Raw genomic sequence first — 57,671 nt, forward strand, 5'->3', positions numbered from 1 at the left:
GCAAGAATAGGACTTGAAAAGTTTAAATTTGTATTTCAGTTTTTGTGTAGTAATAATATTAAATATGGTAATGAAAGACAAACCTCATTGATTTTAAGTTTGGGATTGACCTATAATTTTTATACGCAAAAAAATAGCAAAATCGATTGAGTTTTGAGAAAAACAAACTACTAAAAAAGCGCAGTAACCTGTATTCTACCAATATGAATGGCAGCATTATCTTCTGATTTTCTACCTTCATAAACGACACTTAGCTGCAAACCATTGAAAAGTTTTTGTTGTAGATTCAAATCCCAAGTTAGATTTTGCCCTGCTCGTAAGGCTTCCAAAAGTTCGTAACTGACAGGCGTGTTATTTTCTCCATTATAATCAATATTGAGCGTTCTGAGTCGGACATTAAAAACTCTATCGCCTACTTTTGAATAACGTAATTCTGTCCTAAATTCATTAATTGTCGCTTTTTCTATGCCTAACGTATTTTGTTTTTGCTCAAAACGGTAGGCTGTTGTTAGTCTGAATGCTGTTGTGGGTTGCCAAGCGAGTTCTAGTTGTGGACGTAAAAGCTCTAAATTATAGGTTCTGTTTTCCAAAAAATCGGAGGCATTACTTCGTGCTCCTATCAAAAAACTAGATTTTGAAGCAATCGTTTTTGAAAGACTTAGTCTAAAAATAGTTTCATATTCTTCTACATTTTTACTTTCAAATCCACCTGCTAAAAGGTTTTTTTGATTCGTTAGTGTATAGCGAAATTCTCCTCCCCATTTTGGATTTGTTCTATTTAAAAATAAGACATTTCGAAGCGAACTTTGCTCACTCAAAACGTTTTCTTGATTGCGCTGCACAAAAGGAAGAAAACGTTTTTCAAAATCACTTTCTGTAGTTTTGACGGAATTTTGAACCGAAAAAACCACCGAAAAGAGTTGTAAGGATTTCTTTATAAATTTTGTTTTTTTCCATTTATTAGGAGGAGTAAGTGTGATTTTATAAATAAAATCAGTAGAAAAAGCTGTTAAATACGTACTTGTAGGTGTAAAAACTTTGATATAATTTCGTTCATCTGGATTGATGGCTTCATAAAATTCTCCCAATTGCTGCACACCATCATCGTTATCATCTCGCCACGTATGCGTTCCTTGCGTTCCGTCGACACCAATAAAAGTAAATTCCCTCGCTGGTTCTCGCCCCGTTACCGTCGAATAAGTGAGTTCTTGACGAATAGCACGCTCAAAAAAATCACTTCGCCAGTCGATTCTGCCCATTAGTGTTTCGGTGTCGTCTAGTTTTAGTGTATCCAAAAATTCTTGATTGTATTCTAATTTTCGATAAGTAGAATTAAAAGTCAGTTTTTGATTTGATTTTTCTCTTTCAAAATCCAAAGACATTTCTGCTCGTGCCGTTTGCGAATTGGTATAAGATTGAATAACTCCATTTTTTGGCAAAAAATCTTCTCTCAAAGCATATTCAATTCTATAATTTGCTTTTTTGCTGCTATCTCCTTGAAAAAGATAAAATTTGTGTTGTTCATAATTCATCAACGACGAAGTAACCGAATCTTGTGTTTTAAAAGTCTGTTTATCAACCGAATATGTATAAGCAGGAATAATGTAATTATTTTGATATTGCAAATCGGCATCATAACGCAGCCAAGAAACCTTTTGAGGGGTTGATAAAATAGCAACTTGACTATTTGGAATCGATGAAATAATAGAATTTGTATTCAAATCTGAAAAAGAACTGGCATTATTATTCTGAAACTGTAATTGATTTTCTCCATTCAAATAAAAACCATTGGTAGAAAGTTGAAATTTACCTACTTTTTTATTGAAAATAATTTTGTGTTGCTGTCCTGTAATGGCATTTTCTCGGTTTCTGTACGTAAAATTATACTCAAATTTGTTGCTTACATTTTGTTCAATAATCGCAAAAGCCTGTAAAATCTGGTCTTGACCTTTTGGCAATGCACCAAAAAAAGTGGGCAGCGTCCAATCTCTATCAAATTCTATATTTCTAAAACGGTCTATCGGTTCAAAGTTTTTATTATCTAATTCATAATCTATTCCGTAACTCAACTTATAATTATTCTTGAAAATAGAATTTTGAAATTTCTTTTCTTTCGTATGAATTCCTACAAAAAAAGCATTTCCTTTGTCGTCTTGACTATCAATATCTGAAAAAATATTTCTATCTCGGTCTGAAAAAGCTGCTTCTGCAAAAATACTTGTATTACTATTTGGAGAAAAATGAACTCCTGCATTAGTAAGCCTTTTGGAATTTGGCGCAGGAAGTTGTCTAATTGGCGCAAAATTTCCTTCATTAATTCCTGCAAAAACATATTCTTTTCCATTTGCAACGGCTTCTCCCAAAATATAATCGCCCTTATTTTGTCCCACTTCTGTAAACGAAACGGTATAAAAAGTTTGATTTTCGTTGTCTTGTGTGGCTCTCTGAAAAATCTGATAAAAGAAATTATCAATCAACGTGTCTTTTTTGATATATAGAATTTGATTGACAGAAAAATTTTCTACTTCTTCAGCACTTTCTACAACGGCAAGCGACAAACTATCGCCAATATTTTCTAAAAGTGTTTGTCTTTCTTCTGAAATATCAAAATTAATGGGTTGTTTTTCATTATCGCTTTCAGAATAATTTTCTATAAAAACGTTCCAAGATGATTTTTTTAGTTTTTTCGAATTGCTACTTTTATTCTTACTTGTAAAATTCACACTCGCCCCCAAATTCGAAATCGTTCGATTATAAAACTGATTTGTATATTCAAATTCTACACGAACCCTAGAAAATTGCGTAATCACAATGTGAGGATTAAAGGTAATTTCGGCAGTATTGTAGTCGATAATGTAATCATAATTAAAACCACGCTGCAAAAGCTGTCCATCTAAAAATATTTTTTCCGAACCTGCTTGAATGATAATAAAACGTTCATTATTTGCACCTACAAGTCTGTACGCACCTTGTACGCCTTCTTGAACAGGTAATTGATAACTTTGAAATTGTCCTTTTGCAGCAGCTAAACCGATTTTTTGCTGCGTAGAAAAAGTAGAATCTCTTTGAAAATTGGTTTGTAAAACTCCACCCAAAACGTTTTTATAAAATCGCATAAAATGTGGCGTATTTTTGCCAATTCCTTGCTGTAACACTACATCGCCTGCTGTAAGCGAAGCATTTTTATGACGAAGTTGTATCTGAATCCTGTCAAATTGCTGAATTTGTTGTGTATTTCCTTCGGGCTGAAAAGGAACATTTTGGTCGGAAATAATGGCTGTCAATTCTATTTCATCAGTCAGTTTTCCTTCTAATTGCAGATTTAGATTCGAATTTACAAAAACGTCTTGTCTATTTCCCACCGAAACACCACGAGTAATACTTCCTGCTTTTTGAAGGTTTGAGCTAAAAAGTTCTTGTCTTTCTTCTGTAATAACAGTATTTTTTTCTGCTTTTCTATCAACTGTATCAATAAAGTTTTGCATTGCTGCCTGTTCGTATTCTTCTTGTGAACGCTTAAAAGTCCAGTTTTTTATCTTGAAAGGAATAGTTTGATACGAAATTTTGATAGAATCTAATTGAATATCTTTTAGATTTGAATCTAAATAAAACAAAATAATCTGTTTTTCAAAGTCATAAGTTGCTTTTATTTTATTTATCTCGTTGGTGGACACAGGGGCAACGGCTAATTTTGGTTTTGTTTCTAAAACTTGAATAGAAATAGGAGGAAGAGAATCAATTTCTTTGAGCCAAAATGCGGTGTAATAAATTTTGTCGTTGGTGGAGACACCAACAACGGCAGAGTTTTTATTTACGGCAACCCACTTTGTTTTTTGAGAAAATGAATTTAGAGAATCAGTTTTAGCATCGTTTTTTTGAGTTTGTGCAAAAACGATTTTTGTGGAAATAAACAGGAAAAAAAATGATAGGAAAAAGAGGAAACGCATTTTTCATTTTCTTGATTTGAGAGCTTTTTTACTTATTTTGTTGAGAAATGAAAGGGTGTATTTGAATAAAATTATCTTGCCTACTAAAACCTTGATGATAATATTCTACATCTTTAGGTTTTCTCTTTGTGATTGCTCTGTTTGTTATTTTTCTATCAAAAAGAATATTTATAGCTTCAAATTCCTCTTGAACATCAAAATGAATCTTTAAAATCCCATTTATTAGACCAATAAAAATTTGACTATTTTTGAATTTTTTAGATATATCAGAAGTTTCATTTGACTTTAATTCTATTGAAAAAATATAATTTTTATCTCTTATTCTACAAAAAATAATAGCATCACAAGCCTTATTCAAATCTGTTACCTCATTAAATAATCGTCCTAAAAATTTATTAGTTGGATGGTCTAACTTGAAAGCCAAAAAACATTCATCAATTCCTTTTATAGTAACCGAACGAAGTTGTTTTGAATCTGTATTTTGTTCTTCTTCAATTTTAATTGATTTTTTCTCATTATTAAAGTCAATACAAACTTCCTCACAAATCAGAGCTTGAAGAGCCTTTTTTATATCTTCCATTAGCTAGATTTTAGAGTTGTTTTTTAGATTTTCTTCTTCTTTTTCGGCTGCCTTATTTTCATCAGATTCCAAAAAAGTATAATAAATATTATCCGAACGTTCATTAAGGTCTGTTATGACTTCATTAATCGAATCTATTTCAATTCCACGTTTTAAAAGTGGAACAGAAACGGCTGTGTTTTTTCCTTTCTCAAAATAATAAACTCCTACTTGTTCGTTTTTTAAAAGTTCGTTTTCATTATATCTATATGTTTTCATTAATTCTTCTTTTTCTCCAAAAGAGTTAGAAAGCATCAATAAATTACTTAATTCTCTAATGATATAATCACTATGCGTACTCGCCACCACTTTAAAACCTTCATTAACCAAACGAGCCAAAAAACGAGCTACCAAAATCTGATTATCTGGGTGTAAATTTAGTTCGGGTTCGTCGATAATAATACAATCATTTTTCTTTGCTAAATGACGTAAATAAAAAACAAGAGAAGCAAGAGATTTTACAAGAGAAGAAGTCTGTGCAATTTCTAAAACTACATTTTCTTCATTTTCATTGTAGAAATTAGGTTGATATTGTAAACCTCCGTATTGTCCTACGATTATTTTTCCTTCTAAAATACTTTTTTCAAGTTCAATAGCTAGAAAATCGAATTCGCTTTTTTGTTTGGAAAGATTTAATAAATCTTCGGCTATTAGTAATTCGTCTGCTATTGGTTTTACATAACGATTTATATTTTCGTCTGCAAAGTTTAGTAATTTATTTCTTTCTTCTCCTTTTGTTTTTAATATTTTATCAAAAAACTGATTTTTGTTTAAGGCTAATTCTTTGCTGAAAATATTTATGGCTGCACGTTCAGAAGTGAAGATTTGACTTTTATAATTAAAACCTAAACAATTATGTAACAACGATAAATAAATACCATTTTTGATAAGGTCAAAACTTATATCCTTTGTAAGTTCAAACTCAATAATGTTACTATTTCTTTGTTTCTTTTCTTTTATTCCTTTATGATGTAAATATATTTCTCTATCTACTTCTGAATTGTAAAAACAGTTTTTAATAGTATTTTCTGTATATCCAATATTAATTTGTATTTTTTCTGACGTTTTTTTATCAAAAAATGAATTTAAATCAATCTCAGCAAAAAAAGCATTTGGAATAGGTCTGTTTATTAGTAAATCAGTTATTTCGTTAGCTATTTCATCCTTTAAACTGAATATTAAACTAGGTAGCAAATCTAAAAAATCTACCTTTACTTTACCCTTTGTATTTATTTCTTTTGCTATTTTTATGATAGCTTCATTATTTATTTCTTTATTTAAAGGTAGAGATTTTACATACCTTTCAAAAGAAATATCATATAGGGCTTCAATAGTGAAATCTAAGTGACGACTCAAGACTTGTTTTAAATAGTAAAAAAGATAAGCCACATAAGTTTTCCCAGTATTATTATGTCCACACAGTAAAATAAGGTCTTTGCTAAGGTCTATTTCTGCTTCTTTGAGTGCGCCTAGATTTTTTATGTTTAGTATCATTGCTTTTATTATTTTGCTAGTTTTTCTCACTCTAAAGAATGAGTTATATTTTTATTTTCTTGTGTAGATTTAGGTATATTTAATGCGTGGTGTTTTAGCGAAGTGACACCAACAACTAAATAATCATATTTTTTATAATTTTTCTTTGTATAGATTCTTATCTGAATGTTTTCTTCTTGATGAGTTGGTCTTAGTGTTTACAAATGTAAAGAAAAATGAGGTCTTCTGTATTATAAATTTTTCTACTTTATTTTACCTTTTTGTAAAAATTTCAAGTAGGGTATTTGTGAGTCTCGTAATGGCAAACTGACGTTAAAGATTAACAAAGGCGAGATAAAATCTATATACTTACAACGAAATAATATTGTTTATATTTGTGTTTTTAATTTTCACTAATTTGGCAAACCATCATTAGTAAACAAACATATAACTAAAGACGACACTATGAAATTGATAAAATTTACAATTATTTTTATCTTGATAACTCAGACAATTTTTGCTCAAAAACCGATAACTAATGATTTTTCAGCCATCGACAAAAAAGCATTGGAACTTCCTGACTCGTTGACAAAAAACACTGATTTTATTGCAAATTACATTACTTCCAACTTTAAAACTGACAACGACAAATCACGAGCAATATTTATTTGGGTTGCATCAAATATTCAATATGATATTGAAAATATGTTTGCAATAAATTTTTACGAAAAAAAAGAAGAAAAAATAGCAAAAGCTCTTAAAACAAGAAAAGGAATTTGTGAAAATTATGCTTTATTATTTACAGACATCTGTAATAAATCAGGTATTAAATCTTTTGTAGTTGAAGGTTATACAAAACAAAATGGTTTTACTGATTATATTCCTCATGCTTGGAGTGCAGCACTAATTGATACCTCATGGGTTCTTTTTGATCCAACTTGGGGATCTGGTTATATAGATAATGGGAAATTTTTAAAGAAAATAAACAATGAATACTATAAAGCTAGTCCAACAACACTCATTAAATCTCACATACCCTTCGATTATTTATGGCAATTTGTAAACTATCCAATAACAAACCAAGAGTTTTATGAAGGAAAGATTCAACAAAACAAAACTAAGGAATTCTTTAACTTCAAGGACACAATCCAAGTTTATGAAAAACAAAGTCATATTGACCAGTTAATTTTCACAGCATATCGTGTAGAAAAAAATGGGGTGAAAAATTCATTGATTTTTGACCGACTTCAACACTTAAAATTAGAAATAGAGAATTATCGACAAAATAAAACTGTAAATTTATACAATTCAGCAATTGTTGAATATAATGATGCAATTAATGCGTTAAATGAGTTTATAAATTACAGAAACCAAAAATTCACACCAAAGAAAACTGACCCTGAAATACAGAGCATGATTGATGTAGTAGTCGATAAAATAAAAGAGGCTGAAAATAAGTTAAGTCAAATTTCGACTACTGATGTAAATACAGTCAATATGATTAAACAATTAACTAAATCAATAGACGAGGTTTCAAAGCAATTAAATGAACAACAAGATTGGTTAACTTTATATTTTAGTAAAAGTAAATTAGGACGAAAATCCATGTTTTACAAAGTAAGTTGGTTTGGCATTCCTTTAAATTAAGATTTATTTACCCACTTGAGCAAGCTGTAAAAATATTACTAAAAAAATGGTTTTCAGAGAAAACACCAACCAAAGAAGTTGGTGTTTTTTTACACCAAAAATAATTTGTATCACCCCCTTAACTTTGTTATTTATACACCTTTACATCGGCTCAAGTTGAGTGAGGAGCTATTATTCGGTATCCTGCCGTGGTTTTTGTAGTTGGTATTATCTAATTGCAAACCAAAAAAATAGAGTTTCAAAAAATGAAACTCTATTTTTTTATCTCTATGTTTATTGTTGTTCATCGTAACGGCAAGTCGAAACTAAAGACCAACAACAGCACAGGTATTAAACTAATAATTAGGAGCTGTTTTTTTATTTTCCTCTTCCTTTTCCTCCAAATTTGGGGTTATTTGTTTTACGTCCTTTTGTTTTTGACTTTAGTTTTCCCAAATTTACAGAATTAGATTTTCCTCTAGAGTCTGAAGTACGGTTTCTTTCTCTATTTCTAGCAAAACCACCTCTTCCACTTCGTTGACGTGCTGCCAATTCTGCTTCTTCGATGTCTTCTTTTGAAGGGGCAGTAGGTTCAAAACCTTCTACTACTTTTTTCTCAATTTTTTCGTTAAGAAGTTTTTCAATATTCTCTACAAATTCAACTTCATCATGAGAAACCAATGAAATAGCATCTCCACCTGCACCTGCACGACCTGTACGACCAATGCGATGTACGTAATCCTCAGCAACGTTAGGTAATTCATAATTAATTACATACGGTAAGAGTGGAATATCTAATCCCCTAGCTGCAATATCTGTAGCTACCAAAACACGAATAGAACCATCTTTAAAGCCTTGTAGAGCTTTTGTACGTGCATTTTGAGTTTTATTTCCATGGATAGCTGCTGCCTGAATCCCTTTTTTTGTCATTTTTTCACTCAAACGGTTTGCACCATGTTTTGTGCGAGTAAAGACTAAAACCTGCTCCCATTCTCCTTCATCAATCAATTTTATAATCAAATCTGATTTTCGTGTTTTATTGACACTATAAACAGTCTGATTGATTTTTTCTACTGTTGTGTTTTCTGGAGTTGCTTCTACAGTAACATGATTATTTAATATTTTTCCTGCTAGAGCTTTTATTTCTTTAGAGAAAGTAGCCGAAAAAAGAAGATTTTGCCTTTTGGTAGGAACAAGTTTGATAACTCGTTTTATGTCATGCAAAAATCCCATGTCTAACATTCTATCAGCCTCATCTAAGACTAAAATCTCTACATCAGCAAGTGAAAGAGCTTTTTGTCCTTCCAAATCTAACAAACGACCAGGAGTAGCTACCAAAACATCAACACCATTCTTTAGCGTTCTGATTTGTGGATTTTGATTTACACCACCAAAAATAACAGCACTTCGAATATCTAAAAATTCACTATATTCTTTTACATTTTCAAAAACCTGTGCTGCTAATTCACGAGTAGGAGTGAGAATAAGACAACGCAAAGTACGTTTTCTAATCTTGGAACGTTGTTTTACATCTTGGGTAAGCAGTTGAAGCATAGGAAGAGTAAAGCCTGCTGTTTTTCCTGTTCCTGTTTGTGCTGAAGCCAAAACATCTTTTCTATCTAAAACAAAAGGAATTACTTTTTCTTGAATAGGCGAAGGCGAACTATAACCTACTTTTTTTACAGCTTGAAGAAGCTCATCTGAAAGACCTAAATCGACAAATGATTTGGTCGTAGTATCTGGCGTATTTTTTTTACTAATTTCTGACATATAAATGGATTGTGAAATGAGCATTTATAAATCACAAACAGAAAGTTTTAAAATAAAAGCAGTATGTTTGTTAAATCTCATTTCGGAATGTAACTACAAAGATACTACTTATTTTTGATTGTTATTAAACATTATACAGCTTTGGAGTAAAATGGTTTGCCTTTTCCATCTATTTCAAAACAATGAAAATATTTTTTGATAAAATGAAATTAAGACAAGAATTTGAACCTAAAATAGAAATGGCGAGAAGAAAATAGTAGAATATATAGGTTATTGTGATGAAAATGGAAATTTATTGAAATATAGAGAATTAGAAGATGAGCTACATAGACTAACAGATGAAAATAGGTCAAAATTTGACTTGTATGAATGGTGGGAAGCTGATGGAGTTGAAAATTTGTTTGTTAGTGTCTTTTCAATACTACAAAAAAAAAGTTTAAATCTAATTAAAAATAAATAAATTTGAGCTAAAGCTAAAATAACTCGTTTTTTATACACTTTATGAAACAATGTCTGGATTTGTAGTATAAAAAAATGTGTTTTATAATTTATTTTATAAATTTAGCTTTTAGTACACTGTTTCAAAAGTTTTATTGCATTTTGTTGTGCATTCAGTTCCTCAGAACTGAATGTTTCGCTTCCTCAGAAGCATGATTTATTTGCTTGAATCACGCTTCTGAGGAAGCGTTTCGTTCAACTCTGAGGAGTTGAACACACAAAAAACATTGTAAAATTTTTGAAACAGTGTATTTAGATATTTTTATAAATTGTTTTCATTATAAAATATTCGTAAATTAGAAAATTAATTTAGCCAACTTATAGGTAAATCTATAAAACTATTTTTTGGTAAAAAACTTATTATAAGTAATTCAAGAAACTGATACATTCAATATTTTACAGAAAAATGTATCATTTTATTATTTATTAAAAATTAAATCAGTAATTATCAGTATGGATTTTAATGCCCTTAACAAAGACCTAGAAACTATCATTCAGCAGAAAAGCATGCTCGCCGATATGGATTATAACGACGAAACGTATGACGATGCAGAAGAAAAATTACACGAGTTTGAAGATAATTTCTTAGAAAACTATGGTGAGTATTTAGAAGATATTTTGGAAGATTTGTATGAACAACATAGCCCAAGTTTAGATGTCCTTTCTCCTATTGCTTATATTGCTCGTAATTATTCGCCTTTAGAAGAAACCGAACACGGACAGCAGTATAGCTTTAAGCCACAAGATGCTGTTCAGTTTGAAGTACAAAAAGCTCCAAAAATGGATGCTCGCTTGGTTTTTATTCCTAACCCTGTTCGTCTTTTGCTCGTTTTAGACAAAAAAGAAGTAAGCGAACTTTGGAGACAACCTGAAGAAAGTTCTGTAAAATAATAATTTAATTATGAATTACGGATTATGTTATGTTCTTAAGTTATAAAACATCGTAATTCGTAATTTTTAATTCATAATTGAAAATAGTATGAACGAAAAAAACAATCCTAAAAATCCTGATAATTCCAAAAAAAGACAAGATAATTTTGAAGAAGAAAACGAAAAATTTCCCAATCAAAAATTTGATGAGAAGTTAAATCAACTTCCAAAAAATCTTGTTCCCAAAAGATATACTTCACAAGCTTCTACTCAAAATAAAGATAGTGAAGCTAGTGATTTATTGAAAGTTGCTGAAGGATTTAGAGAGGAAATACAGGAAACTCGTTCTTATTTACGTCGTTTTGATAAAGATTATGAAGAAAATGTAAAGAAAGACCCTATTTATCATCATCTTAGTCAGATGAGTGATCTTACCATTGAAGATGATGAGTTGGCGCAACGTATCTATAAAAATAAAATAAAAGAATATAAAGGAACACGAGAAGCACCACGCCAAACAGGCGATATGGTAGGTAGAGGACGAAAAGTATATCTAAAAGTTTTTGGAGAAGATGAAGAAGGAGAGCCACAACAAAGACAAAGTCAGCCTGATTCTCGTTACCAACCTAAAGGAGTCACATTACAAAACCAAACTCGTGCATTAGAAAATATTTATAGCCAAAGTAAGAAAGGGTTAGAAGAATACTTAGGAGAGAATTTACTCAACAAAATAGGTATTGGAATGCTTATTTTGGGTATCATTATGCTTATCAATTTTGGTATTGATGCTGGTTTTATTGGAAATATAGGACAGCTATTTATTGGGTTTTCGGTAGGAGGAATTCTTTTGGTACTTTCACATCGTCAGAGAAATAGCAGTAAAAGTTTGAGTGCAACTTATTTGGTAGGTGGAATGATAATTTTATATTATTCAGCCAGCTTACTTTTTGAATATTATTCGGTTGGTAGTCAGATTTGGGCGTATGCAATAAACTTACTTATCACATTGATAGCTGTAATTTTGGCAATTGCACATAATAGGAAAACACTTGCCTTAATTTCTATTGTTGGTGGGTATGTTACTGCTTTTGTTGTGGTAGGCTTTGAATCGACTAATTATTTTGCCCTTTTTACTTATCTTTTATTATTAAATATCATTGCTCTAGGTATTGCACATCGAAAAGAATGGGGGAATATTAATATTTTTACTTTTATAGCTTCTTTATTTCTTTTTGATGTTTGGGTATTTTTGGCTGATTTTAATGTCGGAAATAATGCTCTTACAGCTCTTGTATTTTCTACTCTTTATTATGTTACATTTTTCTTAATGAATGTAGTTTATAGTATGGGTACAAAACAGCGTTTGAAAGGATTTAATTATACCATGCTTTTGGCAAATGTGATTTCTTATGTTATCATTATTTCTTATGTGCTTTATCAAATTGATAGCTTTGGTTATTTAGGAGTGTTTATTTTTGGTCTAGCAGTCTTCAACTCTATTTATTCTTATCTTCTTTACAAGTCAGATAGTGCAGATGTAAAACTTTTTTATACTGTTGTTGGCTATACCATCTTATTTTTTACGATTGCAATTCCACTTATTGTAGATAAAGAATATATCAATATTTGCTTTGTTTTTGAAGGCGTGATATTGATTTGGGTAGGTGTTCGCTCACAAATGAGCGTTTTCAAAACAGCTTCTATGTTTTTGATTGGAGCTTCTATTGTGGTTTGGTTTTTAGATTTATACTGGTCGTATGAAAATGATTTGACAAGGCGATTTTTATTAAATGGTGCAGTTTTGAGCAGTCTTTTAACGATGGTCGGACTTGCATTTTCTATTTATCTATTGAAAGATGAAGACGAAGACGAAGATATTGGGTTCATAACAGTAGGAATGTATACCAATTTTTTAGGTGGTTTTATGCTTCTTGTTTTATTTTTGATAGGAAATTTAGAACTCATTATTCATAAATCAAATAATTTTGGAAGTAATGATTTTAGACTTATTCTCATCGGACTTTTCAATATTATTTATGCTGTTGGTGTGTGGCAATTTGCCAAAACAGTAAAATGGAATGGAGTAATGCAAATTATGGGAGGAATGGTCTTTCTGATGGCTTTTGTATATTTAGGATTAGTTCAACCTCAAGCTATGGATTTGCTTTTAGAACATATTCGTACAAAATCAGCAGAATCACACTGGTTAACCAATAGCAATGCACTTTCTCAATACTTGGGACATTATCTCAATCTTTTTATTACTCTTTTTGGTTTGCTTTTACTTACTCGTGATGTTTATTATGAAGATGGCGATAAATCAGTTGTTTATGCAACCACAATTTATATTTTATGCTTTGCTGTAGTTGCTTATTTATCTTTAGAGCTTCGCAATACAGTGGTTTGGATTTTCTATGATATTGGTGATGGAATAGAAGGAAAAGATGCTATTTTACAAACCAATAGTCAGTTTGGCTATCCTATTTTATGGGCTTTGTTATCAGTAACAGCAATTACTTTAGGAATGAAATATAAAATAAAAGAAGTGCGTTTGTTTGCCCTTATTTTATTTGTGGTCTTGCTGATAAAGTTTTTTGCTTGGGATTTTTGGCAAATGGGAAGAGTCGAAGGAATTATTACTTTTGTTATTATTGGTGCAATTTTGTTGCGTATTGGCTGGAAATACAATCAACTCAAAAAGATTGTTATGGAAGGAGAATTACAAGAAATTTATCAAAATACTTCTGAAACAGAAACTCCTAGACCAAAACCAACAGGAAGAATTTCTTCTGAGAGACAACCAACCCATGAAACTAAAAATAGAATGAACCCAAATCCAAACAGGAATATTGGTTCAGAAATGGATGCAGAAGACAAGAAAAAGGAAAGAGATGAATTAGCTGATTTGCCTCCACCTCCAACACCTCGTCCGACTTCTCAACAACGCCCTCCTTCTCAAGAGAAAGCTCCCAACAAAATGGAAGATTCACAAAGTGATGAAGAAGAATAACTTATTGTTTTAATTATGATTTTTGAAGAATTAGCAAGCACTTTACAAGAAAAATTTCAAGATTCTATTTTAGTTCAGAATACAGAAACATTACAACCTCGTATTTTGATAGAAAAAAAAGAATCTCTCTTAGAAATTGCTCATTTTCTACATACTGACGATAGACTTTATTTTGATAACCTAGTTTGTATTACAGCATTAGACAATGAAAATTCTTTTGAAGTCATTTATCAACTCTATTCCTATCCCTTTGAGCATTCTATTACTTTAGCTATTTTGTTAGCACATGAAGGAGACAAAAATCCTGTTGTAGATTCCCTTACTTCAATTTGGAAGGCTGCTGATTGGCACGAAAGAGAAGCCTTCGATATGATAGGAATTCAGTTTGAGAATCATCCAGACCTTAGAAGGTTATTAATGCCTGCTGATTGGGAAGGTTTTCCATTACGAAAAGACTATAAAACACAAGAAAATTATCATGGAATAAAAGTAGATTATTAGCATAACGATTTCTATTTTAGAAAATATTGCATAAAAAAGCCTTTACAAAATCTGTAAAGGTTTTTTTGATAATTAAATTTTGAATTTTATTCTATCATAAATTTGAAGTTTTCTGCTCCAAAATCTGTTGCTATATTTAAAATATAAATTCCTTTTGAAAGAGTTTTTGGTAAATTAATCACAACAATTCCGTCAGATGCAGATTTTACTTCTATATTAGAGCTTACTTCTTGTCCTGTAATGCTCATGATTCTGAGTTGTTTTATCATTGAAGCGTCTACAAAACCACGCATATAGAGTTCTCTTCCAGCTTTATTTGGATTTGGATAAAGTGCTGGAGGAAGATTGTTTGTAGTACGTGTAACCGAAACAGCTTTTGTATTAGTCCATTTGCCATTATAATCTACTTGTTTGAGCCTATAATAGGCAGTTCCTAATAATGGTTCATAATCATTAAATAAATAATCGGTGCGCTCATTTCTAGTTCCTTTACCAACTACTTTTCCAATAGCTCTAAACTGTAAATCTTCTCCAGCACGCTCTACTAAGAAATAATCATTATCTAACTCAGTAGCTGTTGCCCAATGAACCACTACTTTTTTAGATAGATTTTCAGCATAGAGAGAAATAAGTTCTACTGGAAGAAGACATTCATCTATAAAAGTTGGTTGTCCATTATCGCTATAATCACACTCTCCATTTTCATATATAGAATTATCTGCTGCTGAATATTGAGGCAACGGATTTGCATTTCCATCGATATTACCCAATACATACATATTAAAATTACCTCCATTTACATTTATTGAGAAAGATAGAGTCTGTGTTGCTCCAGGAGCTAGTACAATACCTAAAGTCAATACATTCAAAATATTTGAATTAGAACTAAATGGATTTTCATCATAAAATGTAATTGGTGTACTTGCAGGCAAGTTTGCATCTCCATCATTAGTTACTGTTACAGAAATAATAATTTCACCAGTAGGGAGACAGTTTGAATAATCTACATCTCCACCTGAACTTGCAGGCGTAGCATCAATAGTTGTTATTACCAAATTTCCTGTTGGTGTAAGCGAATTATTATCTTTATCAAAAGAAGATACTTGTCTTATAAAAGAATTTAGAGGACCTGTTTGAGCAGGCGGACCTGCTATATATCCTGGTTGTATATGATTCTGTTGATTAGAAGGAATAGTAAGATTATCTTCTACATTAGTAATAAGATAAGTATGTTGATTCCACACAGGACGAGAACTAACCCAAGGACTACCCGAACCAGAGGCATACACAGTTACTCTACCAATAGCATTATCATCTGGTCCGTTTTGGTTTTGGGAAGTTACAATAAGTTCAGAAAGTCCATCCTTATCTACATCTGCTACAATTGGATACTCACTACGAGTACCTGATAGAGACACTACTCTCTCAACTACTGCTCCTGTTGCTCCATTAAAGATAATTACATCAGCTTCATCACTATAAATTACTTCTGAAATTCCGTCTCCATTAAAATCAAAGGTAGAGCCACTTGTACGGTCAGAAGTTTCGTCTGTAATTCCTACCCATTTCAAAACAAGAGCAGGACCAAAAAATCCATCTGCATCTGAATCTGTTTCAATAGCATAAAGGCGATTTCGTCCTCCCACTACAATTTCTAGCATTCTATCTCCATCTATATCTGCTAAATTAGGACGACCACCAACAGTAGTAACTTGTCCTCCATTTGTTAATTTGAAAGTTGTACCCATTTGTGCTTGTGTGCGTGGATTCCAAATAAAAATAGCTCCAGCAGCAGTACCTGTATTATCATATCCACAGGTAACCACATCTACACGTCCATCATTATCCATATCAGCCACACTTGCACGTCCATCAGTAATATTAGCAGGTGCAGAAGAAAGTAAAGTAAGCGTACCTGCTGTTAGGTTTACAGCATATATTCTGTTTCCTGTAACAAGTTCTAAACCCTGACAATCTCCACCACAAGCAACACCAGTAGCAGGAACAATATCAGAAGGAGAAAAGACATCATAAGCTACTGGAAAAGCTGCTGTATTATCATTTGGATGATTCCCTGAACTCAAAGTATTATTTGGTGCAATATAGTTGGCTAATGTAACAGCATTATAAATGGCATTTCCAACATATACCTCTGGCACTCCATTTTGGTCAAAATCTGCTAGAGCAGGAGACATTTCTGAATGTCCTACAAGAACAGAAGATTGTGCTACCCAATTATTAATAGGTTGAGTTCCAGCAAGTGCCACAGAAGGATCAAATTCAAAACGATATATTCTTCTATCATTGCCTGTAACAAATATATCTCCATTACCATCCCTATCCACATCACCTAAAGCAAGCATACTAAACTTATCTGTAACTGGAGTAGGAATTTGTTGAAGCAACTGTCCATCATCACCTGAATAAATATAAATATGAGGACTACGAGCCTGTCCATTTTTAGGACCTGCTGTATAAGGTGTATTGTATGGATTTTTGGCTACCACTTCTGCGTGAATAGCATCATCTCCTGTGATTCCATTGGCTGCATATTCAGACCAGGTATCAGGAACAACATCTCCAATAAATACGCCTCCACGTTGTTCTACTTCAAAATCTATATCATCAGTTTCAAACTGGATAGTAGTTGTAATATCTGGGTCTGGCGTATTAGGAAGAACACAGTCTGGTGGAACTTGTCCATAATAATAATCATCACAAGCAGGATCTGGAGTAGCAGAATTACCATTACAATCTCCATCATAACAATCTACCAAACCATCACCATCATCATCACAACCATTGTTACAAGCTCCTGCTTCTGTTAAAGGAACTGTAGTATCATTTACACCAATAGTAATTTGTGCGCCATCTATTTCACTGGCAGGAACTACAAAAGTAATTGTTTGAGAAACAGGATTATATGTACCTGCTCCAAGGCGAGTATTTACGCCATTGATTCTTAAGTAGTATTGATCAGCACTATTTACACAAGCAGGAGAAGCAAGACTCAAACCTCCTAAATCAAAACTCACTCGCAAATTACCATCATTATTATTTATATCAGTGACTTCCACCAACCAAAGACGATTTGAATATTCTCCTACACCCAAAGGCGTTGTTCCTACACCAGAGTTGTGAGCTACAAATACATAATCTCTAATATCTTTAAAAAAATCTATATTTTGAATAAAAAAGCCTCCACTACTTTGTATGTTGGAGGAAATTCTATCTCCTGTTAAGTTTGTTGTTTCTTGTCCTATTCCTATCATTTGACTTCTAAAAGAAGGATTTTCAGGAAACATATCATCTGTTGCTAGTGTAAAAGCATACTTAGTAGAAAAATAATTCTCTACTATCTTACGAGCTACATTCGAACCATTATTATAATAAGTAATTTCTCCAATACGACCATCAAAAAAAGTTCCTCCAGAAGTAGTTGGTGTTACATTTGTATTTGTCAAAGAAGCATTAGTAATATCAAATATTTTGGAAGCGCCATTTACTGCTCCAATACCTGTATCATCAGTATGAGCTAAAAAAGTTCCTACAGGTAATGATGTTCTAACGATATTATCACTGACACTCATTTGAGTTCCATTCAGAAAAGCTCTGAATGTATTAGTATAATTATTATCATACAGTAGAGTTACAAGATAATCTGTGTTAGCTGTAATTGTTTGTCTAAAAAAACGATAGCTTTCACCATTAGAAAATAAAGTGCTACCCCCTCCCACATTAGGCCAAACAGCTCCATCATTCCAAATGGCTACGTAAAGTACATTACCTGATAAATATATTCCCATTCCATTTGTTCCTCCACCTTCTTCATAAATAAATTGTAAAGTAGGAGAAACATCATTTGCACGAAAAGTCAAAGTCATTGCTTTTTGGTCATGAGTAGTGCTATTTATAGAATTGTCATCAGCCATTTGTAACCATTCTGTGTTAGCTCTGTCAAAACGGACAGAAGCATTTGCATAAACACCTGTATTATTATAGTTTGGACGACGAGCAACAGTAGGCTGTGTAGCATCATTAGAACCTCCTACAACAAGGGCATTATCTATCCAAATCTGCACATCATTTCCGTTAGTTGGTGCTGGGTAGGGAAAAACTCCTGTGGTATAGGCTTGAGAAGGCAAAAACCAAAAAGGCATAGCACCTCCTCCCATGCCTCCAGGATAAAATTGTCCATAGCTCAAAGAGCTAAATCCAAAGTACAGACAAAATAAAATAAATAATAAAATTTTTCTCATGATAAATACTACTTTTATTGTGAATTATATAAAAAATAAGGCTTGTTAAAAATGTTTTTTCTTTAAAAAAACTGTAATTTATGTTAATAGTTTAGATTTATAACGAATTATTCGTAAAGTTTATTTGCAAAAACAGTGTGTTTACTCTCAAACATAAAAAAAGCTACTTTTGTAATAAAAGTTAGCTTTTTAAATGATACTATAACCTTTCTTATTCTACCACAAATTTATAATTCTGCATTCCAAATTCTGTAACCACCTGTATTACATAAATTCCTTTTGCCATTTTTTGAGGTAAATCTATAGCTACGCCATCAAAAGTAGTTTTTAAAGTAGGATTTATTAAAACTCGTTGTCCTGTAATACTTATTATTTGAAGGTTTTGGACAGAAGATTTGTCTGTAATTCCTCTTAAATTCAACTCTTCTCCTGCACGGTTTGGATTAGGATATAGAGTAAAAGGAAGATTTGTAAAATTACGTTCTACACTTATAGTTTTGGTAAGCATTGTTTTTCCATTGTTGTCTACTTGTTGTAGCCTATAATAAGCTGTTCGTGTCCAATATTCTTCATCTACAAATTCATAAGAAACTTGATTGTTAGTTGTTCCTTTACCTTTGACAAAAGCAAGGTCTTTAAAGTCTGTTCCATTCGTACTCCGTTGTACATAAAAACCTTTATTATCTTTTTCACTTATTGTCTGCCAATCCACCAAAATACTATTATCTGAATAATGGCGAGCATTAAAACCTAATAAAATAACAGGAAGAAGAATGTCGTCACAAAATACGGTGGTTTGTTCAGAAACATCAGCAGGACAGTCAGGTACAGCAGAGCCTGTAACTTGAAACTCAAAATCAACTTCATCCGTTTCAGGGTCTGGTATTACTTCATAGGTAACATAAATAGTTCGTCGTGGCAATCCATCTGGATCTGTAAAAATCGCAGCACTACTATCAATACTAACTAAATTCAAGGTATAATTGGCAGGAACACTATTGATGGTAGTAGAGTAATTGAGTTCCCAAGCTTCATACTTATCTGGATTAATAGTAATATCAAATGTAATTTGGTTAAACTCATTATTTTGTCCTACCGTACAAACACCAGTTGCACCATTATCTATGATACCAAAATCTAATCTATCCATAATAAAAGTACTTGCTTGTTCAACACGACGAATATAAAACCAAGTATTTCTAGTATCGTCGTCTTCATTTGTCCAACTATGTGCTGGTGAAGTTGCTCCATTCAAATTTCTTGTTCCTCCTAAAAGGGTTTGATCATCCCAAAATAAGGCTGGGTCTGATACAGGATTGCCACCAATATCAAAACTGGGTCTTATCAAACTTATTGTATATCCATTTGGGTGGTTTTCTGCATCATACATGGGAATATGTGTAAGCCCTGATTGTACATAGGCAATAAAATTAACTAATTCACCTTGAGGTACAGGATTACCTAACCCATCTAAACCATCCCAAGGGATATAAACAGTACTTGTAATAGCAGGAGCAACAGGTGCAGGAACAAAACCTCCATTTAGAAGAACATCTCTAGTTCCTGGCTCGTATTCACCTGTTGGATTCAAATCTAAAAGAGCTTCTACAAACCCTGCTGCATTTATTTCTACTCTAACTACATATTCTCCACAATCTCTTGCTTCTACTTCAGAGATAGTTAAGTCGGGTATTCTACCTGTAGGATAGATAAGAGAATCAGGATTATTTAAAAATATAGGATATTCAGGTGCACTAAAATTGCCCCCTCTTGAAAGTCTATCGGTAGCTGAATTACCCGTATTTATTGTTCCGTAAGAGTTCATATTTACTACGAATCCAATAGGGCGAATACCGTTAAAATTAACTCCTAGAGTTATTCTATCTGGTGTATAAGGAAACATAGTTGCTAGGAATGGATTGTTACCATTAGCTGCATTCAAATCCCAAGAGGGTGAAAATAATCTTCCCAAAACAATCCCTGTAACAGGGTCTCTATTTGTAGCTGTAGGACTAAATACAGTAACATCAAAAAAGCGAATTATACGTCTAGCATTATTTTGAATAACATTCTGATTCGCTCCTCTATTAAACTCTATCCAATAATCTCCTGCTGCTGTGGCTGCAAATGAAATATCATTATAACCTGTAGCATTTCCTACTAAAGTTCTAGGACCAGCTACTGCTCTATTATAATTGGTAATATATCCTGCTCCAGCAGTTGGCATAGCTGTATTTGCTACTACATCTACCACCGTGGAAGTCAAAGTATCGAAACGGCGAATTCTGTAATACAAATCATTACCATCATCTTGATTTCCAAAACCATAATAAACTGTTTCTCCTGCTTCAGCATGAACATATAACCTTCTATCTGGAGGAGCATTATAAGTAAAAGAAAGTCTATTGGTTCTATCCCAAATCTGAATAGAAACACGATTAGGTTGTCCTGGTGTGCCTGCATCACCAATAGGCATAAGTTGTTTTGTGCCCTCTCCAAAGGAAAAAAAATTAATTAAGAAAAGAAGAGAACATATAATTAGTGTGTAGTTTTTCATAGTATTTTATATTTGAGTGGACAACCTCTATTAGCAGTCAATAAACTAACTCCTAATAATTGGGATTTTCAGAAACAAGTTTTTATTCAAAATAATATTCTGTTTTTGTAGGTGTTTTCTAATAATATTAATCTTATTTGATACCAGTAGTGCATTATTTGAAGATATAACGAAATAAAATTTGGAAAAACATTAACTTTACGAAAGTCCTATTAATGTATCTAAAATCAAAATTTAAGCCACTAAGTAATCATATTAACTAAAATTGAAAAAGGTTGCATTCTGTGATGTGCTTTTTATGACAAATCATAGTCATTTAGAGATAGAAATTGATAGATTAAAAACGTTTCTATATTTTTTGGTCTTTTTTTAGTAGCTTCGTAGGAACTTGTAGGAGTTATTTTTTAACCCAAACTCTCTTTTATTAAAAATACAAAAAAAATCAATGAAAAGCCGTATTATAGACAAACGTCTTCAAAAATTTCGTCTTCGTTTGGACGAAACAATCAAAAATTTACACAATCTCACTCAAGATATTCAGAGTAAGGAGCTTTCTAGTACGGTTAGTGAACTGCGCCAACGCATCAACGAACCCTATATGTTTGTAGTTGTAGGTGAAGTAAAGGCAGGAAAGAGTAGTTTTGTCAATGCACTTTTAGAAACTGAAAAAGACATTTGTAAGGTAGCACCAGACCCTTGTACGGATACAGTTCAGCAGATTTTATATGGTGAAGAAGAACAGATTATGGTAATGAATCCACATCTGAAAAAGATTCTTTTACCTGTTGAGATTTTAAAGGAGATTGCCATTGTTGATACCCCTGGAACAAATGCCATTTCGGAAGGACACCAAAAAATTACAGAAGATTTTATTCCTTCTTCTGATTTAATAGTTTTTGTCTTTGAGGCTAAAAACCCATATCGACAATCTAGTTGGGACTTTTTTGATTTTATTCATAAAGATTGGAGAAAGAAAATAATTTTTGTTCTTCAACAATCTGATTTATTAAATGAAGCTGATTTAAACACAAACATTGAAGGAGTACGAAAACATGCAGAGAAAAAAGGATTATTAGAACCTCAAATTTTTGCTGTTTCTGCTAAATTAGAACAAGAAGGAAAACATGAAGAAAGTAATTTTGCAGGAATAAGAGAATACATAAAAGACAATATAACAGGAGGACGTGCGCCACTTTTGAAGCTCAAAAATAATATTGATACTTCAAAAACTATTCTTTCAAGAATAAAAGAAGGGGTAAATCTTAGAGAAAAACAGCTTGAAGCAGATAGTAAATTTAGACTAGATGTAAAGAAAACACTCAACGATCAAGAAAAAAAATCCTTGTATCAAGTTGATGTTTTGATAGAAAATATTTTGGGTGCTTATGAAAATATTACACGAGAAACCGAACAAGAAATTAGTAAAGGATTAAATCCTATTAATTTGTTAGGAAAATCTTTTAAATCAATGCTTTCAGATAAAGAATCTGTAAAAGTGTGGTTTGAGCGTGTAGCACAAGATTTGGAACGCAATCTTACCAAAACCTTAACAGACAAACTTGGAGAAGGAATTACAGCCATTGCAGATACAATTCAGCAAATGGCAAAAATGATTGACTTACAACTCAATAATAGTCCAAAAATTTTGAAAGAAAATCATGCTATTTTTGGAGATATTGCTGACCGTAGAAGTAGAGTTTTACAAGACTTACAAACCGAATTTCACGAGTTTACCAAAGAAACTGAAAATTTTGTTCATAAAGATTTGTTTCCAAAAGACACCAGTTTTGCAACTGATTTTGCAGCAGGTGGAGGCTTGGCAATTGTAGGTGTTGCCTTGACAGTCTTGACACAAGGTGCAGTTTTTGATATTACAGGTGGAATTATTACGGCTGTTGGTCTACTTTTTACGGGCGTTACAGTAATGGTCAAAAAACAGAAGATTATGCAAAAATATAGAGAGCAGATTAGCCAAGGAAAAAAAGCTCTCAAAGAAGAAATTTATCTAAAACTCTCTACTTACATTGCCAATCTAAAAAATCAAATCGACGCTAACTTCAAGGATTTTGATTTATTGATGGAAATGGAACAAAAACAAATCTTAGAACTCAAAAATCAATACGAAACAATTGATAGAGAATTAGAGAAAATTTTAGATGAGTTGATTTAGTTTTATAAAACACTCAATAAAGGTTATCACAGTTATTTTTACAGTCTTCTAGAATGTTAAATTTGATGAAATACTGTTTTTGATCTTCAGACTGGAAGTCTGAACTACCTTAATACAAACCGTGATAAGGTTTAATGATAATAATTATTCTCTTACAATTATTCAAATCCAAAAATAAAAAAAGAATATGATACTCGTAACTGGTGGAACAAAAGGAATTGGTAAAGCAATTTTAGAAAAATTTATGCAGAATGGGCATGATGTAATCACATGTTCAAGAAATAATGAAGAGCTTTTTGCGCTCAAAGAAGAATTAGAAGGCAACTATTCTACCAAAGAAAATCCTGTTGTTTTATATTATCGACAAGCTGACTTATCTAAAAAAGAAGATATTATTTCTTTTGGAGAATACGCAAAGAAAATCATTTTACTCAACGAGAAGGAAGCAAAGAAGGAAAATAGCACTACCAAAGGCTTTGAAGTAATGGTAAATAATACAGGGGTTTTTATTCCAGGGAAAATCTTAGAAGAAGAAGAAGGTAGTTTTGAAATGCAAATGCATACGAATCTTTTTAGTGCTTATCATCTTACTCGTCTGTTAGTTCCTATTTTAGTAGAACGAAAAAGTGGTCATTTATTTAATATTTGTTCGACAGCAAGTATTACAGCTTATCCAAATGGAGGAAGTTATTGTATTTCTAAATTTGCACTTCATGGCATGACCAAAGTATTGCGTGAAGAACTCAAAGAACACAATGTAAAAGTTACTTCAGTTATGCCTGGCCCTACTTATACATCAAGTTGGGAAGGTTCGGGTTTGCCTCAGGAGCGTTTTATGCCTTCAAGTGATATTGCTGAATCTATTTTTTCTGCTTATTCACTTTCAAAACAAACGGTTATAGAAGAAATTATTATGCGTCCACAATTTGGAGATATTTAAAATACCACCTGCTATTTTCTATTATTCTATACCTGTTTTTCCACGATTAAAATCGTGGGTTTCATTTATTTATGCATTTCTTTGCATGTAAAACAGGTTAAAATCCTATTCAATTTATAATTTTGCCATTGTCGGTGTCTTCACCGACGATAGCAAAACATAAATAAGAATCATTTTTTCTATAATTTACGACTTTTTGTTTTGTATACTTAAAATACAACAAAACGTAGCGTCAAGTTTTTACTCAAACAGCTTCTAAAGTTTAATCTACAAGCAAAGACAAAAAACTTTATTTTTCAATTTCCGTATGCAAAAATAGAAATTTAGATTATTCTTTTACTCAAAAATTCACATAATGAACGCTCACTCTACACAAATTTTAGAACCTCATAGAATTACAGAAGCAAAACTTTTTTTACAGACCACTATTCCAGCAGCTACATCAAAACTTTTAGCTACAAAAAAACCTCATTGGGGAAAAATGACTCCTCAACACATGATAGAACATCTTTATACGGCTGTTATTGGCTCAACAATTATTAAAAAAACACCACCCATTCCTCCTAATTCTAATCAAGAAGCATTTAAAAATGCACTAATTTATTCATTAGAACCTATGGGTAGAAATTTAGATAATCCTGCTTTTCGTTTTGGATTACCAGACTATACAAATGCATCATTAGTTGAAGCAAAATCAAAATTATTATCTTCTTTAGAACGTTTTTTTGAAGTGTATCAAGGGAAAGAAGATGCTTACAATTTTAATCCTTTTTTAGGGGATTTACACGCACAAGAAACTTTAATTTTTCATTATAAACATTTTAAGCATCATTATACACAGTTTGGATTGATTTAAGAAAAGCAGGTTTTGAAAAAATCAATAGCAATCAGAATAAACATTCTCAAAATTAATTTAGTACTGTGTAACATAAATTATTTTGTATTTCTTTGCAGGTCAAACAGAGTTAAAACCCTGTTCAATTTATAAATTTTGCCATTTTCGGTGGCAACACCGACGATAGTAAAACACAAATAAATTTATGTAACACGGTATTTAGTAACCATAGAAGTTAGAAATTTTCTAGTATAACATGAACTCAGGATTGAAAACAAAAACAATCTTTTTATTTGTGGCTGCTCTACAAATGAGTTTTATGTTACTTATTTGAGGTGTCTGACAGTGAACAAAAATATCTAATACCGAGGTCACTTTAGTATAGAAAAGTAAGATTATTTTTGATTCCTAACTTTTTGATTATTACTATTTTGAGAAAATTTAATGGCTTTTGAATATAATTTATCTTGATTGAAGTGTAAATTGCTGTCAATCAAGATATTAAAAAAAACGCATAGCTATTGTGTTTTGGTGTTTCAAGAAAGTAAAATCATCTAATTTTCGTATATCCATTTTTTTAAACAAATAATCTGTATTTTTGTGTGAATTTATTAAGCCGTTGTTGGTATCATTATCAATAACACAATTTATACAAAATGGCAATTACAGAAAAACCGTTCCGAGTTATCTACGAAGATAATCATTTACTTATCGTTAATAAAGCAGCAGGTTTGCTTTCACAAGGAGATAATACAGGCGATGATTCGTTAGTAGATGTAGCAAAAGAATATATTAGAGTAAAATATGACAAACCAGGAAATATTTTTTGTGGTTTGGTGCATCGTCTTGACCGTCCTGTAAGTGGCGTTGTTGTGCTTGGCAAGACTTCAAAAGGACTAGAACGTATGTCCAAACTTTTTAGAGATAGAGATATTAATAAAGTATATTGGGCAGTTGTCAAACGCAGACCTCCTAATAAAGAAGACAAACTTATCCATTACCTTGAAAAAGATTCAAGAACAAATACAACCCAAGCCTACGACCAGCCTCAAGGAAAAGCACAACGAGCAGAGTTGAAATATAGATATGTTGGAAAACTAAATATGTTTCATTTGTTAGAAGTTACACCTCTTACTGGAAGACCTCATCAAATTCGTGTTCAGTTGGCTGCAATTGGTTGTCCTATTCGTGGCGATGTAAAATATGGCTACAAAAAAGCTAATGAAGATGGGAACATAAATCTTCATGCACGAAGAATTAATTTTATTCATCCTGTCAAAAAAGAACCTTTAATTTGTGTGGCTGCTCTACCTCAAAATCCATTTTGGGAAGAATTCTTAACTTTAGATGATTTTCATATTAAAGACAAACAATTAGCATATTTGCATTCAATGTAGTCTCATCAAAAAAAGCTATTATGGAGAAAGAAAATAACACACAAACACAATCTAAACAACGTATTGCTATCTTTCCAGGTTCTTTTGATCCATTTACAAAGGGACATGAAGATGTTGTAAGACGTGGACTTCATCTTTTTGATAAAATTATTATCTCTATTGGATTTAATAGTACCAAAAAACGTTTTTTTCCTTTAGAAACAATGGAAAAAATGATACACCAAACATTTAAAGATGAAAATAATATTGAGGTACAAGTCTATTCTGAACTAACAGCACTTTTTGCAAAAAAAAATGGCGCAAGGTTTATTCTTCGTGGAATTCGGAATACTACTGATTTTGAGTATGAAACACCCATTTCACAAGCTAATAAACATGTAGATTCAGATATTGAAACTGTATTTCTGATTACTTCTCCTGAATATACCTTTATCAGTTCTTCTATTGTAAGAGAATTATATCGTTACGGACAAGATGTAAGCAAATTTGTGCCTTATCAATTACCTCCTATCAGTAAATAACAATCAACTACTAGTAAACAATTAATTTCTAAATCAGTAGTATTTTATTTCTAGTAGTTCATAATTCACCATTCACCAATTATTTATGCGTTTTACTTTATTTTTGAGTATAATAGCTAGTTTGCTATTTACTTTGCCCTCAGTATCTTCTTTTGCTCAAGTAGATTATAATAGTTATTACCAAAAAGGTAAAACAGAGCTTGCCAATAAAAATTATTCTGCTGCTCGTCAGAGTTTAGTTATGGCAATGCAAGAAAATCCTAGTAATAGTTTTTTCTTTCCAGCAAGTTATCTGTATTCGATGGCAAGCTACAAAGGAGGAGACCTTGCAACAGCTTATACAAAAATTAGTGAACTTTTAGTAAAAGCAAAAGATGCAAGTCTTTCTTCTGACCAGTTTCAAGAGATGCTTTATTTAGGTGGAGTAATTGCCTTCGAAAAAGACCAATCATTACAAGCCATGACGTGGTTAGAAGAAGTAAAAGGTTCAAAACTACGCACTGCTGTACAAAACTTAAAAGCTACTTTTTTACCCAAAAAATCAATTGCAGAACTTAAACTATTATATCAAAAATTTTCAAAAGATCGTACTTTATCAGAAGTTCTAGCTGATAAAATTGCAGATCAAAGAGAACTCTCAGAAGAAGATAAAAAATTATTGAAAGATATTGAGTTTGCTTATGGTTATACCTCACCTTATCAAAAAAAGCAATATTTAACACCTGATAAAATAATAAAAAAGAAAGAATATAATATAGCTGTAATGCTTCCTTTTAGGTTGCAAAATGAAAGTTCGGCTCGTGAAGTACAATCATTTTTAGATTTGTATGAAGGAATGAAAGTAGCACAAGAAGACTTAAAAAATGAAGGAATAACAATTAATTTATTGCCTTTTGATACAGAAAATGATGCAAATAATGTAAGGCGTTTAGTAGGACTTCCTGCTATGAAAAATATAGATATGTTTTTTGGACCTTTGTATCCAACTACATTTCCTTTAGTTTCAGATTTTGCACAAACAAATGGTATCAATATGGTAAATCCTCTTTCTTATACTCCTGATGTAATTGAAGGAAAAAGAAACACCTATCTTTTTGAACCAAGTTATCATACACAAGCAAAAGCTGTAGCCAATTATTCTTTTGACTCTCTGAATGCAGATAAAGCATATATTATTTATGGAGATTCTCGTAAAGATTCTACATTAGCTTATGCTTATAAAAGAATAGTAGAAGAAAAAGGAGGAAAAATAATGGCTTTTGAAAAAGTTAGTGCTGGAAAAAGTACATTTAATAAAATAAATTCTATTTTAAAGCCAATAGCTTCCAAGCCTCCAAGATTAAGAGAAGGTGAAACATTCAAAAAACCAGAAGGAGACACAACAGCACATATTTTTGTTGCAAGTTCTGAATTAGCTGTGGCAGGTTCTGTAATCAGTGTTTTGAAAACATCTATGGTAGATATTCCTCTTTTTATAGATAAAGACTGGCTCAAATTTGACCAAATTGATATGAATGATTTTATGGATAGATCAGTATTTTTTATCTATACAGATTATGTCAGCCCTCTAAAAAATAAAGAATTTGTTACAAAATATATCAACAAAACAAATCTTTTGCCTTCCGAATATGCGTATGTAGGTTACGAATCGCTTTACTTTTTTGGAAAAACGATGTATAAATATGGAGTAAATTTTGAAAGCCAATTACAAAAAGAACGTTTTAGAGATGGAAAAGTAATGATAGGTCAAAATTATTATGAATCAAAGGACAATCAACTTGTTCCTTTACTTCGTTTTGTAAATAATCGTTTAGAAATTGTAAATCATTTTTATAAAGATTAATATAATATACAATTGCTGCTTTACACTTTTCAATATCTTATTTCTTTTTACTTCGCTGTTGTTGGTGTCATGACTAACAACATCAAACTATATTTTTGAATGCAATTTTTTGATTCTCCTTTTAATGATGATAATGCCATACAAGCAGGTTATTTCTTGTTGGCAGAACCTTTACTAGACGACCCAAATTTTGATAGAACTGTAATTTTGGTGTGTCAGCATTCAGAAGAAGGTTCTTTTGGGTTAGTTGTCAATCGTCCGACTGAAATTAGTGTGAGTGAAGCCACTGATTTATTAGAAATTGAAAACAGGCTATTTGTAGGAGGACCTGTCGAACAAAACACGATGCACTTTTTACATACGCTTACTCAGCTTAAAGAATCCCTTATTATTTCAGATGATATTTTTTGGGGAGGAGATTTTGAGGATCTTCAAACACTTGCTTTAAAAGGCAAAATTACAGAACAAAATTGTCGTTTTTTTGTGGGATATAGTGGTTGGTCAGAATTGCAATTGGATGCTGAATTAGAAAATAATACATGGATTATATCAAAAGTAAATCCTAAAATTATGTTTGAACACGAACCAGAACAGCTTTGGAGTGCAATTTTACAAGAAATGGGAGGTAAATATAAAATCTATTCAAATTATCCAACTGACCCACGTTTGAATTAATAGAAACCAACAAGGCATGTTCATAAAAAATATTTGTGTGTTCGTTTGCTCACAAACGAACTTTACGCTTCCTCAGAAGCGTTTTATTCAGTTCTGAGGAACTTAACACACTGTTTTTATTTTTATGAACATGCGCTATAGAAACTGATAGCTTTCAAACTATCACAAAAAAATAACTTAACATAGACTTGCCGTTGTTGGTGTCTTTACCAACAATATAATTATCAAATTATGATTCGTTCTCTTCTTTCTCGTCCCTTTGCTTCTTATGTTGTAAGTCAGCAAAAAAAATGGATTCAGAATTCGGAAAAAATTCAACATCAATGGTTACAAAAATTGGTTGCAGAAGCTAAAGATACAGCTTTTGGAAAAGACCATAATTTTGGTGACATCAAAAATTATGAAGACTTCAAAAAGAATGTTTCCATAAACGATTATGAAGATTTACGTCCTTATATTGATCGTATTTTGAAAGGAGAACAAAATGTTCTTTGGAAAGGAAAACCTTTGTATTTTGCCAAAACATCAGGAACTACATCAGGAACAAAATATATTCCGATTACAAAAGATTCTATTCCAAATCATATCAATTCGGCTAGAGATGCACTTTTATGTTATATTCATGAAACTGGAAAAAGTCAGTTTTTAGATAAAAGTTTGATTTTTTTGTCTGGAAGTCCTGTTTTGGAAGAAAAAGCAGGCGTTCCGTTGGGAAGGCTTTCAGGAATTGTAAACCATCATGTTCCTTCTTATCTCAGAACAAATCAGAAGCCTTCTTATGAAACAAATTGTATTGAAGATTGGGAGCAAAAATTAGATAAAATCATTGACGAAACTATCAATTCTGATATGTCTTTGATTTCTGGGATTCCACCTTGGGTACAGATGTATTTTGACCGTTTACACGAGCGAACAAATGGAAAACGAATCAAGGATATTTTTCCAAATTTTGATTTATTTGTTTATGGAGGAGTTAATTTTGAACCTTACAGAAATAAAATTTATGAATCTATTGGAGAGAAAATCGATTCTATCGAAACTTTTCCAGCCTCAGAAGGATTTTTTGCGTATCAAAATTCTCAAAACGATAATTCACTTTTGCTACTTTTGAATAGTGGAATTTTCTTTGAATTTGTTCCTGCTGAAAATTTTTATGATGAAAACCCTCCTCGTTTGAGCATTTCGGAAGTAGAATTAGATAAAAATTACGCTTTAATTTTGAATAGCAATGCAGGACTTTGGGGATATAGCATTGGAGATACAATCAAATTTGTAAGTAAAGACCCCTATAAAATAATTTTTTCTGGAAGAATAAAACATTTTATTTCTGCTTTTGGCGAACATGTCATTGGAAGTGAAGTAGAACAGGCTTTGCGTTTTGCTTTAGACAGAAATCCAGAAACAAGAACAACAGAGTTTACAGTTGCGCCACAAGTTACACCGAAAGAAGGTTTGCCCTATCACGAATGGTTTATCGCTTTTGAAAATCAGCCCAATGATTTAGAAAAATTCTCAACCGATTTGGATAATAAACTACAAGAACTCAATTCTTATTACAATGATTTGATAAGAGGTTCAATTTTGAGAAAGTTAGTTATTCGCCCTCTTCCTGCTGACGGTTTCCAAACCTACATGAAATCGATTGGAAAATTAGGAGGACAAAATAAAGTTCCTCGTCTTTCGAATGATAGAAAAATTGCTGATGTGTTGGAGAAAATTATTTAAGAAGGGCTTTGACTGTCATATTTTATTCTTATTTTAATGTTCTTATTTCTAATCTTATACAAGATACGAAAAAAATAGTTTTGATTTAGTGGGATACGAATAAATAGCTTTTATAGATTTTGTGTATTTTAGTAAATGATTCTATTTAGATTCATCTGCTAAATCTTCATTCACTAAACCATACAAGTAATCTTTATATCCAATAAACTCCTCATCTTTGGAATTGATAGTTAATACATAATTTACTTTACCTAATAAATGCTTGAGGTATTTGTAAGAATCTATTTGAGTTTCATTTTTTCGATTTATATGTTGTACATGATCTTTTAGACCAAATTTTTTGATATAAAACATTTGGTTTCTAATATCATTACGTCTTTTTTTAGGAACTTGTGCTTTTTTTAGAACACTTATATTTGATATGAAGTGAGGATGTTGTGAAAGCATTAGACTTGTTTTTTGACTATTCAAGCGTAAATTTAAAGGGGCTAATTTACTTTTTACCAGTCCAATAAGTTCGTCAGAAGAAAAACGAATAGTATTTCCCTCTTTTGTTTTTTTTGTGGAAAATGCTAGATCATCTGCATAACGTGTATAATATAAATTCTTTTCATTACAATACTCTGCTATATCTTTATCAAAAGAAGCTAAGATTATATTAGATAAATATGGACTTGTTGGTGCGCCTTGTGGCAAAGAATTATTTTTACAACAAAGTCTAGCTAATAAATTTGATATTTTATGTGAATAGCCTATGCCTAAAAATACATCTTCAACAAACGATTGTTGTATACTAGGAAAAAAATTGGCTATATCCAGTACAAGAAGCTCACTATTATTGACATGATATTTTAAGTGTCCTTTTATACTACGTTTAGGTATATATCCTTTTGCATATTTACTTACTTCAATATGGTAAAGTATATTGTTTAATATCCAATGTTGAATTTCTTTGAGGCTAGGAAGAGGTTCAAACAAAATTCTTTCAGTTCCATCTTTTTTCTTTATGCTAAAACGTCTATAAAACGATTTAGTTTTTTTATTTTGAGAACTATAAAGTATTGTAGTTGTAGGTTTAGATTTGGCTGCTCTTTTTATATAACTCTCATTATAGCCCACTAGACCACATAAGTGTGTGGTATTATATATAACAGGGAAGCCTCTAGATATTATTGGTTTTGCATAAGCAAGACATTTGATTATAATATCTTCAGAGTAGCCATTTTCTCTAGCTTTCTCAGAAAATGCTTTTTCATATTTCTTATATTTCAAAGAATTGTCATCTTTAGCCATTTGTTATATCCTTAAGAACAAGGAGGTGTACAGAATTACACCCCTTGTTCGGAAATAGAGTTTTAAAATTTTCTGATGCTTCGCTCAGAAAATTTTAAAACTCTATGAGCTTGAAATCATGTTCATTTGAGATAGTGACATCACTAACTCACAAGTTGACTACCAAGGTAAATCATCTTGACTCGGTAAAAATATAAAATCTTTAGGTAATTGCAAAATTTTACTTTCATTTTCAGGCTCTATTTTTAAACTAAAATACGTAGTTCGTCCTAAATCCATTCCCAATTGCTTTATTTCATCTTCACCTTGAGCTGTGAGTGTAATACTCCCATCTTCTGAAAAATTTACATTTCCTTTATCTACTTCAATATTTATAAAATCGACTATTTTTGAATAGCTGTAACCCATTTCAGTTAGTGGATAAATATTACCTCCGTACTTAACAGATTTCAAAATTTGTAAACGAATTTGTTTTTTATTAATCATATCATACTGATTTTTTAGGGAATCTTGGAAAAATAGCAGTCTTATTAGGTTGCCAATATACTGGAAATGTATTGTTAGGAGGACGGTAAAATGATATTAGTGCTTCTGATTGTGTGTATCCTAAAGTATAGGATGGATTACATTTAACTTTCTTCTCTATGTTCTTCATTAGTTTAATTTTTTCACTAATTTCACTAATTGGATAGTAATCTGTTATAGCCTTTTTACGTACAATATTAGCATATACTTCAATTCCTAATTTACCAATATTATCTATAGCTTGTTGTTGAGCAGCAAGAGTTAAAATGATTATATTACTAGGTTTTAATTTATTTCCATTAGGATAATCAGCAGCTAAAAAATTTTTACAAATACCACTTGCAGTTTCTCCAGTACCCGTAAAATCATCAATTAGTAATAAAATATCTTTTTCAAAATTAAATTTTTTAAAAATTTTGTTTAAACTATAATCTTTAGAAAAAATAATATTTTCATACGTTTGAGTCAAACAACTACTTTGTGTAGATATTTGATAATACAAACTCTCTGCACTTTTAGTGTGTCCTCCTATAAGTTTAAATGATTTAAATCCAGTACTTTTATCATGTGTTTGTTTGAAATTCTTAGTTAGAGGATAAACATATAAATAACCATCATTATTTGTAATATTACTTGGAAGAATTTTGTACGATGAAATGAAGGCTTCTGTTATCTTAGGCAAGTCTATTAGTTCAAATCTTTCTGTTAATTCTATTAAAAAATCTTTTTCTTCTTCAGATAAGATTGCTAAACAATTACAAAACGCATCAAAACTACCATTTCCTCCTTCTTCTAAGGATTCTTTTCTCCATTTTTTCATTTCAAACAGTTTAGTAACCTTTTGAAGATCATTGAATTTCATATTAGGTTTTTGACGGACTGCCTGTTTATTTTTACTAGATTTAACTTTATCATCAATAACAATGATAGAATTTTCGTTAATTTCTTCTATGGATACACAAAAAAAATATTCATAGTATTTCCAAAAAATACATATGATAAATACAATAAAAATTACAAAAAACAGCATTATATATTTATTTTTATATTACTAGTACTTGAATATCTCAAAAGGAATAAAGAGATTTATATTTTCAAATAAATATAGAATAAATTATCTAGAATCTAAAACTCATAATTCAAAAACTCTCTATCTTCTTGTTTTGCTGTGTAGGTACTAGTCATAGATTCAGATTTGTGTCGTAGAAAACGCTGAACCATTGGTTTTGGAATTCCTTTATCAAGCATAAGCTGTGCAACGGTGTGGCGCAAACTGTGTGCAGAAACATTTTCACGTTTTAGTCCTGCTATAGTGAGCCATTTATTAGTAATTTTTCTGATGCTACTTGTTTCCTTAAAATCAAACATACTTCCCTCTGGACGAGTGATAGACATTTGGTAATCAATCAAAATCTTATGGCATTCTGGTAAAAGTGGAATGAGTTCTTTTTCTTCTCGTCCTTTTCCCCAAACAGCTAAGTAATTTTTTCCTTCTTGCACTTTTATATCTTTCCACGACAAACGCACTACCTCAATCGTTCTCAAACCTTGATATGCCATAAGTCCGATAATTGCTTTATCTTTTGAGTTGGTAATGGTTTTTAATAAATGAGTGCGTTCTTGTTCTGTGAGCGAATCTTTAGCGTATTTTTTGGTTGTTCCTCCTGTTTTCAACACTTTTACATAGGCTACATCACGCATTTGCTCTACTAACTTTTTTTCTATTTTCAAATCTTCTCGCTTCAAAACACAAAACTGTACAAACTGTTTTATGGCTGATAAATAGGTATTTGTGGTATGTGGACTCAGTCCATTATTTTTGCATTGCTGAACAAAGGATAAAACAGTTGTACGATTAGGAGGAAGAGATTTCGCATTCATAAAAGAATAGAATTCTTGCAATGCTCTAGAATATGTTTCTTTGCTATTTTCGCTTAATTGTGCATTGGCAAGGAAAGCCAACACATATCTATTTCCTTTATAATTTGGTGTAGCGTCATCATAAACTCTATGAATATCATTTTTTTGAGCAAATTTCAAGAATTTTCTGCACGCAGTTTTGTAAACGGCTGCTTTTTTTTCCACAAACATGTCTAAGCTCATTTTGTCGATAGCAAAATTAAACTCCATCGTAAAGACTAAATACTGCTTTGCTATTCGGACGTAATTATGAGGTTTTTCAAGAGATTTTTCGAAATAAGTAATGGTTTGGTTGATACCAAAATTGTTTTTTGAAACTGTTCGTAAAGACTGATTTGTGTTTGTATTTTCCACGTATTTTTTGCTGTATAATTGACTTAAAGAAGTTTATACAAAAATACATTTTTGTGATTTGTTATACAAATCTTTTAAGGTAAATTTCTATTCAATATTACTCGGTTCATCATAAATCACATTGGTTTCATTTGGATTTATTTCAGTAGGAGTTGGCGAACTAGATAACCCATTTCTATTTTTACGAACAATATAATTTTCTTGCAAAACGAATGTAGAATCTTTTCCATTTGGAAGCTGAATTTTAACTTTAGCAGTCCATGTTTTGAAAGCAAGTCCACGCTCATCATAATCATCTGCTTGTGCAACAAAAGAAATATTTATGATTCCATTTTTTTCCTGTGTTTTGAGGTCTTGATACATATCTTCATTTTCTACTTCTAATTGAGGTTTGTTAAATGAAGAAACACCCACTACTTTCATTTTTGCTTGATACATATTCCCTTCTGAAAGCACAATTTCACTTGGTGTAACAATACTTATTAAGTTATTTATCTCAAAAACAGGATATTCTATTTTCTGACTAATATAATAAATTGCTTCTGCTTCTCGGTTGGCAATTGATGCATCAATGGAAGTAAGGGTATACAAACGAACAGCAACAGGAAGATTATCAAAATAAGCTGCAAATTCTTCTACTTCGAAAGCATTTTTTCTTACTTGTTCTGACTCATTTTCTGATTCATCATCAGAAATAGAAGAAGAAGTTTTTGTAGGATCAGTAAAAAGAGGATTCAAAATTTCAGAATTAGAGACAGAAATTTCTGTAAAGCTCCTTAATTTAGAAATATATTCTTTTTGTGCTTCTGCAAATTTAAGTAACAAATCTGTTGGTTTTTCATCAGGGTTTTGAAGCCATTGCGCTCGTATTTCATTACTTTGTTGCAATAGGTCAGAAGAAAGTGTCTGTACTTGTTTGATTCGTTGCAACGTATTTACACCAATACTTGCCTTTCCATTTTCATCTAAATAATTTTTAAATTTTTCTATAAAAGCATTATTTTTCACTCTTTTTTCTGCCACAAATTGAACAGCAATTCGGTCAGTATCATGAATGACTTTCAAATCTTTCTCTGAAAATTCATAAATATCCGTTCGCATGTAGGCATAAACACCTGATACAATCAATAAAGCTAAAAGAGGAAATAGTATTCTTTTCATTATAAAAAATTATGATTTAAAAACTAAAAATCACGAAAATCTCATTGATAAAATAAACTAATTTATGAAACTGTTTAAGAATGAAAAAATGAAACTTATTTCTTTATTCTCAAACAATTTCTATATAAAAATGAAATTGACTAGTTACTGTTTACTAATTACCACCAACTAAAGAAGATTGATAACTGATAATTGCCTGTTCAATGCTTTTTTCATTCATTAAATCAGGATTTTTGTCTAATTCTTTTCCTGTCAGTAAAAAATAAAGATGACAATAGCGTTGAGAAATTCTTTCAGTAACCTCTGGAGTCATTTCAGGAATTTTTTGTCCTTCTTTTCCCTGAAAACCATTTTCCATGAGCCACTCTCTTACAAATTCTTTAGAAAGTTGATTCTGACGTTCTCCTTTTTCCTGTTTTTCGTGATATTCTTTTGAATAAAAATAACGGGAAGAATCAGGCGTATGAATTTCATCTATTAAAATTACTCTGTCTTCATTATTTTCAGTTTCATCAACATAGACACCAAATTCATATTTTGTATCTACCAAAATAAGACCACGTTCGGCTGCAAGTGCAGTTCCCCTTCTAAAAAGGGAATGTGTATATTCTACCATTTTTTTCCATTGTGCTTCTGTAACTAAGCCCTGTTTCAAAATTTCTGTTTCTGAAATATCTTCATCGTGCGCTCCATTTTCAGCTTTTGTAGAAGGTGTAATGATAGGAGTTGGAAATTTATCATTTTCTTTCATTCCTTCAGGTAATTCTACGCCACAAAGAATTCTTTTTCCTTCTTTGTAAGTTCTCCAAGCGTGTCCAGCCAAATAACCACGAATAACCATTTCGACAGGTAGTGTTTTGGCTTTTTTTCCAATACTGACTTGTGGATGTGGACTTGTTTCGAACCAGTTTGGAACAATATCTTTTGCATTTTCAAGAAAGTAAGCTGCCAGTTGATTCAAAACTTGACCTTTATAAGGAATTGGTTTTGGCAAAACTACATCAAACGCAGAAATACGGTCAGAGGCAACCATTGCTACAAAATTTGGAAAAGAATATACATCTCTTACTTTTCCTTGATAAAAATCAGTTTGGTTTTTAAATTTCATTTTAGAATCTGAATCTAATGTAGAATCTTTTAAAGAAGATTTAGAAGTCATATAGGTATCTTAAAGTTTTGTTCTAACTTATCTAAATTGATAAATCAAGTTGTTTCTAAAAAGAGTGATTTTGTTTATTCAATTAAATTATTCTATTTGAATTTTAAAATCTTTGTTTTTTACAAAAATACATCAAACTTTATAAAGACTTTCAAGTTTATGTAGAAGTTTCTTAGAAATATAATAAATTTTGAAAGAAAATTAGGTAGTAAAATGAAATTTTTTAACAAACTCCTATTTTTGAGTTTTAAAAACTTTAGGCTTTCAAAACATTTTTTTGTAGTTTTGCACGTGATTTTTAGGCATAAATAGCCATATTTTAGATACAATAAAGATAGACAAATCGTATTTTCATAAAGATAATTTTTTATATCACTTCTATACCTCGAACTTGTGAACAAAATTCGCTTACAAATATTAGGACTTTCCTCTAGTCAATCTCAATCCGATTCTTTTGCCTTAATTTTGGAAGAAGAAGAAGGAAATCGCCGTTTACCTATTATTATAGGTAGATTTGAAGCACAGGCAATTGCCATAGAAATAGAAAAAGTTACTTCTACACGTCCTATGACGCACGATTTATTCAAATCTTTAGCAACTCAATTTCAATTTAAACTCAATGAAATCGTAATTTCTGACCTTCGTGAAGGTATTTTTTATGCAGAAATGATTTATGTGGATGAGCGTGAAGGCAAAAAAATAATTGTAGATGCACGTCCTTCTGATGCCATTGCAATCGGTTTGCGTTTTGATGCACCTATCTTTACAACAGACACTATTATGCGTGAAGCAGGAATCACCACTACAAATTCGGAAGAAGGAGAAGCATTAGAACAAGAAGAAAGTGCAAAAGAACCCAAGAAAAAGAAAACAAAGAAAAAAGCTGTTTCTTTAGAAGCTATGTCTGTAACAGAACTAGAAGCTGAAATGGAAAAAGCTGTGGCAGATGAAGATTATGAAAAAGCTGCCAAAATTAGAGATGAAATGAATAAACGAAATTAATTTTTCCAAAAAGAATTTTAAAAAAGCCTATCAAATTATAATTTTTTGATAGACTTTTTTTTGAATAAAAACTAACAAAATAACCTTACTAAATGAATTCCGAACTTAAAGTAATTTTAGAGATTTTACACACAAGTCGTTTAAGCGTCGACGCTTGAACGACTTGTGTGTATCAAAATTACAAATTTTTCCCTAATAATTTCTTAAAAATAATATTCTACTGGATTTGTATTCATTTCACAAGCTATAATTTTTATATCTGAAAACTTTTCTTGAAGGAAATCAACCAATAAATCTTTCGTAAAAACTTCACTTTCATAGTGTCCAATATCACAAATCACAATTTTATCTTCAGCATCAAAAAACTCGTGATATTTGTAATCTCCTGTAATAAAAAAATCAGCTTCTTTTTTGAGAGCTTCTTTTAAAAGAAAACTTCCTGCACCACCACAAATGGCAATTTTTTTAACTTTTCTATCCTTGAAGTTCTTTAAGCTAGTATGTTTTATCAAAGGCAAATTCATTTTTGATTTGAGATTTGCTAGAAAAGCAGTGGCAGAAATGGCTTCTGATAATTCCCCAATCATTCCAGAGCCTACGTTTTGAGTTTCATTATTTCCTTTATGAAAAATAGTAGGTTTGGGAGATAAAATTTGTGTATTAATAAGTCCTATTTTTTCGGCTATTTTTGCGTTTACTCCATCTTGAATATTATCCAAATTAGTATGAATGGCATAAATACCAATACCTTCTTGAATAGCTTTTATAACCGTTCTTTCAATATAATTTTTTCCTGTAAGGCTTTTCAACCCTCTAAAAATAATAGGATGATGTGCCACAATCAGATTGCAGTTTTTTGCTTTTGCTTCTTCAATAACGGATTCAATTGTATCTAAAGACACCAAAATACCTGTAATTTCTGTATTAGTATTTCCTACCAAAAGTCCAGAATTATCATACGATTCTTGAAAGTTGAGTGGAGCAATAGATTCTAAGTAAGATGTAATTTGAGAAAAAGTATAAGTCATTTTTTTATTTTTATATTAACATTTAAGCGAAGACGCTTAGATTAGTCGTTTCAATTTTGCTTAAAATACAAACATAAAAAATAATTCTACCATTTTATTAAGAAAAATAGTAACTTTAAAATTCATTCTAATATTTGTATTCCTACCCAAACGTTTTAAAAAAAATATTCCTGTGATAGATAGAATTAATAAAGTAGAATCGCTCAAACAATCTCCTCTTTTTACTTCACTTCCTCAAGAAGCACTAGAAAAAATAGCTGCAAAGGCAAAAATGCGCCAGTTTTTTCCTGATGAAACGGTTGTTTGGCAAGGAAAGGCAAGTGATAGTTTGTATTTGATTATCAATGGAATTGTGGCAGTAAAGAAAATTATTGCAAGTGGAAAAGAACAAATTTTTGCTTATCTGATGGCAGGAAATACATTTGGAGAAGTAGGAATATTAGAAAATCAACCTCGTTCGGCTACCGTTTCGGCATTGAGTGATGTTGATGTGTTGGTTATTCAGCGAGATGATTTTATACAGATGATGTACGATTATCCTCAAATCGGAATTGGTCTTTGTAAAATGTTAGGAAAGTATTTGGTAGAATCAAATAGAAGACAAACAAGAGCATCAAAAAAGGCTCGTTTGATTTTGGTTTTTAGTCTTACACCAAATGCAGGAGGAACAAATATTGGCAACTCTTTGGCTCGTATTTTACACGCACAAACCAAACAAACAACTGTTTATACAGAGTACCCAACACCTCAAAATTTGATTTCGGATTTGAATATTCGTAAAAGAGCAAAGATTTATAACCATAATGCAGGCTATGATATTTTGCTTTCTCAAGATGAAAATACCGATTTGCCACTTTCTGCTCGTCTGACGTTGTTTTTAGATACAATGATGTCAGATTATGAAAATATCATCATTACGCTAAAAAATCAAACCTATATTGATGAGAATTTGGCAATGCTACTAGAATTTGTCAATCAGATTATTATTGTTTCCCCACCTTTGGAGGAAGCGATGCATGTTGTTCCAAAATTACAAAAACAAATTCGTGACCATGTGCGAAGTGATGAGGCTACCATTTTTACTATTATCAATCGTTGTAGTCCAGAACACGAAAAAACAAAAATTAAAGCAGGTTCAGATTTTGATGTTCCTTATATTCCAAATTTGCCTTTACTTGTAGATTCGGAAGATGCAAACTACAAAATTCCTCGTCCAATAGAAGAAATGTTAGGTGCGATTATAGACCGTTTGGAACGAACACATCAAATTGGCGTTTTTATTCCTTCTACTATTTCAGTTGATAAGCCGATTGATACAACTAAGTATGTCGAACAAACACTCAAATTTTTGGCAGAACGTTTTGGAGGAGCAACAAGCAAAGAAGCAAAAGGCGTTTGGAATAGCGAAAAAGCAGGTTTGGTAGATGAAAAAGTATATGTAGTTCATACCTACGTTACGCAAAAAGACATGAATAAATACCTTGATGAAGTAGTCGATTATATCAAAATGCTAAAAGTAGAACTACAACAAGAAGCAATGGCTTTAGAAATTGATAAGAAAATGACGATTATTTAACCTTTTATCAATTACGAATTACGAATTAAAAATTACGAATTATGTACTTTGCTAATAGATGGAATATAGGTTTTACACTTTTGAGTAAGGATTTATATTACGATGCGATTAATAATAATACCTCTGTAGAAAAGAAATACTCTCTCATACAAAAAGCAATTCATTCTGTAAATATTGATGTTATTTTGAAAGAGACACAAATTCGTTATTTGATTGATAGTAATATTTTATCAGAAAATTTAATAATCTCAGATTATCGACGAGTAAAAGAAGTATTGGAGTATTTCTCTAGTTTAGATAGATATGATACATCTATGATGATGTATGAACGTTTGAATGACTATTACATTTTTTATAAATCAGCTGTTTACTTGAAGCAATTGTGGTTTTGTAAACCTAAAATCATTTTTACACATCATCTATTATCTGCTGCAAAAGGAGGAAGTAGTGAATTGAATGAAATTTTAAATACGACTAATTTTTTACCTAAGATGAGGTATTTAGAATCTAATTTGCAGTATGAGTATATAACTGCTGAATATGCAAAGGAAATAAATGAATACACTATGTTGCATTATTTGGAAGGCGAAAATATTCCTAAGTTTGTTGCTAATGAAAGACCTGTTTTTAAAGATATGTTAGAAGGAATATCAAACGGAAAATATCTATGCTGGGTAGTACGAAGTTAATATTTATTCTTCTGCCATTGTCGCTGTCCTTACCAACGATATTAAAGCAAATAAACGTATCTTATATGGTATTAAGCCTGCTTTATAACTTAGAAAATGAATTAATATATACCCTTTAATTGAAAAAAAGATTCTAAGTTGGTTTAGATGAACAAACTTCCATTCCAAGGATTTTCTACACCTCTCATGACTGTAAGGTTCAATATATAATAAAGAAAAAGACATAAATTGATTAGAGCAATTATATTCAATCTTTTTTTGTAGATTAATAGGTAAAATGTATTCATTATCAAACTGACTGCTACTAATCCGATATAAAATAAATCTCCTAAACCATATCCAAAAGTCATTTTGCCAATCATTACCAAAATTACAATGACAATATAGCTACTATTGAAAAATAGTAGTGCATAAAAAGGTATTTTACTTTTCATTTATCTATAATTAAATTACTTATTTCCTCCAATATTACTTCGAACAATCAATAAGAACAAAAGTACAGCTAAATAAATAGCTAGTCCATATCCCAAAAGACTCAGATAAGGAATTCCTCCATCTGTTTTGAGGTAATCTGGAAAGTTTGCATTTAGAGCAATTGTAGCCGAAAGAACTAAAGCACAAATGAGCATGGTAAAGGTAAAACGATTAGAAATCGATTCAGCTTTTCTAAGAATAGGCTCATCAGCTTGGATTTTTATATCAAAATTAAATTCTCCTTTTCGGAGTTTTTTGAGAATATAGCGAAGCTCAGAAGGAAAATTGTATAAAAGCCCTCCAAATTCGGTTAATGTATAAGAAAGCTCTGAATTGACATTAGAAACTGAATATTCTTCTGCCAAAATTTTTACACCATAAGGGCGAATATATTCCAAACTCTGAAACTCTGGATGTAGCGTATTTCCAATTCCTTCTAAAATAACCAAAGCACGTAAAATCAAAAATACAACCCCTGGCATTTCTAATTTATAATTATAAATAATTTTTTGTAATCTTTCTGTCAAATCTGCCATTCCCATGTCGCCAGCAGCATCTAAGACAACAAACTCTTCTATCAATTCGTGTAAATCATATTCAAAACTTCGCATGTCTTCTATCTCACTATCAATGGCAAGTTTTCGAAGGTTGGAAGCCATTCCCCGAGCATCTTGTTTGGCTAGATTAATAAATACACCTGCAAAAGCAAATTTTTGATGTGTCATGAGTTTTCCTACCATCCCAAAATCTAATAAAACTATCTGACCATTGGGTTTTATCAATATATTACCAGGGTGTGGATCTGCATGAAAAAGTCCGTATTCAAAGATTTGTGTTAGATAAATATCCATTCCTCTCTCAGCAATACGTTTTGGGTCAAGTCCCCACGCTTCAAGTTGTGCTACATCTGTAATTTTGCAACCACTTACATATTCAATTACTAATACTTTTGAGGTAGAAATATCTAAATAAGGCTTTGGAATATGAAACTCGTCTCTTTTTTCTTTATACATTTTTCTGAACTGTTCCATGTGCCTTGCTTCAGTCATGTAATCTAGTTCTTTTTGCATGGTTTTCTCAAAAGCAGTTACTATTTCTAATGGATTTAAGATACCAGCCGAAACAAAAAAACTTTCTGTAAGTCGTACAAACTCTAACAAAAGAGCAAGATCAGTTTTTACTTTTGCACGAACATTCGGACGCTGAACTTTTATTACAACATCTTCTCCTGTATGTAATCTAGCACGATGAACCTGTCCGATGGAAGCTGCACCAATAGGCACTTCATCAAAAAATTGGAACAGTTCATCAGTCGTTTGTCCTGTTTCTATGAAAATAATTTCTTTAGCAATTGTAGTGTCAAAAGATTGAACACTATTTTGTAATTTCTTAAACTCAACAATTAAATCTTCAGGAATAAAATCTGGACGATTACTCAATACTTGTGCTAATTTTACAAAAGTAGGACCTAGTTCTTCAATAACCATTCGAAGGCGTTCCGAACGAGTAGAAAAAACCATCAAGGCTTCACTTTCACCATCTTCATTGTTTGTCCAAGTAAGTGTAGTTTTTGGTGGAATCAGTTTTTGAAGAGGTGTATTCATTACAATATCCTCAAAACCGTATTTCAATAAAACTTGAATTAATTGTCTAAGACGGTTTATATTTTTGACGGTATTCTGAAAAAACATATAGTTTATACATTTTTTGCACCTATAAATACTGTGTAGTATAAATTGTTTTGTATGTAAAACAGGGTTAAAACCCTGTTCAATTTATAATTCTGCCATTGTCGGAGTCTCCACTGACAATAGTAAAATACAAACAAAATTATGTTACGCTGTAATAAAAGGTACAGTACATTTTGGCATCCTAAAGGATACGTTACATAAAATTACACATTCTGAATCAAAAAAGCCAAATTCTTATTTCTTTGACTTTCTGTATAAATGAATATAAGAAAAAAGAATAAAAATTTGGCTTTATATATTTTAGCTACTTGCTAAATTGTAAAAAGTAATGCGTTTGTAAATTACTTTGCAGTTACAACTTTAGCAGCAGATTTTGCAGGGGCTTTCTTAACTGTTTTTTTTTCGCTTTGTTCTACTTCACCAACAATACCAGCATGAGCTTCTAATGTTTTGATACGATCAGTAAGTTCAGATACTTCTTTGTTTGAAGCAAATTTGAAAGAACGAACAATTTTCTCTACGATAGAAGAAAGTTGTCCTTCAAATTCTTTTTTCTTTTCTTCAGTAGTGTCAAAAAATTCATCTACTAATTTTTTGCCTTCGTCTGCAGACATTTTACGCTCATCAACTAATTTGTCAACAGCTTCTTGTAATTTCTCAGCAGTCATTGATACTACACCAACACCAGTGTAAACGAGTTTTTTTAATAAATCTTCCATAAGATTGAAATAAAAGGTTTTTGTTTGGAATAAAAAATTGTACTGCAAGTCAGTAATTTGTATTTTTTAAGGATAACTAAGTTACTGAAACAATCAAACTTTCTACACACACTAAGAAGAGTTTATTTGTTATGCTTGCATACTAATAACGACACAAAGTAACGATATGTTACAGAGAAATACAACTTTTTTGTATAGATACTTAAAAGTTTCGCTTATTTTTATCGAAAACATAATTTTGTTTCAATTTTTTTAATAAAAGAAGTCTTTTTTGAAAATTTTTTAAATGATTGGAAATAAAATGACTGTTGGTCATTTATGTATTGTTATTTTCTTTTTTTATCTTTTGTTTTTGGGTATAGGAAGTAACTATATTCTGTCCAACTTTCTAGCTTTGGTTCTGATTTTTCTTCTTCTGATATATGATATTCTTCAAGTGCAATTAAGCGATTATAACGATAAAAATATTTATTGATTCTTGTTAGTTTTCCATTTCTAAAATAACTTTTTTCGGTTACTGTATTTTGTAAATATTCTTTATCATCAGAATAGTCAGTAAAATATTTTTGTTCTTGGATATTGCTTAGTGAATCTACCTTTTTATATGAAAAGTGTATTTCATTTTTTGTACTATCAGTAGTATAGATGGAAGTTATTATTTTCTTTGCTATTCTATTTTTAAAGTTCCCTTCTAAAATATAATCATAACTCTCTAAGTTTGCTTGATAAGTTTGTTTAATAGATGAATTGTCAAATTTGAATATTTTTTTAGTTATTAATTGCCCTTCTTGATAAGTTATTTCTGCTTTCTCAATAAGAATCTCTTCATCTCCTAAAAGAACCAAATGACCTATTTTATTTTCATCATTATCATAAAAGTATTTAGTTTGGGTTGTTTTTATAGCATTACTAGAGTCTATAAGATTAAAAGTAGAATCATAGGTAATTTCTACATGTATTAAATCTTCATTCTCATAAAATTCAAAATCTGATTTAATATATTTATAATAACCCATTTTATCATGAATTTCTTTTTTTTGATTTTTAGAAGGGTAGTAATACTTGATTATTCCATTACCAAAACTTTCTCCATAAAGTCCATCAATTTCTATTATCCTATCTAAAGAATCATATTTTAATTCTTCTTGCACATGATAAGGGAAATATTCCCAACGTGTTAGATTTTTTCTTCTATCAAAATTATATTCAAGGAAGTTTACAGATGTTGTGTCTCCTTCATAAATATAATATTGAACTGCTGTTATCTTTTGAATACGGGTAGGTAAAGGCTGGAATAGCTCCAAATCTTCTTGAGCAAAGGCAGAAAAAGATAAGAAGACTAAAAATAGAAAGATAAAATGTAGTTTTTTCATAAGGTTTTTAATAAAAAATATACTGATAATCTATCCAACTCATTACTTTTCTATCTTGGTTTTTTTGGGGCATAGAAAAATATTTTTTGCGAATGAGTTGATTGTTTTTATAAATTAATTGATAAGTTTCTTTGCTGGTGGGATTTATACGTGTGTTTGTTTGAGTAATTTCTATTTCTAATACATTTTTTTGAGGGTAAATATACTGTTTTGTCTTAGTTTCGGTGGAGTAATCTGAAATTAATGTATTATTAATTATAAAGATCTTTGGTTTGGTTTCTCCTTTATGCAAATAACCATAATAGCTATATTTTGTAATTGAAGTGTTAAAATTACCATCATCTTGCTTAGTATTTATTTCTTCTCTTAGAATTTGATTGTACTTGTTGTACATATATTTTGTGGTTTCTGCTGTGGTAAGATTTGGCAAATCAAATCTATTTTTCTCAATCAAATTATCATTTTTGTCATATTTATAGACAGTTACAGAATGATATATTTCGTATTTGTTGCTAGAAGGATTAAAGACTTCATCATAAAGGGAATCATAAACTTCTTCTCGTATCAACTTTCCTTTTGAATTATAAGAAAATTGTTTTTTTATTAATGCTGAATAGCCAGATAATCCATGTTTTTCTATAATTGTATTTTTAGATGGGTAGGAAATAGTTATAATTCCATTATCCGAACTTTCACCACAGTATTTTTCTAAACTAATAATTCTATTTTGCTCATCATATTTTTTTTCTATTTGACAATACATCTGTGGCTTAGCCCAAAGAAGTAGATTTTTGTTTTTATCGTACTGCCAATATTCTGATTTTGAAGTTATGGTATCTCCTTTTTCTGTAATTTCAGAATTCCAAGCAGTAATTTTTTTTATATTTGAAGGAACATCATCAATAAAATCAGCAAAACTATAATCCGTCTGAGCAAAACAAGAATAGACACATATAATTAACAATAGAAAGGTGAAAAGCAGTTTTTTCATAAGTAGATTTAATATGACTTGATAAGGTTTAATATTAAGTAACTGAGCAAAATAAAACATATCTAAGAAAATAATTAGAAAGTGTAAGGTTAAACTGCCAAGCCCCCTTTAAGATTTCAGATAGGTTTCATTTACATATAAATAATTTTGCTCAGCTACTTATTTTAGATAGATATGTTCTAGTTGAGTATAAAAATCTTACCTATTTGAATCAAGTTAAGTTAAATGGGTGAAAGAATATAGAGATATTTTGAATTAAATTTAATCAACCTATTCTAAATTCAATCATTCTTTGCTGTTGTTGGTGTCTCACCGAAGACAAAGAGACTATTTCTAATCACAAGTTCACATTAAAATTAATTTCTATTTTTTACAAAAAAATGTTACTTTCTTTGAAAATACGGATTATATAAGAGAAAACCTCTCATAAAATTTATTGAATATTTTATCAATAGATTACAAAAGATTGAGAAAGATTTTGAGAAAGACACAAATTTTATTTTCTTATTTGGCTATATTCTGTAAATTTACCATTACAAACGAAATTTAAAACAAAACAGACCTATACACACTAGCTATATTTTCAAAAGATATTAGCTCATACTATAAAAATTTATGCGAGTAATTCAATTTAGAGAAGCCTTACGTGAAGCCATGAACGAAGAAATGCGTCGTGATAAAAGCGTTTTTTTGATGGGAGAAGAAGTAGCAGAATACAATGGAGCTTATAAAGTCAGTCAAGGAATGTTAGAAGAGTTTGGTGAAAAGCGTATCATTGATACACCAATTGCTGAATTAGGCTTTGCAGGAATTGGCGTTGGAGCAGCGATGAACGGCTTACGTCCGATTATCGAATTTATGACTTTTAATTTTTCATTAGTTGCTATTGACCAAGTTATCAACTCGGCAGCCAAAACACTAGCTATGTCAGCAGGACAGTATGGCGCACCGATTGTTTTTCGTGGGCCAACAGGAAATGCAGGTCAGTTAGGTGCACAGCACTCTCAAAACTTCGAAAATTGGTATGCCAATACACCTGGTTTGAAAGTAGTTGTTCCAGCTAATCCGTATGATGCAAAAGGTTTGCTCAAATCATCTATTCGTGATAATGACCCTGTCATTTTTATGGAATCTGAGATGATGTATGGCGACAAAGGCGAAGTTCCAGAAGAAGAATATTTGATTCCTTTGGGCGTAGCTGATGTAAAACGTGAAGGAACAGATGTAACTGTTGTTTCTTTTGGCAAAATTTTGAAAGTAGCTCAACAAGCTGCCGAAGAATTGGAAAAAGAAGGGATTTCAGTTGAGATAATAGATTTAAGAACGGTTCGTCCGATTGATTATGCTGCTATTATTAAGTCTGTAAAAAAGACAAATCGTTTGGTAATTGTGGAAGAGGCTTGGCCATTAGCTTCTATTGCAACTGATATTACTTATAATGTTCAACGCCACGCTTTTGATTATTTAGATGCTCCTATTCGTAGAGTAAATTCTATGGACGTTCCTTTGAGTTATGCACCTACACTTATCGAAGCTGTTTTGCCAAATGTGAAACGTACTATTGAAGCTATCAAAGATGTAACTTATGTTAGCTAATTCTATTCTAAACCTATAAGGTTTGTCAAACCTTATAGGTTTAAACACTAAAATTATTTTGATTTATCAATAAAATAACGAAATTTACAGTCATATACTGAATTTCAAAATTTACTTTTCTTTTAAAACATGAAAAAACGAACCATTTTTACTGTTGTCTTTTGGCTTTGTGCTGCTGTACTTGGATATGCTCTTGTAGACACTATCAAAACAAGTATAGAACAAGAAGCTCTTATTATAGAATCTGAAGCTCGTGTCATCGAACGTCTCAAAATCATTCGTGAAGCTCAAAAAACATATCAATTACGTTATGGAAGATACGCTGCTAGTTGGGATGACTTAGAAAAATTTATGAAAGAAGGTGTCATTTACAACGTCAGTAAAAAAGAAATTGTAATTCCAAAAGACAAAATTCGTACTCTTGAAACGTATTACTTAGGTGATAGTGTTCGTACTATTTATGATACACTTGGTACAGTACCTGCAATTAATAGTGTTTTTGAAGATGGAAGACCTACTTTTAGCTTAGATAGTATGGAATATATCCCAGGAAAAGGTGACAAGCAATTCAAGATGTTTGTAGAGAAAAAACCTACTGGAAAAACAGATATTATGGCTGATTATATCGAAGTAATTGATCCTTTTCCAGTTAATAAAGAACGTTCTGACGAAAGCCTAAACCGTCGTACAAAATTCTTACGTTTTGGCTCTCTAAATGAAGTTTCTACAGTAGGTAACTGGGAAGATAAGTAAACAAAATAAATCTTTCTTGTATAGATATTTTATAAAAACGATTATCAATCTTTAAATTGGTAATCGTTTTTTTATGAAAAAAATAAAAATAATCTAATCTTTAAATGGATTGTTTACGTTCAAACTATAAGAGTTTTTATTGACAAACAAACTTTAAATGACAAAATTATGAATGCTACAATTCTTCAAAATTGGAAAAATAATAAGCAATTTCTGTTACTTTTTATTCCTGTACTTCTTTTAGTAAGTCTTATTTTTTTTATTCAATCTCCTTATTTTCTCCCTCAATCAGATAATTTAACTTTAGCTATCAGTATTGATTTTGTTTTGACAATTCCGATTATTTATTTTTTGGCAATTCGAAAAACTAAAATATCTAATCTGACAGCTATTACTTTGATGATTGCAGGTCTTTTTTTAGGATTATATTTCCTGCCAAAAGAAAACCAAGTTTATCTACAACTTTTCAAAACCTACTTTTTTCCTGTAATTGAACTAAGTATTTTGAGTGTAGTAATTTGGAAAGTTAGCAGAGCCATTAAGAAATATAGAGCTTTGAAGGCAAATTATGAAGTAGACTTAGATAAAAACACCACTGACATTTCTTTTGACTTTTTTACAGTTTTGAGAAACAGTTGTGAGGAAATTTTACCAAAACTACCTGCTTCTTTATTGGCTACAGAAATAGCAGTTGTTTATTATTCAGTTATTAACTGGAGAAAAATCAAAATAAATCCTCTAAAAGAATTTACCTATCACAAAAACAGTGGAACAGTTGGGCTTTTGGGAGCTTTAGTTTTTATTATTGCTATTGAAACGATTGCTATTCATTTATTGCTGACTCAATGGAGCGTTGTAGGAGCTTGGATTCTGACTATTTTAAGTATTTATACAGGGTTTCAACTTCTTGCTTTTGCAAAATCGTTTTCAAAAAGACCAATTTTGATAGAAAATGACACACTTTATTTGCGTTATGGCATAATGAGTGAAACCGAAATTGAAATAAAAAATATTAAATCAATAGAAGTTTCTGAAAAATCACTGGAAGAATTATTAGAAATAGAGGGAATAGAAAGTAAGGATCAAATCAAATTATATCAAAAACTTTCTCCTTTAGGAAATCTTGAACAACATAATATTATAATTCGTCTTCATGAAAAGGCAAAACTAAATGGTATCTATGGAATAAATAAAGAATTTGAAGTTTTGGCTTTTCATGTCGATGAAAAAGTAGAATTTATGAATCAGATTGAAGAAAAAATGGAATTTTAAAACTAAAAATGCAATGGAACACAGATTTTATAGATTAAACTGATAAGTAGTTGCTTATCACAATTAGATAAATAGCGACGAAGTTCCTGTTTTTGAAAAATACTTAGGGAAACTATAAAACGCCTCAGAAATATAAAATTATGTTTTTTGAAATAAAAAATCCAACTTAACAAAATTGTAGCCTATAATTACTTAAATAAACCCTAGATTCTCTAAAAATAGAAAAACTAGGGTTTAAATAATTGTGAAATAATCTTGCTGTTGTTAGCGTCTTACCAAATACATCACAATTTTACTCCACCAAAATAACTAAATCCTCTTGTTCTACCATTGAGCCACCAGCTAAAACAATCTTTTTAACTTTTCCTGCTTTTGGTGTACTGACAGTAGTTTCCATTTTCATGGCTTCAATCACAAAAAGAGAATCTCCAGCTTTTACAGTGTCGCCTTCTTTTACCAAAACTTCAGCTATTTTTCCTTGCAATGGCGAACCTACTTCTCCGTCTTCAGTGGTACTTGCTTTTTGATTAGAAATTTTTGTTATTTTCAAACTCTTATCCAAAACTCTGACACGACGAATTTGTCCGTTCATATCAAAAGTAACTGTTTTCATTCCATCTTCGTCAGGCTGACTGATAGAACGCAGTTTGATAATTAGTGTTTTTCCTTCAGCAATATCGACCATAATTTCTTCGTTAGGCTGAATTCCATAAAAGAAAATTTTGGTAGGCAGAATTGAAACATCGCCAAATTCTTGAGTTGTGTTATAAAAATCTGTAAATACTTTTGGATATAATAAATAAGAAAGCAAATCTAACTCATTTGCATTTTTGAATTCTTTCTTAAATGATTTCCATTCCTTTTCCCAATCAATTGGCTCTAAATGTGCATTCGGACGTTCTGTAAAAGGTTTTTCTTTTCTAAGAATAATCTTCTGAACTTTCTTTGGAAAACCTCCTTGTGGCTGCCCCAAATCTCCACGCATCATTTCTTTTATCGATTCTGGAAAAGACATTGTTTCGCCTTTTTCCAAAATATCAGCTTTTGTATAGCCATTTGCTGTCATAAACAAAGCAAAATCACCAACCACTTTCGAACTAGGAGTTACTTTAATTAAATCTCCAAAAAGCTCATTTGCAACAGCATAATTTTTCTTTATTTCTTGGAATTTATCTCCCAAACCTAACGATTCTGCTTGTGGACGAAGATTTGAATATTGTCCTCCCGGAATTTCGTGTTCATAAACCTCTGCTGTTCCTGCCTTCAAATCTGACTCAAAAGGATAGTAATATTCCCTTACATCTTCCCAATAATTTGAAAAAGAATTGAGTTTTGGTAAATATATTTTTTGCTCACGCTCGTGTCCTTCCATAGCTGCTACAACAGAGTTGAAAGAAGGCTGAGAAGTTAAGCCAGACATAGAAGCCAAAGCAACATCGACCACATCAACTCCTGCTTCAATCGCCTTCAAATAGGTTGCAGACTGAATAGAAGAAGTATCATGTGTATGCAAATGGATAGGCAAATGAACTGTTTCTTTGAGTTTGGAAATTAGTAATTCGGCTGCATACGGACGTAGAAGTCCTGCCATATCTTTAATTGCCAAAATATGCGCTCCTTCATCTTCTAGTTTTTTAGCCAAATCTAAATAATACTGCAAATTATACTTTCCTTGTGGATTGGTAATAATATCGCCAGTATAACAAATACAAGCCTCTGCTAGTGAATTAGTGTGTTTTCGAATAGTTTTGATACTTACTTTCATCGCTTCAACCCAGTTTAAGGAATCAAAAACACGGAAAATATCAATACCATTTTCAGATGCTTCTTCAATAAACTTTATGACTAAATTATCAGGATAGGCTTTGTAACCCACAGCATTTGAGCCACGAAGTAACATCTGTAAAAGAATATTTGGTGCAGCTTTACGGATGTTTTTTAGTCTTTCCCAAGGGTCTTCGTGCAAGAAACGCATCGAAACATCAAAAGTAGCTCCTCCCCACATTTCCAAAGAAAATACTTCTGGATGGTTTTTAGCAAAACTTTCTGTAACAGCAAGCATATCGTAGGGACGAACACGAGTAGCCAAAAGAGATTGATGAGCATCTCTTAAAGTTGTATCCGTATAATGAATGGCTTTGTCTTTTTTGAGCCATTTGCAAAACTCTTCTCGTCCTAATTTATTTAATTTATCTTTTGTTCCTTTAGGAAATTTATCTTGATATTTTTTATCAAAATCTGGAATTTTTGGCGTTCTGAATGTTTTTGTTGGGTCTAATTTTTTTACACTCTCATTTCCATTTACAGTAGTTTCGGCAATGTAACGGAGCATTTTTGTTCCTCTATCAAAACGACGAGGCATTTCGAAAAGCTCTGGATAGTTATCAATAAACTTAACTGTGGCTTCTCCTTTTTGAAATTCTGGATGAGAAATTACATTTAAAAGAAAATCAATATTTGTCTTTACACCTCTAATTCTGAATTCTCTCAAAGCACGATGCAAACGAACGGCAGCTCCCCAAAGAGTTCGCCCTTTTGCAGAAACTTTGATAAGCATTGGATCAAAAAATGGAGAAATTCGTGCGCCTGTATAACAGTTTCCTGCATCCAAACGAATTCCATAACCGTCAGCAGAACGGTAAGCGACAATTAACCCAAAATCAGGTTTGAAATTATTAGCTGGGTCTTCGGTTGTGATACGACATTGAATAGCAAAACCATTACAAGGCACATCGGCTTGACTATGAATATAAATTCGCTTATCTGTCAGTGGATAACCTTGAGCAATCAGAATTTGAGTGCGAACAATATCAATTCCTGTAACTTCTTCAGTAATAGTATGCTCTACCTGAACTCTTGGATTTACCTCAATAAAATAGATATTTTCGTCAGCATCTACTAAAAACTCAACCGTTCCAACGTTATTATACTTTACTTCTTTTGCAATTGATAAAGCATAATCATAAAGCGCATATTTTGTAGGCTGAGAAAGCGTAAGACTTGGGGCAACTTCTACCACTTTTTGGAAACGACGTTGTACAGAACAATCACGCTCAAACAAATGAACGGTTCTTCCATAATTATCAGCCATTATCTGTACTTCGATGTGCTTTGGGTTATCGATATATTTTTCTAAGAAAATTCTATCATCATTAAAGGCTTTTTTGGCTTCACTCTTTGCTTCTTTAAATGATTTTACCAAAGTAGGTTCATCATGACAAACACGCATTCCACGTCCACCACCACCACCAGCAGCTTTTATAATTACAGGATAACCAATTCTAGTAGCTTCTTTAACGGCTACTTCGGCAGAACTCAAAGGGTCTTTGCTATCTTCAATTACAGGAACTAGCGCACGACGAGCAATTACTTTTGCAGCTACTTTATCGCCTAATTGATTCATAACTTCTGGCAAAGGACCTACAAAAATAATCCCTTCTTCACGACAACGCTGTGCAAAATTTACATTTTCAGATAAAAAGCCATATCCGGGGTGAATGGCATCAATTTTTTTTGCTTTTGCAAGTGCAATAATTTCTTCAATGTCCAAATAGGGTTTCAAAGGATCGTCTTCTGCTCCAATTTGGTAGGCTTCGTCAGCTTTATAACGGTGTAAAGAATATCTATCTTCATAGGTATAAATTGCTACTGTTCGGATATTTAGTTCAGAAGCTGCACGAAGAATACGAATCGCAATTTCTCCACGATTAGCCACTAGAATACGGTCTAGTTTTTTTATGTTTTCGTTTTGCATATATCAGTTATCAGTAAACAGTTATCAGCTACTAGTAAGAATACAGTAAAATAATAAATGCTAATTGTGTAATAGGAAAGGTAAAGAATGCTTTAGTGTGTTGTGTTTGGTGTTAATTTATTTTTAAAATTAGATAAAAAAAGAGTTTTATCAAATCAAAATCTAAAACTACACAACTATTATTACAGAATTTACTTGATAAAAGAATTTGAGAAATAGTTTTAGGTAGTTAGTAAGACATTCACAAAGGTAAAAAATACTTCTTTTTACAAAGTGTTATTTATAAGCTCTATATTATGAAAAAACAAAAGTTATTTCTCTATTCTTAAATACAGTGTACTATAAATTTTTTGGCTCTTACGACAATTTAGCGAAATTATAAAAGGGTGTGCGTTTGTTTTAGCTTCGCTGAGGGGTACACTGTTCTCAGCGAAGCTAAACTGAACACACAATGTTTCGCTAAAAAGTTGGAAGAGCAAAAAATATTTTCCCACAATTAAAATCGTGGGTTTTGTTTTTTTGCAGAAAATGCTGTGGTTGGTGTTTTAGCGACACCAACAACCATAACTTGAGAACAAAGGTTTAAAGCATAATAAAAGACCTAATAGTTTTTATAAGAAAAACTTGTTTAGTTGTATAAAATATTCCAGTTTAATAAAAATAATTGTACTTTTGAAAATGCAAAAAAATATTTCTTCTACTTATTCTTCAAAAATTATAGAATCTATTATTTCTTCATTTTCGCCTTATCAAAAACGTTTTTTTCAAGATATTCTAACGCTTCATTATGGACAAAATGAAACTCAAAACCGTATTACGAGCAATCTTCTGAACGAATATAAAAACAAAAAAACTAACTTCGGTAGAGAAAAGTGGGTTTACTTTTCTTCTTATATTTCGCCTTATTCTATGCGAGATGTTTTGTTATATGCAAAACTGAATGGTTTTGATGAAGTAGTCTTAAGAATAATGGCAATGATAGCTTATTTTCAGAAAAATGAAGAAGGACAAAAAGATTTTTTTATAGAAGTTTTACAGACTCTTCAAGATGTAACTTTTTTCTTTGAGTTTTATACAGCATCTTTTGAAAAACCATTTCCAAATTCTCTCAAAAAATCAATTCGATTTTGTCTAGAAAATAAAACAAAAGAAGACTTTACTATTTTTTTTAAAGACTTTCCACATAAGAAAATGCTTTTGGCTGACTGTCTGAATATCTGTCGCCCTAGATTACATCAGGAAATTAATGCAGCTTTTTTGAAGAAAAATTTTAAAGCAAAAATTCCTGTAAAAAAATGGAAACAAGAACTTACAAAAGCACATTTAGAAAAAGGTTCATATCAAGAAAAACGAAATAAACAAAGTCAGCTTTGGAAAGATTTTGTTGTGAATGATAGACTTTCTAGCCAAGAAATTTTAGAAGAATTGCCTCTAATTTTCAAAAATTCGCCTAAAACTGTAAAAGTAGCTTTAGAAAAGCTACAAAGTAAATTAAACCAAACTACACAAGAAGAAAGTAAAAATATAGAATTAGCTAACAAACTTTCGCCATTTCAGATTCTTGAAAGTTATAATCAAATTCATAAAGCGTATGTAAAACGAGTACACAGAATTTTGTATACACAAGAATTTGTAGAAAGTATTGTTGCCGAACAAGAAGAAGAACTTCATCGTTTGCAAGTAGCTTCAAAACGCATTTTCAAAAAGTGGGAAGGTGAGCTTTTTTTTGGTGGCTATCATCGCCTAATGCTTATTTTTCATGAGTTAGACGAACAACAACGCCTATTTTTTACTCAAATCAATAAACCTGATTTGCAACAAGCACCTAAACAGATGGCGCAAATTATGCAAAGAAGCATACAGATTGAAAATTTACTTTCTACTTTTGAAGAAAATTATTTGAGTGAACTTCCTCCCTCTTTGGTTCAGCAAGAAGGATGGAGAAAAATTGAACGACAAGCACTCAAAAATTTACGTCGTAAAGTAGGCTTTTTTGGAGAACTAGCAGACGTTTTTTATTCTGAAAAGATAGAACAAATCAAACGCCTTTATTTTTATTCGCCAGAAGAAATACAAGATGTTTTGAAAGAAATTGCTATTCACTTAGAAGAATTAGAAGATACAATTTTGCACAGAATTCGTGGCAGAATTGCAGCCTTTAAAGATATTCAAGAGCTTTATTTGGAACAAGCACGTCCACCTATGCAGGCAGCTTTACAGGAAATGTTTGAAGTAGCTAAAGGAGTAAGCGAGCATTTGACAAAACAACTAAATCAGGCTCAAAAGCAACAAAAAGAACATTTAGAAAATAACTCAGATTCAGAAAATGATAACTCTTCTAATTTATTGGGGGAAGTAATCGAAAAGAATTTGAGTAAAAAACAGAAGCAAAAGGTGAAAAAAGGAGTTAGCTTAGAAGATTTTCAATCAATTTATGAGAATAAAGTGCGTCAAACCTATTGGGATAAAACGAAAGCAAACCAAAAAGAAGAATTATCTGTGCTAAGAAATGAATTGAGAAATCAGTTAGAAGATGCACGAAAAACTATTCAAAATATCATTCAGGTAACAAAAGAAGATATAGAAAATACACTTTCAAAGGCACGAAAACAACTTGCTTCTATTTACCAACAAACAGCACAAGAAGAACGAGAAATGATTCCTTTTTTTAAAGAAATTAGAGGAAAAGTAGAACGTATTTTCGAACGCAAACCTTTTGAAGAGGATTTCTTAACGCTTTATCCAGACCTTACAAAAGCAAATGATATTCAGAAAGGATTATTAAAAGAAATTTTGCCTCATACTATTCAAAATATTTCAAGGCTCAATAATAAGAAGGATAATAAAAGGTTTTCAAAGACACTGATAATTTTGGACGAAGCTCTGACAACAGAAGCCCAATCATTAGAAAAAGCAAGTTGGCTGAGTGCTTTTATTTTTCAAAACTCTAGTAGAAATTCGGTTAGCTCGTCCGATTTGATTCATCTAAAAATATTGAGTGAAGATGCTTTAAACACTTATTACACTCAAAATCAGAAAGATACAGCAGCATTTCAACACCGTTTGCAAGATGCTATGATGAATTATGCTACTTCTGAAAAAGGA

The 57,671-nt window shown here is 31.3% G+C and carries 39 protein-coding genes (2 of these 39 cut by a window edge); 20 read left to right on the top strand and 19 right to left on the bottom strand.

What is annotated here, in order from left to right; genetic code table 11:
- Positions 1–150, top strand: the 3' portion of a protein-coding gene (locus tag V9L04_RS17730; protein WP_338791256.1) for a hypothetical protein. It extends 645 nt beyond the left edge of the window; the window shows 150 of its 795 coding nt (coding positions 646–795); the start codon falls outside the window, past its left edge; its stop codon occupies positions 148–150.
- A 20-nt stretch (positions 151–170) separates the two neighbouring features.
- Here V9L04_RS17730 and V9L04_RS17735 read toward each other — a convergent pair whose 3' ends face one another.
- The 3 genes from V9L04_RS17735 to V9L04_RS17745 are packed head-to-tail and all read right to left on the bottom strand — an operon-like array spanning position 171 to position 6,060.
- Positions 171–3,947 (bottom strand): hypothetical protein, encoded by a 3,777-nt coding sequence (locus tag V9L04_RS17735; RefSeq protein WP_338791257.1) that lies wholly within the window; start codon positions 3,945–3,947, stop codon positions 171–173.
- A 28-nt stretch (positions 3,948–3,975) separates the two neighbouring features.
- Complete coding sequence (locus V9L04_RS17740; protein WP_338791258.1) at positions 3,976–4,527, bottom strand: hypothetical protein; 552 nt, start codon at positions 4,525–4,527, stop codon at positions 3,976–3,978.
- A gap of 3 nt (positions 4,528–4,530) precedes the next feature.
- The gene (locus V9L04_RS17745) at positions 4,531–6,060 is read right to left on the bottom strand and encodes an AAA family ATPase (protein ID WP_338791259.1); all 1,530 of its coding nucleotides are present in this window, start codon (positions 6,058–6,060) and stop codon (positions 4,531–4,533) included.
- A gap of 444 nt (positions 6,061–6,504) precedes the next feature.
- Here V9L04_RS17745 and V9L04_RS17750 point away from each other — a divergent pair, with 444 nt between their 5' ends.
- The gene (locus V9L04_RS17750) at positions 6,505–7,686 is read left to right on the top strand and encodes a transglutaminase domain-containing protein (RefSeq protein ID WP_338791260.1); all 1,182 of its coding nucleotides are present in this window, start codon (positions 6,505–6,507) and stop codon (positions 7,684–7,686) included.
- Between the two features lie 357 nt (positions 7,687–8,043).
- On the opposite strand, the gene V9L04_RS17755 is transcribed toward V9L04_RS17750, so the two are convergent.
- Entirely contained in the window at positions 8,044–9,435 is a 1,392-nt protein-coding gene (locus V9L04_RS17755) for a DEAD/DEAH box helicase (RefSeq protein ID WP_338791261.1), read from the bottom strand.
- A 951-nt stretch (positions 9,436–10,386) separates the two neighbouring features.
- On the opposite strand from V9L04_RS17755, the gene V9L04_RS17760 reads away from it, so the two are divergent.
- The 3 genes from V9L04_RS17760 (at position 10,387) to V9L04_RS17770 (ending at position 14,314) form a co-directional block, all read left to right on the top strand.
- Positions 10,387–10,824, top strand: a complete 438-nt coding sequence (locus V9L04_RS17760; RefSeq protein ID WP_338791262.1) for a hypothetical protein — start codon at positions 10,387–10,389, stop codon at positions 10,822–10,824.
- 88 nt (positions 10,825–10,912) lie between these two features.
- Positions 10,913–13,813, top strand: coding sequence for a DUF2339 domain-containing protein (locus V9L04_RS17765; RefSeq protein ID WP_338791263.1), 2,901 nt, complete (start codon positions 10,913–10,915; stop codon positions 13,811–13,813).
- Positions 13,814–13,828: 15 nt separating this feature from the next.
- Positions 13,829–14,314: an NADH-quinone oxidoreductase subunit C gene (locus V9L04_RS17770; RefSeq protein WP_338791264.1), complete on the top strand. Its 486-nt coding sequence runs from the start codon at positions 13,829–13,831 to the stop codon at positions 14,312–14,314.
- 86 nt (positions 14,315–14,400) lie between these two features.
- Here V9L04_RS17770 and V9L04_RS17775 read toward each other — a convergent pair whose 3' ends face one another.
- Together V9L04_RS17775 and V9L04_RS17780 are read right to left on the bottom strand one after the other, a co-directional pair.
- Positions 14,401–18,573, bottom strand: a complete 4,173-nt coding sequence (locus V9L04_RS17775) for a T9SS type A sorting domain-containing protein (protein ID WP_338791265.1) — start codon at positions 18,571–18,573, stop codon at positions 14,401–14,403.
- A gap of 211 nt (positions 18,574–18,784) precedes the next feature.
- A complete protein-coding gene (locus V9L04_RS17780; protein WP_338791266.1) occupies positions 18,785–21,130 on the bottom strand; it encodes a T9SS type A sorting domain-containing protein in 2,346 nt (781 codons plus the stop codon).
- Between the two features lie 445 nt (positions 21,131–21,575).
- Here V9L04_RS17780 and V9L04_RS17785 point away from each other — a divergent pair, with 445 nt between their 5' ends.
- From V9L04_RS17785 to V9L04_RS17820, 8 genes are all read left to right on the top strand, one after another.
- Positions 21,576–23,300: a dynamin family protein gene (locus tag V9L04_RS17785; protein WP_338791267.1), complete on the top strand. Its 1,725-nt coding sequence runs from the start codon at positions 21,576–21,578 to the stop codon at positions 23,298–23,300.
- Between the two features lie 187 nt (positions 23,301–23,487).
- Entirely contained in the window at positions 23,488–24,240 is a 753-nt protein-coding gene (locus tag V9L04_RS17790; protein WP_338791268.1) for an SDR family oxidoreductase, read from the top strand.
- Positions 24,241–24,595: 355 nt separating this feature from the next.
- Positions 24,596–25,096, top strand: a complete 501-nt coding sequence (locus V9L04_RS17795) for a hypothetical protein (protein ID WP_338791269.1) — start codon at positions 24,596–24,598, stop codon at positions 25,094–25,096.
- A gap of 635 nt (positions 25,097–25,731) precedes the next feature.
- Positions 25,732–26,472 carry an RluA family pseudouridine synthase gene (locus V9L04_RS17800; protein ID WP_338791270.1) on the top strand — a complete coding sequence of 247 codons (741 nt, stop codon included), beginning with the start codon at positions 25,732–25,734 and terminating at the stop codon, positions 26,470–26,472.
- Between the two features lie 20 nt (positions 26,473–26,492).
- Positions 26,493–26,993 carry a pantetheine-phosphate adenylyltransferase gene (coaD, locus tag V9L04_RS17805; protein WP_338791271.1) on the top strand — a complete coding sequence of 167 codons (501 nt, stop codon included), beginning with the start codon at positions 26,493–26,495 and terminating at the stop codon, positions 26,991–26,993.
- An 85-nt stretch (positions 26,994–27,078) separates the two neighbouring features.
- A complete protein-coding gene (locus V9L04_RS17810; protein ID WP_338791272.1) occupies positions 27,079–28,836 on the top strand; it encodes an ABC transporter substrate-binding protein in 1,758 nt (585 codons plus the stop codon).
- Between the two features lie 99 nt (positions 28,837–28,935).
- On the top strand, positions 28,936–29,511 hold the full coding sequence (locus V9L04_RS17815; protein WP_338791273.1) for a YqgE/AlgH family protein: 576 nt from the start codon (positions 28,936–28,938) through the stop codon (positions 29,509–29,511).
- 228 nt (positions 29,512–29,739) lie between these two features.
- The gene (locus V9L04_RS17820; RefSeq protein ID WP_338794213.1) at positions 29,740–31,236 is read left to right on the top strand and encodes a GH3 auxin-responsive promoter family protein; all 1,497 of its coding nucleotides are present in this window, start codon (positions 29,740–29,742) and stop codon (positions 31,234–31,236) included.
- A gap of 141 nt (positions 31,237–31,377) precedes the next feature.
- Here the strand turns inward: V9L04_RS17820 and V9L04_RS17825 are convergent, their stop codons facing one another.
- From V9L04_RS17825 to V9L04_RS17850, 6 genes are all read right to left on the bottom strand, one after another.
- Positions 31,378–32,529, bottom strand: a complete 1,152-nt coding sequence (locus V9L04_RS17825) for a reverse transcriptase family protein (protein WP_338791274.1) — start codon at positions 32,527–32,529, stop codon at positions 31,378–31,380.
- 159 nt (positions 32,530–32,688) lie between these two features.
- Entirely contained in the window at positions 32,689–33,015 is a 327-nt protein-coding gene (locus V9L04_RS17830; RefSeq protein ID WP_338791275.1) for a hypothetical protein, read from the bottom strand.
- 1 nt (position 33,016) lies between these two features.
- Positions 33,017–34,084 carry a hypothetical protein gene (locus tag V9L04_RS17835; protein WP_338791276.1) on the bottom strand — a complete coding sequence of 356 codons (1,068 nt, stop codon included), beginning with the start codon at positions 34,082–34,084 and terminating at the stop codon, positions 33,017–33,019.
- Positions 34,085–34,179: 95 nt separating this feature from the next.
- Positions 34,180–35,328 carry a tyrosine-type recombinase/integrase gene (locus tag V9L04_RS17840; RefSeq protein ID WP_338791277.1) on the bottom strand — a complete coding sequence of 383 codons (1,149 nt, stop codon included), beginning with the start codon at positions 35,326–35,328 and terminating at the stop codon, positions 34,180–34,182.
- Between the two features lie 87 nt (positions 35,329–35,415).
- Complete coding sequence (locus tag V9L04_RS17845) at positions 35,416–36,489, bottom strand: hypothetical protein (RefSeq protein WP_338791278.1); 1,074 nt, start codon at positions 36,487–36,489, stop codon at positions 35,416–35,418.
- Positions 36,490–36,643: 154 nt separating this feature from the next.
- On the bottom strand, positions 36,644–37,648 hold the full coding sequence (locus tag V9L04_RS17850; protein ID WP_338791279.1) for a phosphoribosylaminoimidazolesuccinocarboxamide synthase: 1,005 nt from the start codon (positions 37,646–37,648) through the stop codon (positions 36,644–36,646).
- A 393-nt stretch (positions 37,649–38,041) separates the two neighbouring features.
- Between V9L04_RS17850 and V9L04_RS17855 the strand changes: the two genes are divergently transcribed.
- Positions 38,042–38,650: a bifunctional nuclease family protein gene (locus V9L04_RS17855; RefSeq protein ID WP_338791280.1), complete on the top strand. Its 609-nt coding sequence runs from the start codon at positions 38,042–38,044 to the stop codon at positions 38,648–38,650.
- Positions 38,651–38,853: 203 nt separating this feature from the next.
- On the opposite strand, the gene V9L04_RS17860 is transcribed toward V9L04_RS17855, so the two are convergent.
- Positions 38,854–39,678, bottom strand: a complete 825-nt coding sequence (locus V9L04_RS17860) for a Nif3-like dinuclear metal center hexameric protein (protein WP_338791281.1) — start codon at positions 39,676–39,678, stop codon at positions 38,854–38,856.
- Between the two features lie 172 nt (positions 39,679–39,850).
- Between V9L04_RS17860 and V9L04_RS17865 the strand changes: the two genes are divergently transcribed.
- Positions 39,851–41,254, top strand: coding sequence for a cyclic nucleotide-binding domain-containing protein (locus tag V9L04_RS17865; protein ID WP_338791282.1), 1,404 nt, complete (start codon positions 39,851–39,853; stop codon positions 41,252–41,254).
- A gap of 41 nt (positions 41,255–41,295) precedes the next feature.
- Positions 41,296–41,943: a hypothetical protein gene (locus tag V9L04_RS17870; protein WP_338791283.1), complete on the top strand. Its 648-nt coding sequence runs from the start codon at positions 41,296–41,298 to the stop codon at positions 41,941–41,943.
- A gap of 143 nt (positions 41,944–42,086) precedes the next feature.
- Here V9L04_RS17870 and V9L04_RS17875 read toward each other — a convergent pair whose 3' ends face one another.
- From V9L04_RS17875 to V9L04_RS17895, 5 genes are all read right to left on the bottom strand, one after another.
- Complete coding sequence (locus V9L04_RS17875; protein WP_338791284.1) at positions 42,087–42,377, bottom strand: hypothetical protein; 291 nt, start codon at positions 42,375–42,377, stop codon at positions 42,087–42,089.
- A 15-nt stretch (positions 42,378–42,392) separates the two neighbouring features.
- Entirely contained in the window at positions 42,393–44,108 is a 1,716-nt protein-coding gene (locus V9L04_RS17880) for an AarF/UbiB family protein (RefSeq protein WP_338791285.1), read from the bottom strand.
- A gap of 341 nt (positions 44,109–44,449) precedes the next feature.
- On the bottom strand, positions 44,450–44,827 hold the full coding sequence (locus tag V9L04_RS17885; RefSeq protein WP_338791286.1) for a hypothetical protein: 378 nt from the start codon (positions 44,825–44,827) through the stop codon (positions 44,450–44,452).
- Between the two features lie 326 nt (positions 44,828–45,153).
- Positions 45,154–46,200 (bottom strand): hypothetical protein, encoded by a 1,047-nt coding sequence (locus tag V9L04_RS17890; protein WP_338791287.1) that lies wholly within the window; start codon positions 46,198–46,200, stop codon positions 45,154–45,156.
- Between the two features lie 7 nt (positions 46,201–46,207).
- On the bottom strand, positions 46,208–47,191 hold the full coding sequence (locus V9L04_RS17895) for a hypothetical protein (RefSeq protein ID WP_338791288.1): 984 nt from the start codon (positions 47,189–47,191) through the stop codon (positions 46,208–46,210).
- Positions 47,192–47,806: 615 nt separating this feature from the next.
- Here V9L04_RS17895 and V9L04_RS17900 point away from each other — a divergent pair.
- From V9L04_RS17900 to V9L04_RS17910, 3 genes are all read left to right on the top strand, one after another.
- Positions 47,807–48,787 carry a pyruvate dehydrogenase complex E1 component subunit beta gene (locus V9L04_RS17900; RefSeq protein WP_338791289.1) on the top strand — a complete coding sequence of 327 codons (981 nt, stop codon included), beginning with the start codon at positions 47,807–47,809 and terminating at the stop codon, positions 48,785–48,787.
- A gap of 129 nt (positions 48,788–48,916) precedes the next feature.
- The gene (locus tag V9L04_RS17905; RefSeq protein WP_338791290.1) at positions 48,917–49,540 is read left to right on the top strand and encodes a hypothetical protein; all 624 of its coding nucleotides are present in this window, start codon (positions 48,917–48,919) and stop codon (positions 49,538–49,540) included.
- Between the two features lie 168 nt (positions 49,541–49,708).
- Positions 49,709–50,812 carry a hypothetical protein gene (locus tag V9L04_RS17910; protein ID WP_338791291.1) on the top strand — a complete coding sequence of 368 codons (1,104 nt, stop codon included), beginning with the start codon at positions 49,709–49,711 and terminating at the stop codon, positions 50,810–50,812.
- A 292-nt stretch (positions 50,813–51,104) separates the two neighbouring features.
- Here the strand turns inward: V9L04_RS17910 and V9L04_RS17915 are convergent, their stop codons facing one another.
- The gene (locus tag V9L04_RS17915; RefSeq protein WP_338791292.1) at positions 51,105–54,566 is read right to left on the bottom strand and encodes a pyruvate carboxylase; all 3,462 of its coding nucleotides are present in this window, start codon (positions 54,564–54,566) and stop codon (positions 51,105–51,107) included.
- 678 nt (positions 54,567–55,244) lie between these two features.
- Between V9L04_RS17915 and V9L04_RS17920 the strand changes: the two genes are divergently transcribed.
- Positions 55,245–57,671, top strand: the 5' portion of a protein-coding gene (locus V9L04_RS17920) for a hypothetical protein (protein ID WP_338791293.1). Its footprint extends 273 nt past the window's final position; only the first 2,427 of its 2,700 coding nucleotides appear in the window; it begins with the start codon at positions 55,245–55,247; its stop codon lies beyond the right edge, outside the window.

The sequence above is a fragment of the Bernardetia sp. MNP-M8 genome, from assembly GCF_037126285.1.
Classification (GTDB): domain Bacteria; phylum Bacteroidota; class Bacteroidia; order Cytophagales; family Bernardetiaceae; genus Bernardetia.

Excerpts from the sequence above, each read along its gene's own strand:
- V9L04_RS17735 (WP_338791257.1), bottom strand. The coding sequence starts at position 3,947 with ATGCGTTTCCTCTTTTTCCTATCATTTTTTTTCCTGTTTATTTCCACA.
- V9L04_RS17740 (WP_338791258.1), bottom strand. The coding sequence starts at position 4,527 with ATGGAAGATATAAAAAAGGCTCTTCAAGCTCTGATTTGTGAGGAAGTT.
- V9L04_RS17745 (WP_338791259.1), bottom strand. The coding sequence starts at position 6,060 with ATGATACTAAACATAAAAAATCTAGGCGCACTCAAAGAAGCAGAAATA.
- V9L04_RS17750 (WP_338791260.1), top strand. The coding sequence starts at position 6,505 with ATGAAATTGATAAAATTTACAATTATTTTTATCTTGATAACTCAGACA.
- V9L04_RS17755 (WP_338791261.1), bottom strand. The coding sequence starts at position 9,435 with ATGTCAGAAATTAGTAAAAAAAATACGCCAGATACTACGACCAAATCA.
- V9L04_RS17760 (WP_338791262.1), top strand. The coding sequence starts at position 10,387 with ATGGATTTTAATGCCCTTAACAAAGACCTAGAAACTATCATTCAGCAG.
- V9L04_RS17765 (WP_338791263.1), top strand. The coding sequence starts at position 10,913 with ATGAACGAAAAAAACAATCCTAAAAATCCTGATAATTCCAAAAAAAGA.
- V9L04_RS17770 (WP_338791264.1), top strand. The coding sequence starts at position 13,829 with ATGATTTTTGAAGAATTAGCAAGCACTTTACAAGAAAAATTTCAAGAT.
- V9L04_RS17775 (WP_338791265.1), bottom strand. The coding sequence starts at position 18,573 with ATGAGAAAAATTTTATTATTTATTTTATTTTGTCTGTACTTTGGATTT.
- V9L04_RS17780 (WP_338791266.1), bottom strand. The coding sequence starts at position 21,130 with ATGAAAAACTACACACTAATTATATGTTCTCTTCTTTTCTTAATTAAT.
- V9L04_RS17785 (WP_338791267.1), top strand. The coding sequence starts at position 21,576 with ATGAAAAGCCGTATTATAGACAAACGTCTTCAAAAATTTCGTCTTCGT.
- V9L04_RS17790 (WP_338791268.1), top strand. The coding sequence starts at position 23,488 with ATGATACTCGTAACTGGTGGAACAAAAGGAATTGGTAAAGCAATTTTA.
- V9L04_RS17795 (WP_338791269.1), top strand. The coding sequence starts at position 24,596 with ATGAACGCTCACTCTACACAAATTTTAGAACCTCATAGAATTACAGAA.
- V9L04_RS17800 (WP_338791270.1), top strand. The coding sequence starts at position 25,732 with ATGGCAATTACAGAAAAACCGTTCCGAGTTATCTACGAAGATAATCAT.
- coaD (WP_338791271.1), top strand. The coding sequence starts at position 26,493 with ATGGAGAAAGAAAATAACACACAAACACAATCTAAACAACGTATTGCT.
- V9L04_RS17810 (WP_338791272.1), top strand. The coding sequence starts at position 27,079 with ATGCGTTTTACTTTATTTTTGAGTATAATAGCTAGTTTGCTATTTACT.
- V9L04_RS17815 (WP_338791273.1), top strand. The coding sequence starts at position 28,936 with ATGCAATTTTTTGATTCTCCTTTTAATGATGATAATGCCATACAAGCA.
- V9L04_RS17825 (WP_338791274.1), bottom strand. The coding sequence starts at position 32,529 with ATGGCTAAAGATGACAATTCTTTGAAATATAAGAAATATGAAAAAGCA.
- V9L04_RS17830 (WP_338791275.1), bottom strand. The coding sequence starts at position 33,015 with ATGATTAATAAAAAACAAATTCGTTTACAAATTTTGAAATCTGTTAAG.
- V9L04_RS17835 (WP_338791276.1), bottom strand. The coding sequence starts at position 34,084 with ATGCTGTTTTTTGTAATTTTTATTGTATTTATCATATGTATTTTTTGG.
- V9L04_RS17845 (WP_338791278.1), bottom strand. The coding sequence starts at position 36,489 with ATGAAAAGAATACTATTTCCTCTTTTAGCTTTATTGATTGTATCAGGT.
- V9L04_RS17850 (WP_338791279.1), bottom strand. The coding sequence starts at position 37,648 with ATGACTTCTAAATCTTCTTTAAAAGATTCTACATTAGATTCAGATTCT.
- V9L04_RS17860 (WP_338791281.1), bottom strand. The coding sequence starts at position 39,678 with ATGACTTATACTTTTTCTCAAATTACATCTTACTTAGAATCTATTGCT.
- V9L04_RS17870 (WP_338791283.1), top strand. The coding sequence starts at position 41,296 with ATGTACTTTGCTAATAGATGGAATATAGGTTTTACACTTTTGAGTAAG.
- V9L04_RS17875 (WP_338791284.1), bottom strand. The coding sequence starts at position 42,377 with ATGAAAAGTAAAATACCTTTTTATGCACTACTATTTTTCAATAGTAGC.
- V9L04_RS17880 (WP_338791285.1), bottom strand. The coding sequence starts at position 44,108 with ATGTTTTTTCAGAATACCGTCAAAAATATAAACCGTCTTAGACAATTA.
- V9L04_RS17885 (WP_338791286.1), bottom strand. The coding sequence starts at position 44,827 with ATGGAAGATTTATTAAAAAAACTCGTTTACACTGGTGTTGGTGTAGTA.
- V9L04_RS17890 (WP_338791287.1), bottom strand. The coding sequence starts at position 46,200 with ATGAAAAAACTACATTTTATCTTTCTATTTTTAGTCTTCTTATCTTTT.
- V9L04_RS17895 (WP_338791288.1), bottom strand. The coding sequence starts at position 47,191 with ATGAAAAAACTGCTTTTCACCTTTCTATTGTTAATTATATGTGTCTAT.
- V9L04_RS17900 (WP_338791289.1), top strand. The coding sequence starts at position 47,807 with ATGCGAGTAATTCAATTTAGAGAAGCCTTACGTGAAGCCATGAACGAA.
- V9L04_RS17905 (WP_338791290.1), top strand. The coding sequence starts at position 48,917 with ATGAAAAAACGAACCATTTTTACTGTTGTCTTTTGGCTTTGTGCTGCT.
- V9L04_RS17910 (WP_338791291.1), top strand. The coding sequence starts at position 49,709 with ATGAATGCTACAATTCTTCAAAATTGGAAAAATAATAAGCAATTTCTG.
- V9L04_RS17915 (WP_338791292.1), bottom strand. The coding sequence starts at position 54,566 with ATGCAAAACGAAAACATAAAAAAACTAGACCGTATTCTAGTGGCTAAT.